56 protein-coding genes, 1 tRNA gene, 1 pseudogene and 1 riboswitch (1 of these 59 only partly in view) are annotated in these 55074 nt (G+C 63.7%); of the genes and pseudogenes, 36 read left to right on the top strand and 22 right to left on the bottom strand.

Going from position 1 to position 55074, the window contains the following annotated elements:
• The 3 genes in view from AB4Z43_RS32010 to AB4Z43_RS32000 are tightly spaced (at most 15 nt apart) and all read right to left on the bottom strand, a layout consistent with a single transcriptional unit that may run on beyond the window.
• Positions 1-200, bottom strand: the beginning of a protein-coding gene (locus AB4Z43_RS32010; RefSeq protein ID WP_441940733.1) for a TIGR01459 family HAD-type hydrolase. 652 nt of this gene lie to the left of the window's left edge; only the first 200 of its 852 coding nucleotides appear in the window; the start codon lies at positions 198-200; its stop codon lies off the left edge, out of view.
• Positions 197-1471: an FGGY-family carbohydrate kinase gene (locus AB4Z43_RS32005; protein WP_441940731.1), complete on the bottom strand. Its 1275-nt coding sequence runs from the start codon at positions 1469-1471 to the stop codon at positions 197-199. Before AB4Z43_RS32005 ends, AB4Z43_RS32010 begins: the two co-directional genes overlap by 4 nt.
• A 15-nt stretch (positions 1472-1486) precedes the next feature.
• The gene (locus AB4Z43_RS32000) at positions 1487-2530 is read right to left on the bottom strand and encodes a class II aldolase/adducin family protein (protein ID WP_441940729.1); all 1044 of its coding nucleotides are present in this window, start codon (positions 2528-2530) and stop codon (positions 1487-1489) included.
• A gap of 182 nt (positions 2531-2712) precedes the next feature.
• Between AB4Z43_RS32000 and AB4Z43_RS31995 the strand changes: the two genes are divergently transcribed.
• The 12 genes from AB4Z43_RS31995 to AB4Z43_RS31940 all read left to right on the top strand — a co-directional run bounded on the left by AB4Z43_RS31995 (position 2713) and on the right by AB4Z43_RS31940 (position 15720).
• Complete coding sequence (locus AB4Z43_RS31995) at positions 2713-3495, top strand: DeoR/GlpR family DNA-binding transcription regulator (RefSeq protein WP_027047453.1); 783 nt, start codon at positions 2713-2715, stop codon at positions 3493-3495.
• Positions 3492-4871 (top strand): carbohydrate kinase, encoded by a 1380-nt coding sequence (locus tag AB4Z43_RS31990; RefSeq protein ID WP_038650001.1) that lies wholly within the window; start codon positions 3492-3494, stop codon positions 4869-4871. The genes AB4Z43_RS31995 and AB4Z43_RS31990 overlap by 4 nt, the downstream gene beginning before the upstream one ends.
• Positions 4868-6412, top strand: a complete 1545-nt coding sequence (locus AB4Z43_RS31985; protein ID WP_441940726.1) for a sugar ABC transporter ATP-binding protein — start codon at positions 4868-4870, stop codon at positions 6410-6412. The genes AB4Z43_RS31990 and AB4Z43_RS31985 overlap by 4 nt, the downstream gene beginning before the upstream one ends.
• A complete protein-coding gene (locus AB4Z43_RS31980) occupies positions 6409-7401 on the top strand; it encodes an ABC transporter permease subunit (RefSeq protein ID WP_019861505.1) in 993 nt (330 codons plus the stop codon). Before AB4Z43_RS31985 ends, AB4Z43_RS31980 begins: the two co-directional genes overlap by 4 nt.
• Positions 7402-7481: 80 nt before the next feature.
• On the top strand, positions 7482-8420 hold the full coding sequence (locus AB4Z43_RS31975) for an ABC transporter substrate-binding protein (protein ID WP_027047452.1): 939 nt from the start codon (positions 7482-7484) through the stop codon (positions 8418-8420).
• A gap of 69 nt (positions 8421-8489) precedes the next feature.
• Positions 8490-9383: a sugar phosphate isomerase/epimerase family protein gene (locus tag AB4Z43_RS31970; RefSeq protein WP_019861503.1), complete on the top strand. Its 894-nt coding sequence runs from the start codon at positions 8490-8492 to the stop codon at positions 9381-9383.
• Between the two features lie 128 nt (positions 9384-9511).
• The gene (locus AB4Z43_RS31965) at positions 9512-9865 is read left to right on the top strand and encodes a cupin domain-containing protein (protein ID WP_019861502.1); all 354 of its coding nucleotides are present in this window, start codon (positions 9512-9514) and stop codon (positions 9863-9865) included.
• Between the two features lie 148 nt (positions 9866-10013).
• A complete protein-coding gene (locus AB4Z43_RS31960; protein ID WP_038653432.1) occupies positions 10014-10940 on the top strand; it encodes an ArsR/SmtB family transcription factor in 927 nt (308 codons plus the stop codon).
• A gap of 104 nt (positions 10941-11044) precedes the next feature.
• Positions 11045-12550, top strand: coding sequence for an arabinosylfuranosidase ArfA (gene arfA, locus AB4Z43_RS31955; protein WP_064981033.1), 1506 nt, complete (start codon positions 11045-11047; stop codon positions 12548-12550).
• Positions 12551-12664: 114 nt separating this feature from the next.
• The gene (locus AB4Z43_RS31950) at positions 12665-13939 is read left to right on the top strand and encodes an extracellular solute-binding protein (RefSeq protein WP_441940722.1); all 1275 of its coding nucleotides are present in this window, start codon (positions 12665-12667) and stop codon (positions 13937-13939) included.
• Between the two features lie 57 nt (positions 13940-13996).
• Complete coding sequence (locus tag AB4Z43_RS31945; RefSeq protein WP_038649988.1) at positions 13997-14881, top strand: carbohydrate ABC transporter permease; 885 nt, start codon at positions 13997-13999, stop codon at positions 14879-14881.
• Positions 14878-15720 carry a carbohydrate ABC transporter permease gene (locus AB4Z43_RS31940; RefSeq protein WP_019861495.1) on the top strand — a complete coding sequence of 281 codons (843 nt, stop codon included), beginning with the start codon at positions 14878-14880 and terminating at the stop codon, positions 15718-15720. Before AB4Z43_RS31945 ends, AB4Z43_RS31940 begins: the two co-directional genes overlap by 4 nt.
• A 53-nt stretch (positions 15721-15773) precedes the next feature.
• On the opposite strand, the gene AB4Z43_RS31935 is transcribed toward AB4Z43_RS31940, so the two are convergent.
• On the bottom strand, positions 15774-16859 hold the full coding sequence (locus AB4Z43_RS31935) for an ABC transporter ATP-binding protein (RefSeq protein WP_019861494.1): 1086 nt from the start codon (positions 16857-16859) through the stop codon (positions 15774-15776).
• A 166-nt stretch (positions 16860-17025) separates the two neighbouring features.
• On the opposite strand from AB4Z43_RS31935, the gene AB4Z43_RS31930 reads away from it, so the two are divergent.
• Together AB4Z43_RS31930 and AB4Z43_RS31925 are read left to right on the top strand one after the other, a co-directional pair.
• Positions 17026-18534 carry a multicopper oxidase family protein gene (locus AB4Z43_RS31930; RefSeq protein WP_064981031.1) on the top strand — a complete coding sequence of 503 codons (1509 nt, stop codon included), beginning with the start codon at positions 17026-17028 and terminating at the stop codon, positions 18532-18534.
• Between the two features lie 6 nt (positions 18535-18540).
• Entirely contained in the window at positions 18541-18975 is a 435-nt protein-coding gene (locus AB4Z43_RS31925) for a YqaA family protein (RefSeq protein ID WP_441940719.1), read from the top strand.
• Positions 18976-19010: 35 nt separating this feature from the next.
• Here AB4Z43_RS31925 and AB4Z43_RS31920 read toward each other — a convergent pair whose 3' ends face one another.
• The 3 genes from AB4Z43_RS31920 to AB4Z43_RS31910 all read right to left on the bottom strand — a co-directional run bounded on the left by AB4Z43_RS31920 (position 19011) and on the right by AB4Z43_RS31910 (position 21013).
• Positions 19011-19553 carry a cytochrome b gene (locus AB4Z43_RS31920; RefSeq protein ID WP_155249140.1) on the bottom strand — a complete coding sequence of 181 codons (543 nt, stop codon included), beginning with the start codon at positions 19551-19553 and terminating at the stop codon, positions 19011-19013.
• Between the two features lie 135 nt (positions 19554-19688).
• A tRNA-Arg gene (locus AB4Z43_RS31915) sits at positions 19689-19765 on the bottom strand.
• Between the two features lie 84 nt (positions 19766-19849).
• Complete coding sequence (locus AB4Z43_RS31910) at positions 19850-21013, bottom strand: M20 aminoacylase family protein (protein WP_038649981.1); 1164 nt, start codon at positions 21011-21013, stop codon at positions 19850-19852.
• Between the two features lie 253 nt (positions 21014-21266).
• On the opposite strand from AB4Z43_RS31910, the gene AB4Z43_RS31905 reads away from it, so the two are divergent.
• Both AB4Z43_RS31905 and AB4Z43_RS31900 read left to right on the top strand, forming a co-directional pair.
• Positions 21267-22436, top strand: a complete 1170-nt coding sequence (locus tag AB4Z43_RS31905) for a D-alanyl-D-alanine carboxypeptidase family protein (RefSeq protein ID WP_069090263.1) — start codon at positions 21267-21269, stop codon at positions 22434-22436.
• A gap of 89 nt (positions 22437-22525) precedes the next feature.
• Entirely contained in the window at positions 22526-23653 is a 1128-nt protein-coding gene (locus AB4Z43_RS31900) for a CobW family GTP-binding protein (protein WP_069090262.1), read from the top strand.
• A 16-nt stretch (positions 23654-23669) separates the two neighbouring features.
• On the opposite strand, the gene AB4Z43_RS31895 is transcribed toward AB4Z43_RS31900, so the two are convergent.
• The 5 genes from AB4Z43_RS31895 to AB4Z43_RS31875 all read right to left on the bottom strand — a co-directional run bounded on the left by AB4Z43_RS31895 (position 23670) and on the right by AB4Z43_RS31875 (position 27633).
• Positions 23670-23909: a sulfurtransferase TusA family protein gene (locus AB4Z43_RS31895; protein ID WP_019861468.1), complete on the bottom strand. Its 240-nt coding sequence runs from the start codon at positions 23907-23909 to the stop codon at positions 23670-23672.
• A gap of 8 nt (positions 23910-23917) precedes the next feature.
• Positions 23918-25249, bottom strand: coding sequence for a L,D-transpeptidase family protein (locus tag AB4Z43_RS31890; RefSeq protein ID WP_038649974.1), 1332 nt, complete (start codon positions 25247-25249; stop codon positions 23918-23920).
• 239 nt (positions 25250-25488) lie between these two features.
• Entirely contained in the window at positions 25489-26439 is a 951-nt protein-coding gene (locus AB4Z43_RS31885) for an acetyl-CoA carboxylase carboxyltransferase subunit alpha (RefSeq protein WP_019861465.1), read from the bottom strand.
• 98 nt (positions 26440-26537) lie between these two features.
• Positions 26538-27455 carry a site-specific tyrosine recombinase XerD gene (locus tag AB4Z43_RS31880; RefSeq protein ID WP_038649972.1) on the bottom strand — a complete coding sequence of 306 codons (918 nt, stop codon included), beginning with the start codon at positions 27453-27455 and terminating at the stop codon, positions 26538-26540.
• A gap of 25 nt (positions 27456-27480) precedes the next feature.
• Positions 27481-27633: a hypothetical protein gene (locus tag AB4Z43_RS31875; protein WP_019861463.1), complete on the bottom strand. Its 153-nt coding sequence runs from the start codon at positions 27631-27633 to the stop codon at positions 27481-27483.
• A gap of 211 nt (positions 27634-27844) precedes the next feature.
• On the opposite strand from AB4Z43_RS31875, the gene AB4Z43_RS31870 reads away from it, so the two are divergent.
• From AB4Z43_RS31870 to AB4Z43_RS31860, 3 genes are read left to right on the top strand one after another with little or no spacing between them, the layout of a single operon-like run.
• Positions 27845-28456 (top strand): shikimate kinase, encoded by a 612-nt coding sequence (locus tag AB4Z43_RS31870; RefSeq protein WP_441940715.1) that lies wholly within the window; start codon positions 27845-27847, stop codon positions 28454-28456.
• Complete coding sequence (gene aroB, locus AB4Z43_RS31865) at positions 28453-29589, top strand: 3-dehydroquinate synthase (RefSeq protein ID WP_441940713.1); 1137 nt, start codon at positions 28453-28455, stop codon at positions 29587-29589. Before AB4Z43_RS31870 ends, aroB begins: the two co-directional genes overlap by 4 nt.
• A gap of 1 nt (position 29590) precedes the next feature.
• Positions 29591-30481, top strand: coding sequence for an HlyC/CorC family transporter (locus AB4Z43_RS31860; protein ID WP_064981023.1), 891 nt, complete (start codon positions 29591-29593; stop codon positions 30479-30481).
• Positions 30482-30577: 96 nt separating this feature from the next.
• On the opposite strand, the gene AB4Z43_RS31855 is transcribed toward AB4Z43_RS31860, so the two are convergent.
• On the bottom strand, positions 30578-31636 hold the full coding sequence (locus AB4Z43_RS31855; protein WP_441940711.1) for a hypothetical protein: 1059 nt from the start codon (positions 31634-31636) through the stop codon (positions 30578-30580).
• Between the two features lie 260 nt (positions 31637-31896).
• Between AB4Z43_RS31855 and AB4Z43_RS31850 the strand changes: the two genes are divergently transcribed.
• Positions 31897-32697 carry an alpha/beta hydrolase gene (locus tag AB4Z43_RS31850; protein ID WP_441940709.1) on the top strand — a complete coding sequence of 267 codons (801 nt, stop codon included), beginning with the start codon at positions 31897-31899 and terminating at the stop codon, positions 32695-32697.
• A 117-nt stretch (positions 32698-32814) separates the two neighbouring features.
• Entirely contained in the window at positions 32815-34368 is a 1554-nt protein-coding gene (locus AB4Z43_RS31845; RefSeq protein ID WP_441940708.1) for an acetolactate synthase large subunit, read from the top strand.
• A gap of 28 nt (positions 34369-34396) precedes the next feature.
• Here the strand turns inward: AB4Z43_RS31845 and AB4Z43_RS31840 are convergent, their stop codons facing one another.
• A complete protein-coding gene (locus AB4Z43_RS31840; RefSeq protein WP_019861455.1) occupies positions 34397-34699 on the bottom strand; it encodes a BolA family protein in 303 nt (100 codons plus the stop codon).
• Positions 34700-34858: 159 nt separating this feature from the next.
• Between AB4Z43_RS31840 and AB4Z43_RS31835 the strand changes: the two genes are divergently transcribed.
• The 6 genes from AB4Z43_RS31835 (at position 34859) to AB4Z43_RS31810 (ending at position 40661) form a co-directional block, all read left to right on the top strand.
• Positions 34859-35488 (top strand): J domain-containing protein, encoded by a 630-nt coding sequence (locus tag AB4Z43_RS31835; RefSeq protein WP_019861454.1) that lies wholly within the window; start codon positions 34859-34861, stop codon positions 35486-35488.
• A 123-nt stretch (positions 35489-35611) separates the two neighbouring features.
• Positions 35612-36598, top strand: coding sequence for a cobaltochelatase subunit CobS (gene cobS / locus AB4Z43_RS31830; protein ID WP_027047444.1), 987 nt, complete (start codon positions 35612-35614; stop codon positions 36596-36598).
• An 11-nt stretch (positions 36599-36609) separates the two neighbouring features.
• Entirely contained in the window at positions 36610-38508 is a 1899-nt protein-coding gene (cobT, locus tag AB4Z43_RS31825) for a cobaltochelatase subunit CobT (RefSeq protein WP_019861452.1), read from the top strand.
• Positions 38505-39533, top strand: a complete 1029-nt coding sequence (locus tag AB4Z43_RS31820; RefSeq protein WP_441940705.1) for an esterase-like activity of phytase family protein — start codon at positions 38505-38507, stop codon at positions 39531-39533. Before cobT ends, AB4Z43_RS31820 begins: the two co-directional genes overlap by 4 nt.
• Before the next feature lie 274 nt (positions 39534-39807).
• On the top strand, positions 39808-40176 hold the full coding sequence (locus AB4Z43_RS31815; protein WP_019861449.1) for an ArsR/SmtB family transcription factor: 369 nt from the start codon (positions 39808-39810) through the stop codon (positions 40174-40176).
• Entirely contained in the window at positions 40173-40661 is a 489-nt protein-coding gene (locus AB4Z43_RS31810) for an SRPBCC family protein (protein ID WP_019861448.1), read from the top strand. The genes AB4Z43_RS31815 and AB4Z43_RS31810 overlap by 4 nt, the downstream gene beginning before the upstream one ends.
• A gap of 22 nt (positions 40662-40683) precedes the next feature.
• Here AB4Z43_RS31810 and AB4Z43_RS31805 read toward each other — a convergent pair whose 3' ends face one another.
• From AB4Z43_RS31805 to rpmB, 3 genes are all read right to left on the bottom strand, one after another.
• A complete protein-coding gene (locus AB4Z43_RS31805; RefSeq protein ID WP_069090256.1) occupies positions 40684-41358 on the bottom strand; it encodes a spermidine synthase in 675 nt (224 codons plus the stop codon).
• 3 nt (positions 41359-41361) lie between these two features.
• Complete coding sequence (locus tag AB4Z43_RS31800; protein WP_069090255.1) at positions 41362-42042, bottom strand: queuosine precursor transporter; 681 nt, start codon at positions 42040-42042, stop codon at positions 41362-41364.
• Positions 42043-42196: 154 nt separating this feature from the next.
• Positions 42197-42493, bottom strand: coding sequence for a 50S ribosomal protein L28 (rpmB, locus tag AB4Z43_RS31795; protein ID WP_010911765.1), 297 nt, complete (start codon positions 42491-42493; stop codon positions 42197-42199).
• A 258-nt stretch (positions 42494-42751) separates the two neighbouring features.
• On the opposite strand from rpmB, the gene AB4Z43_RS31790 reads away from it, so the two are divergent.
• The 3 genes from AB4Z43_RS31790 (at position 42752) to AB4Z43_RS31780 (ending at position 45208) form a co-directional block, all read left to right on the top strand.
• Positions 42752-43540, top strand: coding sequence for a DUF3108 domain-containing protein (locus tag AB4Z43_RS31790; RefSeq protein ID WP_069090254.1), 789 nt, complete (start codon positions 42752-42754; stop codon positions 43538-43540).
• An 82-nt stretch (positions 43541-43622) separates the two neighbouring features.
• Positions 43623-44537, top strand: a complete 915-nt coding sequence (yddG, locus tag AB4Z43_RS31785) for an aromatic amino acid exporter YddG (RefSeq protein WP_038649958.1) — start codon at positions 43623-43625, stop codon at positions 44535-44537.
• The gene (locus AB4Z43_RS31780) at positions 44534-45208 is read left to right on the top strand and encodes a lysoplasmalogenase family protein (RefSeq protein ID WP_441940702.1); all 675 of its coding nucleotides are present in this window, start codon (positions 44534-44536) and stop codon (positions 45206-45208) included. Before yddG ends, AB4Z43_RS31780 begins: the two co-directional genes overlap by 4 nt.
• On the opposite strand, the gene AB4Z43_RS31775 is transcribed toward AB4Z43_RS31780, so the two are convergent.
• Together AB4Z43_RS31775 and gloB are read right to left on the bottom strand one after the other, a co-directional pair.
• On the bottom strand, positions 45183-45635 hold the full coding sequence (locus tag AB4Z43_RS31775) for a cupin domain-containing protein (RefSeq protein ID WP_441940700.1): 453 nt from the start codon (positions 45633-45635) through the stop codon (positions 45183-45185). The genes AB4Z43_RS31780 and AB4Z43_RS31775 overlap by 26 nt on opposite strands.
• Before the next feature lie 13 nt (positions 45636-45648).
• Entirely contained in the window at positions 45649-46416 is a 768-nt protein-coding gene (gene gloB, locus AB4Z43_RS31770; protein WP_032931869.1) for a hydroxyacylglutathione hydrolase, read from the bottom strand.
• A 163-nt stretch (positions 46417-46579) separates the two neighbouring features.
• Between gloB and AB4Z43_RS31765 the strand changes: the two genes are divergently transcribed.
• The 4 genes from AB4Z43_RS31765 to AB4Z43_RS31750 all read left to right on the top strand — a co-directional run bounded on the left by AB4Z43_RS31765 (position 46580) and on the right by AB4Z43_RS31750 (position 50667).
• On the top strand, positions 46580-47368 hold the full coding sequence (locus tag AB4Z43_RS31765) for a class I SAM-dependent methyltransferase (RefSeq protein WP_010911759.1): 789 nt from the start codon (positions 46580-46582) through the stop codon (positions 47366-47368).
• 128 nt (positions 47369-47496) lie between these two features.
• Positions 47497-49317, top strand: a complete 1821-nt coding sequence (locus AB4Z43_RS31760) for an ABC transporter ATP-binding protein/permease (protein WP_441940697.1) — start codon at positions 47497-47499, stop codon at positions 49315-49317.
• 88 nt (positions 49318-49405) lie between these two features.
• The gene (locus AB4Z43_RS31755; RefSeq protein WP_441940695.1) at positions 49406-50206 is read left to right on the top strand and encodes a DUF1194 domain-containing protein; all 801 of its coding nucleotides are present in this window, start codon (positions 49406-49408) and stop codon (positions 50204-50206) included.
• Between the two features lie 140 nt (positions 50207-50346).
• A complete protein-coding gene (locus AB4Z43_RS31750) occupies positions 50347-50667 on the top strand; it encodes a DUF1330 domain-containing protein (RefSeq protein ID WP_441940693.1) in 321 nt (106 codons plus the stop codon).
• A gap of 7 nt (positions 50668-50674) precedes the next feature.
• Here the strand turns inward: AB4Z43_RS31750 and metW are convergent, their stop codons facing one another.
• The gene (gene metW, locus AB4Z43_RS31745; protein ID WP_027047441.1) at positions 50675-51289 is read right to left on the bottom strand and encodes a methionine biosynthesis protein MetW; all 615 of its coding nucleotides are present in this window, start codon (positions 51287-51289) and stop codon (positions 50675-50677) included.
• Positions 51290-51347: 58 nt separating this feature from the next.
• Positions 51348-52517 carry a homoserine O-acetyltransferase MetX gene (gene metX, locus AB4Z43_RS31740; protein ID WP_069090249.1) on the bottom strand — a complete coding sequence of 390 codons (1170 nt, stop codon included), beginning with the start codon at positions 52515-52517 and terminating at the stop codon, positions 51348-51350.
• 105 nt (positions 52518-52622) lie between these two features.
• Positions 52623-52700: riboswitch (SAM riboswitch) on the bottom strand.
• A gap of 160 nt (positions 52701-52860) precedes the next feature.
• Between metX and hisC the strand changes: the two genes are divergently transcribed.
• The gene (hisC, locus tag AB4Z43_RS31735; RefSeq protein WP_027047440.1) at positions 52861-53970 is read left to right on the top strand and encodes a histidinol-phosphate transaminase; all 1110 of its coding nucleotides are present in this window, start codon (positions 52861-52863) and stop codon (positions 53968-53970) included.
• A gap of 23 nt (positions 53971-53993) precedes the next feature.
• Positions 53994-54929 (top strand): prephenate/arogenate dehydrogenase family protein, encoded by a 936-nt coding sequence (locus AB4Z43_RS31730; RefSeq protein WP_441940690.1) that lies wholly within the window; start codon positions 53994-53996, stop codon positions 54927-54929.
• A gap of 6 nt (positions 54930-54935) precedes the next feature.
• On the opposite strand, the pseudogene AB4Z43_RS31725 reads toward AB4Z43_RS31730, so the two are convergent.
• Positions 54936-55074: pseudogene (locus AB4Z43_RS31725) on the bottom strand (IS630 family transposase); the annotation flags it as partial.

Raw genomic sequence — 55074 nt, 5'->3', positions numbered from 1 at the left:
TTGGGCTTGGCGCGCTTGCCGGAATTGGAGATCAGCACCACCGTCTTGCCGGCGCGCTTCAGCGCCAACAATGCCTTTACCGCGCCTGGATAAGGAGCCTGGCCGTCATGCAGCACGCCGAACTGGTCGAGCAGGAATACCTGGTATCGCTCGGCCAGGGGCCCGATACCGTCGAGGCGTTCGATCTCCTTCGCACTCATGCCAGTCCTGCCTTGTTTGCGCCCTTCAGCGCCAGCCGCGCCGTGCCGGCGGCCGCCTCATCGGAAAGTGTCGGCAGGAAATCGACGCCGAGCTTGCGCCGCCGGATATCAGTCCAGGCCGGATTTGCGGCGCCGCCGCCGACGCTCCTGACGGAGGTCAGCGCCGGCGCGCCGAGCTCGGCCAGCCTGCGGTAGCCGAGCGCCTCGATCGCGGCCATGCCTTCGAACATCGCTTTGAGATAGTCAGCATCATCAGCTGGTCGCGGCGAAAGACGCGGCGGCAAGGTGGGATCGGCGATCGGAAAGCGCTCGCCCGATGCGCCGAGCGGATAATAGTCGAGCCCGGTTTGCGTCGTGGGGTCGATTGCCGCGCTGAGTTCGATGATCCGCGCCAGCGGAAAATACTGCGCCAGCACCTTGCCACCGGAATTCGACGCGCCGCCGGCCAACCAGGTGTCGCCGAGGCGATGGCTGTAGATGCCGAAGCGCGGCGCCGAGATCGGCCGGTCGGAGAGGATCTTGATGGTGAGCGAAGATCCCAGCGCCGTGACGCCGTCGCCAGCCGTCGTGGCGCCCGTCGCCAGGAACGAGGCACAGCCATCCGTGGTGCCGGCGACCACGACCACATCGCGCGGCAGTCCAAACAGTTCCGCGGCGGCCGCGGTGAGCGTGCCGGTGACGTCACCCGGCTCGACGACATGAGGCAGCAAGTCCACGCGCATGCCGGTGGCCGCGATCCAGTCCGGCCAGCGGCGCGCCTCGACGTCATAGCCTGTCTTCAGTGCATTGTTCTCGTCGCTGACGTCGAAGCGGCCGGAGAAGTTTGCGGCGATCCAGTCGGCCTGGTGCAGCACGGCCGCGATGCCGGGCAGATGCTGGAACAGTAACGCCTTGGCGAGGCCGGAAGTCGCGCCGTGCGCGGCGCTCGCGTCCGGCGCCTCGCGGGCGACGGCTGCCAGGATGTTGGCGTCGTCGACCTTGTCGTTGTACATCAGCGGCTCAGTCAGCGGCCGCCCGACGGCGTCGACCGGCAGCAGCGTGCCCGACGTGCCGTCGACGGCGATAGTGCGGACAGCAGCGCGGTCGATGCCCGAAAGCAGTTCCGTCAGAGCCGCCTGGACCGCTTGCCACCATGCCGAGGGGTCGCGGGGATTTTGGCCGAATCTGTCGAGCCGAACGGCGGACTGGCCGGCAATGGAAAAATCCGGGCGCATGGCGACGGCGCGCGCGCCCGACGTGCCGATGTCGATGCCGATGACAAGGGGCATCATGTCTTCAGTCCTTTGCTAGCCGCCTGTGGCATTGAGCTTCTGGCGATACTGCTCGGCGTCCCAATTGACCAGTTCGTCGTTCTCGGCAGCGGTGAGATAATTCAACCGCGACGCGACATCGACGCGCGCGGCCACGTCGGCGAGGCAGCGCTGCATGGCGTCGGCGCCGGCGCTGGCGTCGCGGCGCATCAGCACGCCGGCGCCGGGGAACAGGATCGCCATGGGTGCCGTGCCGAGGCGCGCGGCGACCCCCGCCGCATTCTCGCCCGACCTCGCTACGATCGAGCCCTGGCCGAGGAAGATGACATGATCCGGATAGAGGCTGCCGGCCTCCGCCATGCGGCGGCTTTGCGGATCGAGCGCGACCGCATGAGCTTCTAGATCCGCCGGCAATCGGTAGACGCTGTCTGCCGCAAGCGCTGTCAGAGCCCTGACGTCGGGCGCTGCAGTCGCACGCGCCGGCCGTGCCAACAGCGCGCGGACGCGATGGAGCAGCCTCTGCGCCTCGGCGACGGTTTCGGCGGCGACGACCAGCCCATGATTGCCAAGGATCAGGACATCGACACCAGGCCGCAGTTTCTCGGAAATGCCACGGGCGAGCGGCAGGCCCGGCCGGCAATAGGGCACATAGGCCCATTCGATGCCGCCGAGCCGCCTGGCGACCTCGGCCTCGCCATCGGCCTGCACGGCAAGCGAAATCGTGTCGACGCAGTGGACATGCAAAACCACGCGTTGCGGCATCAAGGCGTGCACCGTGGTTTCGATCGACGGGCGCAGGCCGCGCGTGTTGAGTTCCTCGATGGCGAAGGCCTGCGGCTTGTCGGCGGCGGGATCGCGCTCTTCGACCGCCTCGAGCAGCGGCGCCATTGCCACCGGCACCATGATGTCGTCGCTGAGCGCATCCTTCAGCCAGGTGCCGGAGGCCTTGATCCACAGCGTGTCGCCGGCCTTGAGCGAGGTATTGCCGCCTGCCGCCTGGGTCATATGCGGGTTGAGCCCGATGCTGGCCGAAAGCGCCCGCAAGGCCGCCAGTTCCTGCGCGTCAGCTTGGGTTGCCATGGCGCCTTTCCTTCAACGCTTGCCCGGGATCCCGCCGCTGGGGCCGGTGTTGGCGCTGATATCGCAGATGCGAGCGACTTACGTCAACAGTGATCTACTATCATCAAAACCAGCTTGCAATCTGACTATTGTTGAGTAAGTTGCACCAATTGCCATGGAAAATGGCACTTGGGAGGAAAGAGTTGAGCGACTCCGGCCGCCAGCGTCAGATCGTCGAATTGCTGCGGGACCGCCCGTTCGCCTCGGTGCGCGAGCTGCAGGAGCGGCTTGGCGTTTCGGCGGCGACGGTCAGGCGCGACATAGACCGGATCGACGAGGCCGGCGAGGCGCGCAAGGTCTATGGCGGCATCTCGGCGCTCGACGGCGCATCGCATGCGGGCGTCGCCTATGCCCGGCCCTATGACGAGAACCGTGACCTCGCGGTCGAGGCCAAGCGGCAGATCGCGGCCATCGCGGCGACCATGGTGCGCGACGGCGACGCGGTCATCGTCCATGGCGGCTCGACCTGCTTCCATCTCGGCGTCAAGCTCGCCGAGCGCAACATTCGCCTCTACACCAATTCGATGCCGCTCGCGGCCTATCTCAGCGACCACGGCCATTGCAGCCTGACGGTTGCCGGCGGCGAGCTGCATCGCGAACCCGGCATCATCCATTCGCTGACTCAGGCAACGCCCTTCTACGCCTCGAAATTCTTTCTCGGCGCGCAAGGCCTCAACCAGGAAGGCGTGCTGGAATCGCATCCGCTGCTGGTGCGCTCCATTGTCGATCTCAGCCTCTGCGCCGACCAGATTGTGGTGCTGGCCGACAGCCGCAAACTGTCGATCCACGCGCGCAATGTCGCGCTGCCGCTATCGCGCATCGGCACGCTGATCACCGATGACGGCCTGTCGGATGCCGATGCGCGCATGCTGGAGGATGCCGGCGTCATGTTGCGGATCGCGTCCACCTCGGGAGCCGTGCCGTGAAAGTGGCGGTGCTCGATTTCGGCAAGACCAATTCGAAGCTGTTCGTCTTCGGCCAGGACGGACGCATCCTCGACGAGCGCCGGACCCAGCCGAAATGGACGCGCCAGGACGGCTTCAGCGTGCTCGACGAGGCCACCCTCCACGACTGGGCGCTCGGTGCTGTCACGGACGCGGTCGAAAACCATGGCGTGCAAGGGGTGATGGTGTCGGGCCATGGCTGCACCTTCGCTCTCGTGGACGACGCGGCGCTGACGCATCCGATCCTCGACTACGAGCAGGAGCCGCCGGCCGAAATCGCTGCCCGGATCGATCGTCGCATCCCGAATTTTGCCGAGACGTTCTCGCCCCGCCTGCCGCTCGGCTTCAACTACGGCCGACACATGCTGTGGCTGCAGGAGGTCGATCCCGACGCGTTCGCTGCGGCGAAGTCGATTCTCGGCTACCCCCAATACTGGAGCTGGCGCCTCGGTGGCCGAGCGGTCTCGGAAGTATCCTACCTCGGCTGTCATTCGCATTTGTGGGCGCCGCGCAGCCAGGACTTTTCATCGTTGGTCGATGCCGAGGGGTGGCGCGGCCAGATGCCGGGCTTCGCGCGCGCCGGCGCGGTCATCGGCGAACGGCGCCTTGGCGGAGCGGCACAGCCGATCGCCATCCACAATGGCGTCCACGACTCGAATGCGGCGCTCCATGCCTATCGCCGCCAGGAGCTTGGCCCGCTGACCGTGGTGTCGACCGGCACCTGGGTCGTCGTGCTCAATCCCGACTGCCCGCTGGACGTGCTCGACCGTGACCGCGACATGCTGGTCAATGTCGATGTCGACGGCGGCCCGGTGCCGACCATCCGCTTCATGGGCGGACGCGAATTCGCCGCCATCAGCGGCGGCTGGCAAGGCGCGATCCAGCATGGCGCGGTCCAGCAAGCGATCGACGCCGGCATCATGGCGCTGCCGAGCTTCGCGCCGGGCGGGCCGATGCCGGACCGTCCCGGCCGGCTGGTCGGGCGCGCGCCCGATGCCGCAGAACGCGCCGCGGCGGCTCTGCTCTATGTGGCGCTGATGGTCGATCTCTGCCTCGACCTCATCCATTCCCAAAACACCGTCATCGTCGATGGCGGGCTGAACGCTGGCGGCCTGCTTGCCGGGCTGTTGGCTGAGCTGCGTCCCGGCCAGGCCTTCCTGCAGGGCGCCACGCTGGAGGGCAGCGCCACGGGCGCGGCGGCGCTTGCCTTCGAGAGCGTCGGGCGCGACTTCGCCGCCGAGGCGCCGGAGCCGGTGCATGCGACGCGCTTCGGAGGCTTAACCGGCTATCGCGACGCCTGGCGCGATCACGTCGGCGGGCAGGCCGCCGCCATCAAGGCCGCGGGTGGTGCACGATGAGCGCGACGGCGCAGAAACAGGCAAGCAGCCATCCTGTGCTGGAGATGCTTCACATCTCCAAGACATTCGGTGCGATCCGCGCCTTGCAGGATGTTTCGCTCACCGTCCATGCCGGCGAGCTGCATGCGCTGATGGGCGAGAACGGCGCCGGCAAGTCGACGCTGATGAAGGTGCTGTCGGGCGCCTATCGGCCGGATGCCGGCGGCGAGATCCTGATCGACGGTGTGCCCGCCGCGACCGGCGATCCGATCAAGGCGCGCGCCGCCGGTATCGCGGTGATCTATCAGGAACTGTCGCTGGCGCCCAATCTGACGGTGGCGCAGAACATCTTCCTCGGCAACGAGCCGCGGCGCTTCGGCATTGTCGACCGCGATCAATGCAGCCGGCGGGCGAACGAAATCATCGCCCGGCTTGGCGTCTCCTTCTCAGCGCGTGCGCTGGTCTCCAGCCTGTCGCTCGGCGAGCGCCAGCTGGTCGAGATCGCCCGTGCCCTGTCGACCAATGCGCGCATCATCGTCATGGACGAGCCGACCACGTCGCTGACGTCGCGCGAGACCGACAGCCTCTTCGAAGTGATCGCGACGCTGAAGGCGCAAGGCATCGCCATCATCTACATCAGCCATCGCATGGAAGAGGTCTACCAGCTCGCCGACCGCGTCAGCGTGCTGCGCGACAGCGGCTATGTCGGCACGCTGGAGCGCGCCGACCTCAACGCTTCGCGGCTGGTCTCGATGATGGTCGGCCGCGATCTCTCCGCCTTCTACAAGAAGGATCATCGCCCTCCGGACGCGAAGCGCGCCATCGCACTCTCGGTGCGCGGCATGTCCGACGGGCGCCTGTTGAAGAACTGCTCGTTCGACCTGCACAAGGGCGAGGTTCTGGCTCTGGCAGGTCTTGTCGGCTCCGGCCGCACCGAACTCGCTAGGCTGATCTTCGGCGCCGACAGGCGCAGCGCCGGCACGCTGGAACTCGACGGCAAACCGATCTCCATTGGCTCGCCGCGCGAAGCGCTCGACGCCGGCATCGCCTACCTCACCGAGGACCGCAAGGAACTCGGCCTGTTCCTCGACATGTCGATTTCCGACAACATCAGCATGGGCGTGCTGGCCAGGGACGCGCTGACCGGCGGATTGCGCGACTTCAGCGCCGCCGAAAGGCGCGCGGCGAAAGCCATTGCGGACCTGTCGATCCGCACCCGCTCGGCGCAGGCCAATGCCGGCTCGCTGTCGGGCGGCAACCAGCAGAAGGTGCTGCTCGCCCGGCTGCTGGAGACCGAGCCGAAAGTCGTCATCCTCGACGAGCCGACGCGCGGCGTCGATGTCGGCGCCAAGTCGGAAATCTACCGGCTGATCGACAACCTCGCCAACCGGGGCATCGCCATCCTGATGATCTCCAGCGAATTGCCCGAGGTGATCGGCGTCGCCGACCGCGTGCTGGTGATGCGCGACGGCGCCATAGCAGGCGAGGTGACGGCATCCGGAGGCGAGCCGCTGCGTCAGGAGGCGATCATGGAACTTGCGACGGGAGCGGCCCAGGAATGACCGACAGAACGACGACGAGCGTGGATCAGGCGGCGGTCAGGAGCCGGCGGCTGCGCACGGCCTTCGCGGCGCTCGGCATGCTGCCGGTGCTGGTGCTGCTGGCGGCGGGCTTCCAGTTCATCAATCCGCGTTTCCTCACCGAGACCAATCTGCTCATCGTCACGCAGCAATCGTCGATCAACATCGTGCTCGCGGCCGGCATGACCTTCGTCATCCTGACCGGCGGCATCGACCTGTCGGTCGGCTCCATCCTTGCCGCGTCGGCAATGGTGGCGGTGCTGGTGTCCTTGGTGCCGGACTGGGGCCTGCTCGGCGTGCCGGCGGCCATCCTCGTCGGCCTCGGCTTTGGGCTCGTGAACGGGCTGCTCGTCGCCTATATCAGGCTGCCGCCCTTCATCGTCACGCTGGGTTCGCTGACGGCCGTGCGCGGCATCGCCCGCCTGCTCGGGCAGGACACGACGGTGTTCAATTCGGACCTGCCGTTCGACTTCATCGGCAATGGCTCGCTGTTCGGCATCCCCTGGCTGGTCGTCATCGCGCTGTCGGTCGTGGTGCTGTCCTGGCTGGTGCTCAAGCGCACCGTGCTCGGCACCTGGATCTATGCCGTCGGCGGCAATGCCGAGGCAGCGCGGCTGACCGGCATCAAGGTGCCGCTGGTGCTGCTGTTCGTCTATGGCGTGTCCGGCCTGCTCGCCGGCCTCGGCGGCGCCATGTCGGCGGCAAGGCTTTATGCCGCCAACGGCCTGCAGCTCGGCCAGTCCTACGAGCTCGACGCCATCGCCGCCGTCATCCTCGGCGGCACCAGCTTCGTCGGCGGCGTCGGCTCGATCTGGGGCACGCTGATCGGCGGCCTGATCATCGCGGTGCTCTCCAACGGGCTCATCTTGGCCGGTGTCTCGGACATCTGGCAGTACATCATCAAGGGATTGGTCATCATCGTGGCGGTCGCCCTCGACCGCTACCGGCTCCAGGCAGGGGCGAGAACGTGAGTGACCGAGTCGCCGGCATCAAAGACCGGCTCGTGTAACGCACCGTGAGAGGCGCGGGGCATCAGGAGGAAGTAAGCGTAATGAAGACCATCGCCAAACTGCTCTGCGGCGCCGCGTTCGCGGCCGTCGCCATCGCGCCGGCATCGGCCAAGGACCTCAACAAGGTCGGCATCTCGGTCGGCCTGCTCGGCAACCCCTTCTTCGTCGCCACCATCAAGGGCATCGAGGACGCGGCCAAGAAGATCAATCCGAAGGTCGAGGTGACGTCGGTATCGGCCGACTATGACCTCAACAAACAGGTCTCGCAGGTCGATTCCTTCATCGCCGCGGGCGTCGACGTGATCATGCTCAACGCGGTCGACGCCAAGGCGATCGCGCCGGCGGTGAAGAAGGCACAGGCCGCCGGCATCATCGTCGCCGCCTTCGACGTCTCGGCGCCGGGCGCCGACGTCACCGTGATGACCAACAACGTCAAGGCCGGCGAGGAGGCCTGCCAGTATCTGGTCGATCATACCGGCGGCAAGGGCGACTACGTCATCCTCAACGGCCCGGCATCCTCGTCGATCCTGGAGCGGGTCAAGGGCTGCAAGAACGTGCTTTCGCAGCATGCCGACATCAAGATCCTGTCCGACGACCAGAACGCCGAAGGTTCGCGCGACGGCGGCCTGAAAGTGTTCCAGTCGCTGCTCACCCGCTTCGACAAGATCGACGCGGTGTTCGCCATCAACGACCCGACGGCGATCGGCGCCCAGCTCGCCGCCAAGCAGCTCAACCGCTCCGAGTTCATCTTCACCGCGGTCGACGGCGCGCCCGATATCGAAAAGGAGCTCTCTTCCGGCACCTCGATGATCAAGGCCTCGGCCTCGCAGGATCCCTATGTGATGGCCGGCCAGTCGCTGACGATGGCGGCCGAGCTGCTTGCCGGCAAGAAGCCGGCCGAGGCCACCGTGCTGCTCGATCCGAAGCTGATCACCGCCGAGAATTTGAAGGACTACAAGGGCTGGACCGCGGCCCGCTGATCACTCCAACAGGCGCGGCCGGATTTGTCCGGCCGCGCCCATTCTCATCGCCGCAAACCGGAGACGATCATGGCGCGCATCGGAATCCATTCTTTCGTCTGGTCGGCAAGCTCGGCACAGAGCGAGCTTGAACGCACACTGGCCAACACCAGGGAGGCCGGCTTCGACCTGATCGAATTCTCCTATCTCAACCCGGCCGATGTCGACATTGGCGGGCTTGCCAAACGCATCGCCGATCTCGGCCTCGGCGTGGCGATCAGCATCGGATTGCCTGGTGACGGCGACATATCGAGCGCCGACAAGGCGGTCGCCGCGCGCGGCGTCGAGATCCTCAACCAGACCATCGCGCTGACGCGCGATCTTGGCGGCCGCAAGGTCGCCGGCATCCTGTCGGCCGGCCATGGCCTGCAGATCGAAGCGCCGACGCGCGATCAATGGAACCGCAGCACTGCTGCGCTGGCGAAAGTCGCCGAGACGGCGAAGGCGGCTGGCGTCACGCTCAATCTCGAAATCGTCAACCGCTTCGAAAGCAATCTGCTCAACACCGCCGCGCAAGGTCTCGCCTTCATCGAGGATACCGGCTCGGACAACATCTTCCTGCACCTCGACACGTTCCACATGAACATCGAGGAGGCCGATGTCGGGCTGGCCATCCGCCACGCCGCGGGCAAGATCGGCTATGTCCATATCGGCGAGAGCCATCGGGGTTTCCTCGGCACCGGCAATATCGACTTCGCGGCGATTTTCGATGCGCTGACGGCCATCGGCTATGCCGACGATCTCAGCTTCGAATCCTTCTCCTCGGAGATCGTCGACGAGAACCTGTCGAAGAAGACCGCCATCTGGCGCAATCTGTGGGCCGACAATATGGCGCTCGCCAAGCACGCGCGCGCCTTCATCGGCCTTGGGCTCGAGACGGCGCGGCGCAAGGCGGAACTGGTCTCTGCCCGTCACAAGCCGTAGGGCGGTCGCGGATTTCCCAAGACGCCCAGGCGCGTAAACGCCGCTCGTTGTCGTCGCGCATGCATTGCCGCCGTCCCATGCATCGGCTATCCGACCGCTGCGATACATGAAGCAGAAGGAAACCCGGCATGACCAACAAGACGATCCTCAAATTCGGCGCGATCGAACACGCGGAAGCCGGCGACCTGCCTGGCTGGGTCGTGGTCGAGGGCCACCCGACCATGCAAACCGCCGTCCAGCACACGACGGAAGACGGCAAGGTGATGTCGGGCACGTGGCGGGCGTCGCCCGGCACCTATCATGCGACCTACACCGACTATGAATTCGTGCACATGATCGCCGGCCGCATCATCATCACGCCCGACGGCGGCACACCTGTCGAAGTCGGCCCGGGCGACGCTTTCGTGGTGGAAGCCGATTTCAAGGGAACCTGGAAGATCGTCGAGCCGGTTACCAAGCATTTCGTCGTCCGGGTGGCCTGAACCAGCCGTCTCGACAGCAGGAGCAGGCAGGTCGGCAATGCGCCGACCTGCAAGTGGCGCGGACCACGCGGTTCAATTCGCAACGCCACCGTCTTTATTTGTATCTGATCTGCTGATACATAACCCCGTGCGACCAGTGCGGGGCCATATGTCGAATGAAATCATGGTCGTCGATCCGCTTGAGCGGCTCGACCTGTTGAAGAGCCTCGCGAGCGAGGTTCGGGTCCGGATTCTCGACCTGCTGCACCGCAAGGGGCCGAAAAACGTCAATCAGGTGGCCGAAGAACTGGGTCTTCCGCAATCGACAATTTCGGCAAACATCCAGGTTCTTGTCGATGTCGGTCTGATCGAGACGAAATCACAGAAGGCGCGCAAGGGAAGCCAGAAGGTCTGTTATTCGACCTTCTCGGAGCTGGTTGTCGTCTTCAAGGACCGCACCCCGGCGCAGGATCTCGGCGTCATAGAAGTGGCGATGCCGCTTGGTCTCTACACAAGATGCGAAGTTTCCGCTCCCTGCGGCCTGTGTTCAAAGGACGGCGTCATCGGACTTCTCGATGTGCCCGATACCTTCCTCGATCCTGACCGTATGCGGGCCGGGCTGCTGTGGTTCACGCGCGGCTTCGTCGAATACCAGTTTCCCAACAATGCGACGCTTGCCAATGCCAAAGTCGGCGGGCTGGAGCTGGCGATGGAGCTTTCGTCCGAGGTGCCGGGCACATCGAAGGACTGGCCATCGGACATCACGGTCGCGATCAACGGACACGAGATCGATACCTGGACGGCGCCGGCCGACTATGGCGACAAGCGCGGCAAGCATACGCCCGGCTGGTGGAAGCTGGCCGGATCGCAGTATGGCGACCTCGCACACTGGCGCGTCACCAACAACGGCACCTATCGCAACAACGACAAGGTTTCCAAATGCTCGCTGGCTGATCTGGAGCTCGAACGGCACCGCTCGATCCGGATACGTATCGGTGTGAAGGAAGATGCGCGTCACCCAGGCGGCATAAACATCTTCGGCAGCGGCTTCGGCAATTACAGCAACGACATCGTTCTGCGCCTGCTGAAGGCTTGAGAGCATATTTGGCCCTTGACGGCCGAACCAACTCCGCCCTTAACTGACCCACGATCCGGATATAGATCGGAAAGTCGGATTGATAATCCGCAGTGGGAGGGATCATGAAGGCCAGAGTCACGGCGAACGCGGCCTATACCGTCGCGGATATCGACAAGCGTCTCTATGGCTCGTTTCTCGAGCATCTTGGTCGGGCGGTCTACACGGGCATCTACGAGCCCGGACATCCGCAAGCGGACGCACAGGGAATGCGCAAGGACGTGATCGAGCTGGTACGTGCGCTCGACACGCCGATCTGCCGCTACCCCGGTGGCAACTTCGTGTCCGCCTACAATTGGGAAGATGGCATAGGCCCAAAGGAGAACCGCCCGCGGCGGCTCGATCTTGCATGGCGTACCACGGAGCCGAACCTGGTTGGGATCCACGAATTCGCCGACTGGGCCGAAAAAGCCGGCACCGAGATGATGCTTGCCGTCAATCTCGGCTCCCGCGGCCTCGACGAGGCGCGGGCCTTCGTCGAATACGTCAATCACCCGGGCGGCAGCTACTGGTCAGATCTCAGGGCCAAGAACGGACGCGCGCAACCCTGGAACTGCCGCCTCTGGTGTCTCGGCAATGAAATGGACGGCCCCTGGCAGGTCGGCCACAAGTCGGCGAGCGAATACGGGCATCTCGCCAACGAGACCGCCAAGGCGTTGCGCGGCCTCGACCCGACGGTGGAACTGGTCGTCTGCGGCTCGTCGCATTCCAATATGCCGACTTATCCGCAGTGGGAAGCGACCGTGCTGGAAGCGACGTACGAGCAGGTCGACTACATCTCCCTTCACATGTATTTCGAGAATTACGAGAAGAATACGGCCGAATATCTCGCTCTTCCGGCCAAGCTCGACCGCTACATCGGCACCGTCGCGGGCATCATCGACTACGTGAAGGCCAAGACCCGCTCGAAGCGGGACGTGAAGATCTCCTTCGACGAGTGGAACGTCTGGTACCATCAGCGCAAGCAGGACGCCGAGCGCATGCGCGGCTGGGACTGGCCGGAAGCGCCCAGGCTTTTGGAAGACATCTACAATTTCGAGGACGTGCTGCAGGTCGGCTGCATCCTCAACACCTTCATCCGCCGGTCGGATGTTGTTCGCATCGCCTGCATTGCGCAGCTGGTGAACGTAATCGCGCCGATCATGACCGACCCCGGCGGCAGCGCCTGGCGGCAAACGATCTACTGGCCTTTTATGCTGGCCTCCAGGTACGGCCGCGGCACCGCGCTGCAACTCGCGGTCGAGGTGCCTACCTATGACGCGGCCGTAGCCGACAAGGTGCCGTGGCTCGACATTGCAGGCGTGCACAATTCGAACGCCGGCACGCTGACCTTCTTCGCAATCAATCGGCATGGGTCCGAGACGATAGAGGCCGAAATCGCCCTCGAGCGGTTCGCCGCCAAGTCCATCGAGCACACGATCATCCGTCATGACGATCTTGAGGCCTGCAACACCAAGGACGCGCCGGACAACGTAGCACCGGTCAAAGGCAATGGGGCAACGCTCAACAGCAAGGGAATGACGCTGAACTTGCCGCCGCACTCCTACTCGATGGTGCGTGTGACGCTTTGAGTTAATATMCTGATATCGGATACATATCGTAAAATCCGTTGCAGGCGGATTGGTTTGGTGTAGCATTGAAACGTTCAAGGCGGATCTAACCGCCGTACTCGGGAGGAAGCTGAGATGAACTTTCGCAGGATGATGGCCATAGCGGTGGTTGCGGCCGGAGGAATCTGGGCCGTCGCGGCCCAGGCCGAAGAAACCGTCATGTGGTGGGATTTCCTCGGCGGCGGCGACGGTGTGCGCATGAAGCAGATGATCGCCGACTTCAACGCCGCCCACACCGGCAAGATCAAGATCGACGCCACGACGCTGGAGTGGGGCACGCCCTTCTACTCGAAGGTGCAGACCTCCGCCGCGGTCGGTGAGGCGCCAGACGTCATGACCTATCATGCCAGCCGTATTCCCCTGGCGGTGAGCCAGGACATTCTCGAAGAAATCACCGCCGACGACATGAGCAAGATGGGCCTCTCGGCCTCGGACTTCGCCCAGACGACGATGGGCGCCGTGACGGTCGACGGCAAGCAATACGCAGTGCCGCTCGATACCCATCCGATCGTCCTGTACTACAATCGCGTCCTCCTGAAGAAGGCAGGCGTGCTCGGCGACGACGGCCGTCCCGTGGGGATGAAAAACAAGGAGGAATTCACCGCGACACTGCAGAAGTTGAAGGATGCCGGCGTCGAGTTCCCGCTGGGCAGCGTCACCGCCGACGGCAACTTCATGTACCGCACCATCTATTCGCTGGTGTGCCAGCAAGGCGGCGAGCTTCTGACGGGCAACGAATTCCTCGCCGGCGACAACGGCAAGAAGCTGGCGAACGCGTTGGCGGTTCTGCAAGGGTGGACGAAGGCCGGGCTGCAGTCGACCTATACGGACTATCCCGCAACCGTCGCCCTGTTCACCTCGGGCAAGGCCGCAATGATGATCAACGGCGTCTGGGAAGTTTCCACGATGACCGACCTCGCCAAGCAAGGCAAGCTGTTCGACTGGGGCGCCGTCGAGATCCCGGTGATCTTCGACAAACCGTGCACCTATGCGGACAGCCATTCGTTCGCAATCCCGAAGAACAAGGGCAAGGAGCTCAGCCCGGAAAAGCGTGCCGCCGTTCTCGAGGTGATCTCATGGATCGACAAGCACTCGCTGTTCTGGGCCACGGCAGGCCACATCCCGGCATACAAGCCAGTCACCGAGTCGGCCGAATACAAGGCAATGCAGCCCAATGCGACCTACTCGACGCTGACGGCCAACATGATCTTCGATCCGAAGTCGACCAAGGCCGGTGTCGCCGGGCCGATCTTCGACATCATGTCCAATTATTTCGTGCCGACCCTGAACGGCGAGATGGACCCAGGCGAGGCGGTGAAATCCATCAAGGAAGAGCTGAACAGCATGTAAGGCTCAAGGCTGGGACCGCCCGCCCAGGGCGGCCCCAGCCGTGTTCGAGGAAGAGCCATGCTTCGCAACTCCCGCACTGAACGTCTTGTCGCGCTGGTGCTGGTCGCTCCCTTCCTGGCGATCTACCTGCTGGCGTTCGTCTATCCGACGGTCCAGATGTTCCGCATCTCCTTCACCGATGCGCCGCTGATCGGCGCGGGTCGGTGGGTTGGCCTCGACAACTATCTGCGGCTCGACAACGACCCGATGTTCCGGCGCGCGGTCTGGAACACCGCTTACTTCGTGCTGATGACGGTCGTCCCCGGGACGCTCATCGCCCTTTTGATCGCGCTTGGCGTGTCGCGCCTCAAGGGCCGGTTCCAGTCGATCGTGCTGGCGCTGTTTTTCCTGCCCTACATTTTGCCGGTGTCGGTCGTCTATCTGATCTGGGACTGGACGCTGAATTTCCAGTTCGGGATCGCGATGCATGTGCTGGACTGGCTGGGAATCCCGCGCGTACCGGTCTTCAAGTCGCGCGTCTGGTTCTTGCCGGCGGTGGCCGGGGTGACGATCTGGTGGACCGCGGGCTTCTCGATCCTCCTCTTCCTCGCCGGACTGAGGTCCATACCAGTGGAGATCTACGAAGCCGCCGCACTCGACAACTCGACGCGATGGACCACGTTCCGGCGTATCACCTGGCCACTGCTATGGCCGGTTACCTCGCTGGTGTTGACCATCCAGCTCATCCTGCAGCTCAAGATCTTCGACCAGGTCTATCTGTTCTCGTTCGGCGGCCGGCCGAACGACAATATGGTCCTCGTCTATTACATCTTCCAAAAGGCCTTCCAGCAGAACCAGGGAGGCAGGGCGGCGGCTGTCGCCGTTACCCTCTTCGTGCTCGTGGTGGTCGTCTCGGTCCTGCAATTCCAACTGCTCCGGTTCGCCGAAAGGCGGCGCCGATGAACGCCATGGCTGCGCAACGCTGGAATTTCTGGGGCGGGATCATCACGGCACTGACGCTCGTCTGGGCCATCCTATGGGCATTCCCGCTCTATTGGGGGGTGATCTCATCGCTCAAACCGGACGACGAGGTCGTCCGGCCTTACATCGAACTCTGGCCCGAGACGCCGACGCTGGAGAACTACATTAGCGCCGTGACCACCACACAGATCGGCGCCTGGTACGTTAATTCGGTGGCGGTCGCGGTCGGCGTAACGGTCATCACCATCTTCATCTCGATGCTGTGCGGCTACGCGATCTCGCAGTTGCGGTTCCCGGGGCGCATCGCGCTGTGGTGGCTGATCCTCGCCTCCTTCATGGTTCCGACTTCGGCATTGATCATCAATCATTTCGTGCTGGTCGCCAACCTTGGCCTGCTCAACAGCTGGGCCGGGATCATGTTGCCGCAGCTTATCCACCCCGTCATCATCATCGTGTACAAGCAGTTCTTCGATCAGGTCCCGAAGGATTTCCGCGAGGCCGCGGTCATGGACAATGCGTCTGAATTCGGGATCCTCTTCAAGATCTACATGCCGATGAACTGGGGGGTAACGACGGCGCTGTCGATCGTCTGCTTCATCTGGACGTGGAACGCGTTCTTGTGGCCGTTCCTCTCGGTGACCCGCACCGAGATGATGACGATCACCGTCGGCATCACGCAGGTCAACGACGCCTTCGGTGTCTACTACGCGCGCCAGCTGTCGGCAGCCGTACTGGCCGGCCTGCCGGTGGCACTGGCCTACCTCTGCTTCCAGCGCCGGGTAACCGAAGCGATAACGCTCTCGGCAGGTATCAAGGGCTAAAGCGCCGGCAAGTGCACCGCAATGCCGGAGGGCACGATCGCCGCTGGGCAGGTTCAGGCCCCGTCAGCGCCCGCGTGCCAGGCCGATCCGTCCGCGGCGAAGAGATGCAGGGCCGTGGTGTCGAACTTCAGCCGAACGGCGTCGCCCGGTTTGACGCTCGAAAGCCCGCGATCCTGTGCCGTAACCTGCGTCCCATCCGCGAGCCGTGCGTAGACGAGCGTTCGCTCGCCAAGGCGCTCGACAACGGTGGCCGTGGCGGATGTTTCATTGCCCTCCGCGACGACCGTCAGCGATTCCGGCCGCACGCCGAGTTCGCGCCAATCCCTGTTGACCGGCGCGCCGGGAAGTTCGACCAGCGATCCGTCGGTCAAGCGCGCATTGAGCCTGTCACCCGAGCCCGAAACCGTAACGGGCAGAATGTTCATCGCGGGTGACCCGACGAAGGTCGCGACGAATCGCGACGCCGGACGCGCATAGACATCGACGGGTCTGCCCATCTGCTCTATCCGGCAATTGTTGAGGATCACAATACGGTCGGCGAGCGTCATCGCTTCCACCTGGTCGTGGGTGACGTAGATCATCGTCGACTTCAAACGCTGATGCAGTTCGGCAAGCTCGACGCGTGTACGGGCTCGAAGTGCTGCGTCCAGATTGGAGAGTGGCTCGTCGAACAGGAATGCCTTGGGCTCCTTGACGATCGCTCGCCCGATAGCGACGCGCTGGCGCTGCCCGCCGGAGAGCTGCGACGGCCGCCGCTGGAGCAGCGCTTCGATCTCCAGGATACGCGCAGCCTCGGCGATGCGTTGGCGTATGACATCCGGCGCGACCCGGATGTTCCTCAGCCCGAAGGCCATGTTCTCCGCGACTGTCATATGCGGGTAAAGCGCGTAGTTCTGGAAGACCATCGCAACGTTGCGCCTGCCCGGCGCAAGGTTCTCCGAGCGCACTCCGTCGATCGTCAGCGTGCCCTGGTCTATGCTTTCGAGGCCGGCGATCATGCGCAGCAGCGTCGTCTTGCCGGAACCGGACGGACCGAGAAACACGACCAGTTCTCCCGGCTCGATGTCCAGGCTCACGTCGCGGATCACTTCGACTGAGCCAAAGTGCTTCGATACGCCCGAAAGCGCGATTCCCGTCATGCTTGCGATCCCTTCTTTCCTACATAATTTCGGATAAATACCCGATGTCAAGGAACTAAGGGCGCCGAGCCGATCAGGCGGCCCAAACGCCGCATTGACCTGGCCAGGCATCGGCAGTCTCTTAGGGTCGCCCTTGGTGTTCAACGACTGGTCGAGGAAACGACAGATGCATCGGCGAGGTTTTCTGGCAGCAGGTCTTGCGACGATTTTTGTGGGCGAGCGTGCCGCTGCGCAGATGAAGATGGACGACATGCCGGGCATGAATATGGGCGGTCACGCGGGCCATGACATGGGCACCGCGCCGCAAGGCACGGTGGTTCTGCCCGAGGGCGAGGCGTTGCGCGAATTGCCCCTGCTGGCGAACGAAGCCGGCAGGCCGGGTCTGTTCAAGGCGACGCTGACGGCCGGGTCCGCCACGGCGCGTTTTGCCGAAGGACTGGACACGCCGATCCTCGCTTACAACGGCACCAGCCCCGGGCCTCTGATCGAGGCCGTGGAGGGCGACCGCGTCGAGATCACCTTCGCCAACCGGATCGCGAACGAGGCAAGCACCATCCACTGGCACGGCATGCCGGTGCCGGCCGATCAGGACGGCAATCCGATGGACCAGGTCGCCACCGGCACCGATCGCACCTACAGTTTCGATCTGCCGGAAGGCAGCGCCGGCTCTTATTGGTATCACCCGCATCCGCACGGCAAGACCGCCGAGCAGGTCTATCGCGGCCTTGCCGGCGTGTTCGTGGTCAAGCCGAAGGCCGATCCGATCCCGGCCGCCTATGGCGATACCGTGCTGGTTTTCACCGACCTGCGCCTTGCGGCCGATGGCACCTTGCCCGACAACACGATGACGGACCTGATGAACGGGCGCGTCGGCGACCATGTGTTGGTCAACGGGCAGAAGAATCCCACACTGGCGGTGCCCTTTGGCGCGAAACGGCGCTTCCGGCTCTACAATGCGACCAACGCGCGCTTTCTGCGGCTTTCCTTCGACGGCGCGGCGATGACGATCATCGGAACGGATGGCGGTCTGCTGGAGGCCCCGGTGGCTGCCGGCGACATCCTGCTCAGCCCGGCGGAACGGCTTGAACTGGTCGTGTCTTTCGACAAGCCCGGCGCGGCCGCGCTTGCCACGCTGGACTATGACCGCGGCTGGATGGGTCCCGGGCGCCCTGCCGATGCCGGGCTGACGCTGCTGACGGTCAATGTCTCGGAGACGCCGACCGGGCCTGTCCCGCCACTGCCCGACAGGCTGCGGCCGATCGCGCAACTCGGCGCTCCGGCGGTCAGCCGCCGCTTTGTCTTCACCGAAACCATGGCCATGAACGCCGGCGGCATGGAGATGGGCTTTCTGATCAATGGCGCCGCCTTCGACATGCAGCGCATCGACGTCGTCGCCAAGGCTGGTCAGGTCGAACTCTGGGAGATCGTCAACGAGGCGGACATGGATCATCCATTCCATGTGCATGGGACGCAGTTCCAGGTGGTCGAGCACGAACGCGGCGGCACCATGTCAAAGCCGGCCTATCGCGCCTGGAAAGACACCGTCAATGTCGCGCGCGGAGAGACGGTGCGGCTGCTGCTGCGGCAGGACCGGCCGGGGCCGAGGATGTATCACTGCCACATCCTCGAGCATGAGCAGCTCGGCATGATGGGCGTCGTCGACGTGCAGGCATAGTCCGGCGTGGCGGCGCTCTATGGCGCAATGTTCCTCAGCGCCTTCCTCGCCGCAACCGTCCTGCCGGTTTCGTCGGAGGTGGTGCTCGCCGGCCTGATCGTCTCGGGTCGCGGTGACCCTTGGCTGCTCCTTGTGGTGGCGACGATCGGCAACACGCTCGGCTCCGTGGTGAACTGGGTTCTGGGGCGTGGCATCGACGGGCTGCACAACAGGCGCTGGTTTCCAGTCGCCACGGATCGCTATGAGCAGGCATGCCGAACGTTCCGCCGCTTTGGCGAATGGACACTGTTGTTTGCCTGGCTGCCGGTCGTCGGAGATGCTCTCACCCTTGCCGCGGGCGCCGCACGCGTGAACCTCGGCGTGTTCGTCGCTCTTGTCGCGACCGGCAAGGCTGCACGCTATGCGGTGATCGTCGCGGGAGGGTTGTGGGCGACGGCGTGAGTCATCGTCCGCATTGTCGACCGCGAGCGGCATGCTTATTCGCGTGAGGCCGTTTCCGGCCGGCCGAAGACCATGCTTCGCATGACGCCATCGCGCAACAGCCCCAAATGCACCATGGCAGCCAGGACGTGAACGCCGATAAGTCCAAGCATTATCCAGACCAGCTTCTGATGCACGAAGGCGAAACCCCTTGCCGACAGCGCCCCTACGGAGGGCGCCAGCGGCACGGGCAAGGTTCCGAAAAGCCGTGCAGGGGGCATGAAAGGCATTGGCCGATAGCCTAGCCATCCCGTTATCAGGACGGCGAGGATCGTGACATAGAGAAGCACGTGGAAGAAAGCCGTCGCAAACCGCAGGAATCGTGAGGTTGGCCTGACGGGGGCCTGCGTGAAGCTGCGCCAGCAAAGCCTGAGGACGACGATGGTCAGGATCGTCACGCCGATCGACATGTGAAGCGGCAGCCAGTTCATCATCGTCATGCCCGGCCCCCGCATCGGCCCGAAGGCAATGGCGATTTGCGCCGCGAGCGCCGCCACGGTCAGCCAATGCAGCAGACGAATGCCGAAATGCCAATGCAAGCGAGGTTTCCCGCTCACCTTCGCGGCCCGACGTTTTTCAAGGGTGCGCATGAGGGCGTGATGTCTTCGTCCTCTTCAACGGACCTGATTGCGCAAAGAGGTACAATGCTTCTTCGCCAAGCGCTTGAAAATGCATGGTGATCCCGACAGGAATCGAACCTGTGACCTACAGATTAGGAATCTGCCGCTCTATCCTACTGAGCTACGGGACCACGCGGCCCGACACATAGCCGCTTCGGACCGTTTCGCCAAGAGGCCGGCCGCATGCAATCGGCCGACCTTCTGGGCAATGAGCTTCAGGCGGCCAGGGCGGTTTCCGCCAGCTTCACCCAGTAGCTCATGCCGTGCGGGATGGCCTCGTCGTTGAAATCATAGGCCGGGTTGTGAAGACCGGCAGTGTCGCCATTGCCGATGAAGATGAAGGCGCCGGGGCGGGCTTCCAGCATGTAGGAGAAATCCTCGCCGCCCATCACCGGCTGGATGCCGCGGTGGACCTGGGCGTCTCCGGCGACATTGGCGGCGATATCGCTAGCAAACATCGTCTCTTCGGCGTGATTGAAGGTCACGGGGTAATTTGCCTGGTAGTCGACCTCGATCCTGGCGCCGAAGGCGGTCGCCAGGCCGTCGCAGATGGTGCGGATGCGCTCTTCGGATTTCTTGGCGATCTCCTTGCGCAAGGTGCGAACGGTGCCGGCGATCTCGGCCGATTCTGGGATGATGTTGTAGGCGTCGCCGGCATGGAACTTGGTCACCGACACCACCACGGCCTCGACCGGATCGGTGCTGCGCGAGGCGATCGTCTGCAGCGCGCCGACCAGCTGGCTGGTGATGACGATCGGATCAATCGTGCCGTGCGGCATCGCGGCGTGACCGCCCCTGCCTTTCACGGTGATGGTGAATTCGGCCGTCGCCGCCATGATCGGGCCCGGACGGATGGCGAACTGGCCGACGGGCAAGCCCGGCATGTTGTGCATGCCGAACACTTTGGAGATGTCGAAGCGCTCCATCATGCCGTCCTTGACCATCTCGTTGCCGCCGCCGCCGCCTTCCTCCGCCGGCTGGAAGATCACCGCCACGGAGCCGGCGAAATTGCGCGTCTCGGCAAGGTATTTGGCGGCACCCAAAAGCATCGCGGTGTGACCGTCGTGGCCGCAGGCATGCATCTTGCCGGGAACGGTCGAGGCGTAGGGCTTGCCAGTGATTTCATTGAGCGGCAGCGCATCCATGTCGGCGCGCAGGCCGATGGTGGCGCCTTCGCCCTGGCGGCCGCGGATGACGCCGACGACGCCGGTCTTGCCGAGGCCGGTGACCACATCATCGCAACCGAACTCCTTTAGCTTCTCGGTGACGAAAGCCGCCGTCTTGAAGACATCGAAGTTCAGCTCCGGCGTCTGGTGCAGATGCCTGCGCCAGCCGGCGACTTCGTCCTGCATTTCAGCGGCGCGGTTCAGGATTGGCATGATGGTTCCATTCGTTGTTGGTGCAGCCGGCTTCAGCCTGTGTTTTGCAATTGTACCCGGGGTTTTGCAATTGTGCGCGGGGTTTTGGAATTGTGATTGTCAGGCACTTTGCCATGTTGGCGTCACATAGGGTAAATAGCACCGCACCGATGCGGTCCGTTTTTGAGGGTCGGACTCATTGTGCTGGCGGTCGCGTAACGAAATCTTACGGAGCCAGGGGCAATCAGGGCAAGAGGCGATTTCGGATTAGATCATGCGGCACAGGCATTTCCTCAAACTATTCTCGGCTGGCGCAATCATGCTGTCGGTCCTGGCCGGGCCGGCGCTGGCCAATCCGGTGGTTGTCTTCGATTTGAAGAACGGCCAGATCCTGCAGCACCAGGATGCCTTCAAACGCTGGTATCCGGCCTCGCTCAGCAAGCTGATGACCGCCTATGTGACCTTCCGGGCGATCGCGGCCGGCGAGGTCCAGCTCGATTCACCGATCAAGGTGACCAAGCACTCCGCCGGTGAGCCGCCAAGCAAGATGGGTTTCAAGCCGGGCTCGGTGATGCGGCTCGACAATGCGCTGAAGATGATGCTGGTCAAATCGGCCAATGACATCGCCATGGCTGTCGGCGAGAATGTCGGCGGCTCGCAGGCCGCCTTCGCCGAAAGGATGAATGCCGAAGCAGCTCGGCTCGGCATGAACGGCACCCATTTCGTCAATCCGAACGGCCTCTACTCGCCAGACCAGTACACGACGGCGCGCGACCTTTCGGTCCTGGTGATGGCGATCCGCCGCGAGTTCCCGCAATATGCGCCGTGGTTCTCGATCGAAGGCCTTGCGGTTGGCAAGAAGGCCATTCCGAACTACAATCTCCTGATCGGCCGTTACCCCGGCGCCGATGGCATGAAGACGGGCTTCGTCTGCCCTTCCGGCTTCAACATGATCGGTTCGGCGACGCGCAACGGCCGCACGCTTGTCGCGGTCGTGCTTGGCGAGAAGTCGGCGATCAGTCGTGCCGAGACCGCGGCAAAACTGCTCGACCAGGGGTTTGACACGCCCACGGCCGGTTCGGCCACCGTCGCGACGCTGGCGCCCTATGGCGACACGGTCTCGCCCAACGACATGCAAGACGAGGTCTGCAAGAAGAAGAAGACGTCGGAGGAGCAGTCCGAGGCGCCGCCCGCGGTTGCCGCCAAGGACGCGCCGAAATCGCCCTATCAGGAAAAGCTCGACCATGTGCCGACGCTGGTTGCCGTCGGCCTCGGCGGCGCCACCGGTCCAGCGCCGAAGGCGATGCTCGACCAGGGCGGCCAGGAATATGCCGACGTGCCGATCCCGAGCTGGCGGCCCGATCGGCCGGTGCCGACCGGCGGCGGTCCGGCCGTTGCTGGTTCCGCCGCACAGGGCGACCAGCCGGTCAAGGTCGCGAACTAGAGCATGATCCCGAACCGACGGTCCGCGTCAGCGAAACTTGGAATCCGGTTTTCGGAAAAGATCATGCTCAAACAAAGAGACAGATCCCGATGAATGGGTTTCCGATCCCCGTCTCGGTGCTGACCGGCTTCCTCGGCGCCGGCAAGACGACGCTGCTCAACCGGCTGCTGAAGGATCCGGCGCTGGCCGACACGGCGGTCATCATCAACGAGTATGGCGAGGTGGCGATCGACCATTTGCTGGTCGAGCAGGCCTCCGACGGCATCATCCAGCTTTCCGACGGCTGCCTGTGCTGCACCGTGCGCGGCGAACTGGTCGACACGCTGGCCGATTTGGTCGACCGGCTGCAGACCGGCCGTATCGCCCGGCTTGCCCGCGTCATCGTCGAGACCACGGGGCTGGCCGACCCGGCGCCGGTGCTGCAGTCGATCATGGCGCATCCGGCGCTCGTCCAGGCTTTCCGGCTCGACGGCGTCATCACGCTGGTCGACGCGGTCAATGGCAATGCCACGCTCGACGCCCATGTCGAGGCGGTCAAGCAGGTCGCCGTCGCCGATCGCATCGTGCTGAGCAAGGTCGACCTGGTGACCGATGCCGGCGATCTCGACACGCTGCGGGCGCGCCTGCGGCAGATCAATCCGGGCGCCGAACTGCTTGATGCCGGTCATTCAACAACCGGCGTGGCGGCGCTGTTTGATTGCGGCCTCTACAATCCCGCCACCAAATCAGCCGATGTGCGCCGCTGGCTGGGCGAGGAAGCGGCGCACGACCATGCTCACGACCATCACCATGACGATCATGCCCACGGGCATGACCACGATCACAGTCATGATCATGGCCATAGCCACGATTCGCGCGTGCGCTCCTATTCGCTCGTCCATGACGGTCCGGTGCCGTTTTCAGCGATAGAAATGTTCCTCGACCTGTTGCGTTCGACGCATGGCGAGAAGCTGCTGCGCATGAAGGGCGTGATCGAACTCAGCGAAGATCCGTCACGTCCGCTGGTCATCCACGGCGTGCAGAAGATCCTGCATCCGCCGGCGAGGCTGCCGGCGTGGCCGGACGGCCAGCGCGGCACGCGGCTGGTGCTGATCACGCTCGACATGCCGGAAGACTATGTGCGCAGGCTGTTCGCCGCCTTCACCAACCGGCCGTCGATCGACACACCCGACCGCGCGGCACTGGAAAACAATCCGCTGGCGATCGCCGGAAGATAGCGTTTTGCATCGAAATTCAGACGGTCTCGCCGCGCTCGACCAGGAACCGATGGCCGCCTGATACCGCCGCTGTTTCAATCAGCTGGTGGCCGGCATCCGAGCAAAAGGCGGGAATATCGATGACGGCGAGCGGATCGGTGGTCTCGAGCCAGAGCCGGCTGCCCGGCTGCATTCCCGCGAGGCGTTTCTTCGCCTTGAGCACGGGAAGCGGGCAGTTCAGCCCTTTCAGGTCGTAGACAGCGGTATCCTCGGCCAAGACCAGGCTCAGCCGCCGAACATGCCGAGCAGCTTGTTCTTCAGCTTGGTCACCCGGCTTTCATCGGCGCTCGCTGCCTGCGTTTCGGCTTCCGGCGCGGCCTCCGTCGGGGCGGCTATGGTGGCGGTGGCGACCGGGGCTTCCTTGGCGGCCTTTGCCGCTTCCTTTGCCGCCACGGCTTGCGCCTTGGCCGCTTCCTTTTCGGCCAGCGCCTGCGCCTTTGCGGCCTCCTTGGCCTGCTTGGCGGCCTCTATCGCGGCCAGCCTCTGCTCCTCGGCCTTCTGCTTGGCGGCTTTCTCGGCGTCCAGTGCCGCCATCTTGCGGCCAGCGGGCGAATCGATGCGGCCCATGCGCGCCGTTTCGCTCACCGTGCCGTCATTGTTGAGCGAAGGCGGATCGATCGGCACGCGCTCGCCGCGCGCCCGGCGCTTCGACCAGTCGGAGACGATGCTAGCTTCCTTGATGCCGGCGATGGTCGGCTTCGGCGGAGGCACGCTTGCCTTGAGCGCGCTGTTGAAGGCCGCGTCATAGGTGCTCTGATAAGCGTTGTAGGCGCTCTTCAGCGAATCCGGCTGCGTGGTTGCCGGGCATGGTCCGGTCGGATCGAATGTCTGGCCATCGGCGGCGACCTGGTTGAAGACGTAGCGCTTCTCGCAGACATCGACCTTCGGCGGCACCTTGGTGACCTCGAAATTGTCGTAGCCGACCTTCAGCATCTTCCAGAACTCGTAGTTCGGGTCGTTGCGGTAGCGCGCCATGTTGGCGGCGGTCATACGGAATGGGAAGGCCTGGACCTGGAACTCGGTCTGGCCGCCCTGGAAAGCGTCGCGGCCGAAGGCATAGATCTGCTCGATCTGCGCGTCGGTCATCGAATAGCAGCCCGAGGACGAACAGGCGCCATGCACCATCAGGTTTTGGCCGGTGCGCCCATTGGCGCGGTCATAGGCGTTGGGAAAGCCGATGTTGAAGGACAGATGGTAGTTGGAGCGCGGATTCATCTGCGACGGGCGGACCGTGTAGAACCCTTCAGGCGCCTGGCGGTCGCCTTCGGTGTATTTGGGGCCGAGCTTGCCCGACCATTTGCAGATGTCGTAGCTCGCCACCATGTCGTAGCGGCCGTTGGTCTTGGCTTTCCAGATCTCGAGCTTGCCCTCTTCCTTGAAGATGCGCGCCATCACCGAGGAGGTGCGCACCATGCCCTTGGCCCTCATGTCGGCAAGGATCTTGTCCGGCAGCGGCTTGTTGGCTTCCGGGGCAAAGTCCTTCATCGACGAATCATTGCAGCCGGCGATGGCTATCGAGGCGGCGAGGACTCCGGTGCGGGCGAGCTTGGCAAACATGGATACGGCTATGTCTTTTCCCTCGGGCCAATGGCTGCGAACTGCCGAGCCCGTATGCTGAACACCGACGGACCGTAAGCCCGTTAACCTTGAAAATTCCTTACCGCAAGCTTCGACCAACCCCTCACGGCAATTTCATTGACCCGAATCCGGCGGCATTTTTGTGGCGAAATTGCACATTGCCGCCACATTGCCGCGCGCGCGGGGCTTCCGATGGCCTTGTCCGCCGGCAGATGCCGTCAGAGACTGCGGCCCATCGCCAGATATTTCTCGCGGCGCTGTTCGCGGAAATCGGTGTTGGCGCCGGCAAATTCCTTCATCGTCTTGGCAATGAGGTCGCCGGTCGCGGCAATCACCGTTTCGGGCGCGCGCTGGGCGCCGCCCATCGGCTCGGGGATGATGGCGTCGATGATCTTCAGTTCCAGAAGATCCTGCGCGGTGATCTTCATGTTGGTCGCCGCGTCCTTGGAGCGCGTGGTGTCGCGCCACAGGATCGAGGCCGCCCCTTCCGGCGAAATCACCGAATAAATGGCGTGTTCGAGCATGTAGACGCGGTTGGCGGTGGCGATCGCGATGGCGCCGCCCGAACCGCCTTCGCCGATGACCACCGAGATCGACGGCACTTTTAGTGCAAGGCAGGCCGAGGTCGAGCGGGCGATGGCTTCGGCCTGGCCACGCTCCTCGGCGCCGACGCCGGGATAGGCGCCTGCTGTGTCGACCAGCGTCAACAGCGGGATCTTGAAGCGGTCGGCCAGTTCCATCAGCCGCACCGCCTTGCGGTATCCTTCCGGACGCACCGAACCAAAATTGTGCCTCAGGCGGCTGGTCGTGTCCGAGCCCTTTTCCTGGCCGATGATCGCGACAGGTTCGCCGCGGAAACGGGCAAAACCGCCGACGATCGCCTGGTCCTCGCCGAAATTGCGGTCGCCGGCGAGCGGCGTGAAGTCGCTGAACAGGCCCTTGATGTAGTCGACGCAGTGCGGCCTGTCGGAATGGCGGGCAACCTGCACCTTCTGCCAGGGCGTCAGCGCCTTGTAGAGATCGCGCAGCGCGTCGCGCGAACGCTTCTCCAGCCGGGTGATCTCATCGGCAACATCGACCGCTTCGCCATTCTCGGCAAGCTTCTTGAGCTCGAGGATCTTGAGCTCGAGATCCTGCACCGGCTTTTCGAAATCGAGATAATTATACATGCTTGGGCGGACCGATACGTCGGAAGGCAAGGACTGCGGAACCCTTGAAACCAAGGCTCCCGGCGGTGAAATGTCGTCCTCACATAGCGATATGAGGCCTAGTCGGCAAGCGGATGATGATCGTTGACCAGCCGCACCAGCCGCTCCTCCAGCACATGGGTGTAAATCTGTGTCGTCGATATGTCGGCATGGCCGAGCAACTGCTGCACCGCCCTGAGATCGGCGCCGTTCTGCAGGAGATGGCTGGCGAAAGCATGGCGCAGCACATGCGGCGATATCTTGGCCGAGGCGATGCCGGCCCGCGCCGCCAGCCCTTTCAGGTCGCGGGCAAAGACCTGGCGCGAGAGATAGCCGCTGTCGGACGCCGCCGGAAACAGGAACGGGCTGTCGGCGAAAGCGGGCACTCCGGCCCGGGCGGCAAGCCAGGCGCGCATCGCCACCCGCGCCTTGGCCGAGAGCGGCACCATGCGTTCCTTGTCACCCTTGCCGCGCACCATAAAGAAACGGTCGTCGCGCTGCGCAACCGTCACAGGCAGGCCGACCAGCTCGGAAACGCGCAGGCCGGTGGCGTAGAGCACCTCGACCAACGCGTGCAGGCGTAGCGCGGCCAGCCTGTCACTGTAGCCGAGCCCGGCGTCGCCGGCTTCCACCGCGGCGCGGTCGATCAGCCGGCCGGTTTCGGCCTCGCTCATCGTCTTGGGCAGCGGACGGCCTTTTTTCGGGCTGTCCAGTGTGCCGGTCGGGTCATCGGTGCGCAGGCCCTCGGCGTAGAGGAATTTGAAGAACTGGCGGATCGCCGACAGTTTGCGCGCCTGCGAGGTCGGCGCGAAGCCGCGAGCTGCGATGTCGTCGAGATAGGCACGGATATCGGCGGCGGCTGCACCGGCAAGCCCGCCATCGATCCCGCTCGAAGCGTCTTCGAGGTCACGTCGGTAGGAGGACAGCGTGTTTTCGGCGGCGCCGCGCTCGGCGCTCATCATTTCCAGGAAGGCCTCGATGCGGGCGGCGCTGTTCATCCTCGGGGATCAGTTTTCTTCGGGGTCAGTTTTTCTTGGGATTCAGCTTTTCCGGCGGGATGCGCACGCTCATCTCGGCTTTTTTGGGCTCGACGAACATCACCAACGCGAACATCGTACCATAGGCAATGCCGGCCAGAATCGCGAGGATCACGACAAAGCGAAACAGTGTCGGCATCAATTTTCGCCCGTCTTCTTGTTCTGCGTTTCCAAACCCTGTGCCCTTATGGGACGCCTATCCGGCCAATTCAAGGAAGAAGCGGAGGCCTGTCAGCAACTTCTGATGCAGGCATCCTGCGCCCGATATAGGGTTGCCTGTGCTCGGCACGCTTGACGCAAACCGGCTTTTCATGTCGATACGCCGGCAAAGAGGGCCCAAGAAACAGCTGATGAACGCGCACCAGGCAAATCCTCCAGGCGAGAGCCTCGCCGCGCTGCTTGGCCGGCTGGGCAGCCGGTCCATCGTGTTTGTCGGCCTGATGGGCGCCGGCAAGACGGCGATCGGCCGCAAGGTGGCGACGATGCTGTCGCTGCCCTTCATCGACAGCGACCAGGAGATCGAAAGCGTCTCGCGCATGACCGTGCCGGAGCTGTTCGAACGCTATGGGGAGACCGAGTTCAGGGCCCTGGAGCAGCGTGTCATCCTGCGCGTGCTTGAAAATGGCCCGCAGGTGCTTTCGACCGGCGGCGGCGCCTTCATGAACGCACAGACGCGCGAAGCCATCGCCGGCCATGGCGTCTCGGTGTGGCTAAAGGCGGAACTCGATCTTCTGATGGACCGGGTTTCGAAGAAGCAGAACCGGCCGCTGTTGAAAAGCGCCGATCCCCGCGCCGTGCTGGAGCGGCTGATGGGCGAGCGCTATCCGGTCTACGCGACATCAGATGTCACCGTGCCGACCCGCGACGACCGCAAGGAGGTTATCGCCGCCGAGGTGCTGGACGCGCTGTGCCGGCATTTCGGCATCGATGAAATTGCAGCGACGGGCGAGATCGAATCGTGAGCGTGGACCAGTCAGTCACCGTCGAAGTCGGCCTTGGCGACCGGGCCTACGACATATTGATCGGCTCCGGCCTTTTGTCGCGCGCCGGCGAGGAGATTTCACACCGGCTACCGGGTACGCGCGCGGCTGTCGTTACCGACGAGAATGTCGCCGCCGCGCATCTCGATACGCTGAAGGCAGGGCTCGAGAAGGGTGGCATCCAGCCCACCGTCATCACGATGCCGCCGGGCGAGAAGACCAAGAGCTTTGCCCATCTCGAAGAGGTGGTTGATGGGATTCTGGCCGCAAGGCTGGAGCGTGGCGACGTCGTCGTCGCGCTGGGCGGCGGCGTCATCGGCGATCTCACCGGTTTTGCCGCCGGCATCGTGCGGCGCGGCATGAATTTTGTGCAGGTCCCGACCTCGCTGCTGGCGCAGGTCGATTCCTCGGTCGGCGGCAAGACCGGCATCAACAGCCCGCGCGGCAAGAACCTTGTCGGCGTCTTCCTGCAGCCCAGGCTGGTGCTGGCCGACACCGGAGTGCTCGACACGCTGCCGATCCGCGAATTCCGCGCCGGCTACGCCGAACTCGCCAAATACGGGCTGATCGACCGGCCGGAACTTTTCGCCTGGCTGGAAGTGAACTGGCAGAAGGTGTTCGCCGGCGGGCCGGAGCGGGCGCAGGCGATTGCGGAAGCCTGTCGCGCCAAGGCCGATGTCGTCGCGCGCGACGAGTTCGAGACCGGCGACCGGGCACTGCTCAATCTCGGCCACACATTCGGCCACGCACTCGAAGCGGCCACGCAGTATGACGGTGCCCGGCTCGTCCATGGGGAGGGGGTCGCGATCGGCATGGCGCTGGCGCATCGCTTCTCCTCGCGGCTCAATCTGGCAAGTCCCGACGACGCGGCACGCGTCGAAACGCATCTGCGCGCCGTCGGCCTGCCGTGGCGGATGTCCGATATTCCGGGTGAATTGCCGGATGCCGAGGCACTGCTTTCCTTCATCACCCAGGACAAGAAGGTGTCGCGCGGCGCGCTGACCTTCATCCTGACGCGCGGGATCGGCCAGGCTTTTATCGCCAAGGACGTTCCGGCTTCCGAAGTGCTGTCGTTCCTGAGGGAAAACCATCCAGCCAGCCGGAAAGCCGGCTGAAATGGATAATGGCTGGATCGTCGTCGCCGTTCTCGCCATCCTCATCCTGCTGGTCGTTGCCGTGCGCACGCGCCTGCTTGCCATGTTCGGCTATGAGCTGTCGCGCATCGAGCCGCAGCGCTCGAGCCAGGACGAGCTGCGCGGCGCGGTCGACGATTTCCGCCGCGACGGCCAGGTGGTGCGCGAGGACCGCGACCGCATCGGCGGCCTGTTCGATCTCGAAGAGCTCGAAGTCTCCGATATCATGGTCCACCGCACCAATATGCGCTCGGTCAATGCCGATAATGCACCGGAAGCGGTGGTGCGCGAGATCCTGCAGAGCCCGCACACCCGCATGCCGCTGTGGAAGGGCTCGCTCGACAACATTGTCGGCGTGCTGCATGCCAAGGATCTGCTGCGCGCACTGAACGAAGTCGGTAACGACTTTTCCAAGATCGACGTGATGAAGATCGCCTCAAAACCCTGGTTCGTGCCCGACACCACGACCTTGCAGGAACAGCTCAACGCCTTCCTGCGCCGTAAGTCACATTTCGCCGTCGTCGTCGACGAATATGGCGAGGTCGAAGGGCTGGTGACGCTGGAGGACATCATCGAGGAGATCGTCGGCGAGATCGCCGACGAGCACGATGTCGACATCCAGGGCGTCAAGCAGGAGGCCGACGGCTCCGTCGTCGTCGACGGCAATGTACCGATCCGCGACCTGAACCGAGCGCTCGACTGGAACCTGCCGGACGAGGAAGCGACGACGATTGCCGGCCTCGTCATCCACGAGGCGCAGTCAATCCCCGAGGAGAAGCAGGCTTTCACCTTCCACGGCAAGCGCTTCATCGTCATGAAGCGGGACAAGAACCGCATTGCCAGGTTGAGGATCAGGCCGGCGGGCGACGCCTAAAGCGTCGCGTTTTGAACGCATTCCTGCGACGGACTTTAGGTCCTTGTTTTGAGCATGTCGTTGCCCCTCACCGAGGCCGCTTTTGGGCGATATGCATTAGAGCGGGTCGGTTTGCGCCAGGCGTTTGAATCCCGGCAGAGCGGCCAGCACCTCGACGAGATGGTGCGTCGGAACAAATGATGCGGGCTCGTCGAAAGGAAAGTGCCATTCGCAAGCGCCGCGAAACGATGCACTGCCGCGAAAGGCGATGCCGTCCATTCCAATCTTGGTCGGATGCATGTCCCTTATGGTGATCAGTTTCGTTCTCGTTTCGAGCTTTTGCCTGAATTCATCCATGAGGGCTTCTCCGTCGGGGCTGTGGAGCGCCTCGTTGAGTCTGCCGCGCGCTGCAGCGGCGGCGTCAAAGCCCTTGTCCTTGTTCCACAGGTTCAGCGCTCTTTGCACCTCTGTTGCAATCCAGGAGATCGTCCTGTTCGATATGCGCTCTTTGTCCACTTTGGCTGGTGCCGCCAGACCCAATTCACCTTCAACAAAGTCACCGACAATTCCACGCTTGTGTTGCAGAGCGGTATTGAAATTTCGAATCGAGATGCGCTCAGGCCCGAACAGATTGCTGAGGACATCGACAAACTGAAGGGCGCCGCTCAGCGGTGTGTTCGGTGCGAAGCCCAGAGTTTCTTTGAGAAACGAGTCGAACGAGTCGATATGCCCCCAGCGAACTTTCGACGCCCAACAGGAATATATAAAACCGATGCCGTTGCGGACGTAGAGTATGAATCGGTCGATCGAGCCAAGAAAGGATTTCATCTTGATAAGTTCGGCCAGGTCGAAAGTATTGAAGATCTCAGAAGAAATCAGACGGATGGGGTTTGTGGTTGAAAATGGATAACTGAAATTCTCTGCCTTTAGGGAACGAGCTTGGAGCATGCTCGAATAACGTTCGCGCTCGGGGGTAAAAAGGTCGTTTGGGCCGGGAGATATACGATGCGTGCTGAGCCAGCACGCCAGCCGGTGATGCCCAGTCAGGCTCCCTGTGCCATCGGGTTCATAGAAGACGTTCTGTGCCGCCAGCCACTCGCGACGAGCTGCCAGGAACTCCTGGATCGATGTGGTTCCGGTCTTGTGAAAGCCAGCATGGACGATCGTCGTTGTCATTTGTAGCTTTGGAGCTTTCTTGCCGGCGCGCCTTGGACTTTGTGGGCAGGCAAGTCGTCGGACTTACAGTCCCTATCGATTCATATCCACAACGATCTGTAAATCCGGCCCGTATCACAATCGATTTATCAATGCAGGATGACGGCACCTCGGCTGGACCTTAACCTCAACACCAGGGAACGTCCCGGCACGTTACCGATCTTTCACTGGAACTTCGCGGCGTCCCTGTGCATTTTGCGCCGGGCGGTCAGGAGAAGATGATGGTCGATCGGCGAACCCTGCTTCTGGCTTCGATGGCGGCTTTTGTGCCGGCCACGACGTTTGCGCGCCAATCCTCACCATCTCCCAAAACCTTCGACTACGGACCGGCCAAGCTCGACATCTATGCGCCCGATGGCGCAAGCGGGTTGCCCGTGGTCTTCTTCGTCCATGGCGGGGCTTGGGAGTTCGGCAAGCGCAGCCAGGTGGGCGCCAAGCCGGCCTTCCTGCTCGCCAACGGCTTCTGCTTCGTCTCGATCGACTATCGCATGTTGCCCGAGGCCGATGTCGCCACCCAGGCCAATGACGTGGAAAAGGCCTATGCCTATGTCATGGCCAACGTCGCCGGGCATGGCGGCGACCCCACGCGCATTGTCGGCATGGGCCATTCGGCCGGTTGCCATCTGATCGCGCTGACCGGCATGCGCGGCGGGCTGCCCGGTGTCGCCGGTCTTCTGCTCGACGATACCAGGGCCTATGATCTTGCAGCGCTCGAGAAGAACGGCGGCATGGAGCGGGCCTATGCGCGGGTCTTTTCCGACCCTTCGCAGTGGGCGGCACTTTCGCCCGCCAGCTATGTCGATGGCCGCAAGCATCCGCCGACCTTCATCGCATACTCGGGGGCGTCGGGCCGTGGCGAGGAGTCGAAAGCCTTCGCCGAGCGCTTGCGCGCCACGGGCACCGAGGTCACGCTGTTCGACGGCAGCGCCTATACGCATATGTCGATCAACCGCGATTTCGGCAGGGGTGGCGACGCGTTGACCGCTGCCGCGCTGACGTTTCTGAAATCGACCGTCGGCTGATCGCGGTCCAGTTCGCTCGCTACTACTGCAGCTGGATCATGCCAAAAGCGGCGGCGGGATATTGCCGTGCGGACATCCCTAGGTGCAATTGATTCTCATGACTTGGAGAAAAATTGCATGAATGGCGCCGATGCCCTGTGCGACGTGCTGCTGGCCAATGATGTGACGGTCTGCTTCGCCAATCCCGGCACCTCCGAAATGCATTTCGTTGCCGCGCTCGACCGCAAGCCCGAGATGCGCTGCGTGCTCGGTCTGTTCGAAGGCGTGGTGACGGGTGCGGCCGACGGCTATGCGCGCATGACCGACCGCCCGGCCGCGACTTTGCTGCATACCGGTCCGGGCCTGGCCAATGGACTGGCCAACATGCACAACGCCCGGCGTGCGTTCAGCCCGATGATCAACATCGTCGGCGACCACGCCTCTTATCATCTGCCGCTCGACGCGCCGCTCACCAGCGACATCGAAGGCCTTGCAGCGCCGATGTCCAACTGGGTTCGCCGCATCGCCGGGCCGGCCGATGTCCAGCCGGCCACGGAGGCGGCCTTCCGCGCCTCGCTGACCCCGCCGGGCGTCACCACGCTGATCCTGCCGGCTGATGCGGCCTGGGGCGATGCTGCCCCGGCCTCGCCGGGCAAGGTCGTCCTTTCGCCGCCGCCGGCCGTCGATAGGGACGCTGTGCGCGCGACCGCCGAGGCGATCCGTGCGGCTCCGGGCCGTGTCGGGATGATCGTTCGCGGGCGAGCGGCGCGCGCCGATGCGCTCGAGATCGCCGGCCAGATCTCGACGGCCTGCTATGTGCGCCTGTTCAGCGAGGTCCTGATCGCGCGCATGCAACGCGGGCGCGGGCGCGTCGCGCCGACGCGCATCCCCTATCCGATCGATGCGGCGACGGCGCTGCTGGCGGATATCGACGTACTGGTGCTGGTCGGCGGCAAGGAGCCGGTTGCCTTCTTCGCCTATCCGGGAAAACCGGGACGGCTGGTGCGCGACGACTGCCAGGTGCGGACGCTTGCTGCTCATGGCGATGATCTGCATGCGGCGCTGGAAGCACTTCGCGACGAACTCGGCGTCAAACCATCGCAACAGGTTGACTTCGCAACCGCTTTTCCCGATGAGGCTGCGCCGAGCGGCGGGCTGACGGAAGATGCCATCGCGCTGTCGGTGGCGCGCAAGCTGCCGGACAATGCGATCGTCTGCGACGAGGCGGTCACCTCGGCCAGGCGCTTCTTCGCGCTGTCGGCCTTTGCCGCGCCGCACGACTACATGATGGGCACGGGCGGATCGATCGGCGGCGGCATCCCGATGGCGACTGGAGCGGCCATCGCCTGTCCAGACCGCAAGGTGATCAATCTGGAGGCCGATGGCAGCGGCATGTACACGGTGCAGGGCCTGTGGACGCAGGCGCGGGAAAATCTCGACGTGGTGACGATCGTGTTTTCCAACCGCACCTACGCGATCCTGCATGGCGAGATGAAGAATGTCGGCGTCAACGCGATCGGCGAGAACGCCAGGCGCATGCTCGACCTCGACCATCCCGCGCTGGACTGGGTGTCGCTGGCCAAGGGCATGGGCGTGGAGGCGGCGCGCGCCGACACCTGCGAGCGCTTCGACGCGCTGCTGGACAGTGCCCTGTCTCGGCGCGGGCCGTTCCTGATCGAAGCGGTGATCTGACCGCGCCGGAGGGCCACGGCGGACTGATCTACCAGCGGGTCTTTTCGCCGGGCGCCGCCGGTTCGATCGCCAGAGCATGAACGCCGGCCTTCAGTTCGTCGGCAAGCAGTTCGTTGACGGCGCGGTGGCGGTCGATGCGGCTCATGCCGGCAAAGGCGGACGACACGACGCGGACGCGAAAATGCGTCTCGCCGGTGCCGTCATAAGCGCCATGATGGTCCGAGCCGTGGTGATGGTGGCCGGCGTGGAGATGGCTCTCGTTGATGATGACCAGCCGCTCCGGCGAAAATGCCTTGTTGAGCTTGTCTTCCATGGTCGCCTGTATGGACATTGCAGTCTCCGTTCACCACATATGGCTGGCGCGCTAGCCCCGGGGGCCGCTATTGCGCAACTAAATCCGCAATTCGCCCGCTTTATGCCGCGATTCAGCGGTTAGGGCGATGATCGCGAAAATGTCAATTCTTGTTTCGCATTTGCGAACGCCCCATAAATGGGTGAGATGAAGCCGTATCCCAAATATTTCGAGAAGATTCGCATCCGCCCTGAAAAGGATGCGGAGCTGAAGTCGCACTCGCCGATCTGCCAGTGGGATGGCTGCAAGGAGCCGGGCACCCATCGCGCGCCGGTCGGGCGCATGAAGGAGGGTGAGTATTTCCGCTTCTGCTTCGACCATGTGCGCGAGTACAACAAGGGCTTCAACTACTTCTCCGGCGTGCCGGACACCGAGGTCGCGCGCTTCCAGAAGGAAGCCATGACCGGCCACCGGCCGACCTGGAAGATGGGCGTCAATGGCGCCTCGACACGTTCGTCGCCCGATATGGCGCAGATGCGCTCCGGCCGCGCCGGCTATTACAACCGCATGCGCGACCCGTTCGACCTGTTCAAAGGGCCGAAGGATCCGCGCGAGGCGCGCGAGCGCAAGGCCAAGCCGCTTGAGGCCAAGGCGCTGGAAACGCTTGGCCTTGATACAAAGGCGACTGGCAAGGATATCAAGGCGCGCTATAAGGAACTGGTGAAACGTCACCATCCGGATGCGAATGGTGGCGACAGAGGTTCGGAAGACCGGTTCCGCGATGTGCTGCAGGCCTATCGCGTGCTCAAACAGGCGGGCCTGTGCTGAGCGACCCTACGGTTTGTGTCGCTTTCCAACTTTCATAAGGTTGGAAAAGGCTCTAAGACCGCCCCCGAACAAAATCGATTGCCGGCGAAACGGGACGTTTCGCCCGTGGAGACGTTGAGAGATATGAACAAGGTCGATCGCGACATCGCCAACCTGCCCGACACGACGGTGTCGGTGAAGGACAAATTCGGCTTCGACTCCAAGATGGTGGTGCCGGCCTATTCGGTGACATCGGAACATGTGCCTGACGTCGATCCGGACTATCTGTTCGACAAGGCAACGACGCTGGCGATCCTGGCGGGCTTTGCCTACAACCGCCGCGTCATGGTGTCGGGCTATCACGGCACCGGCAAGTCGACGCATATCGAACAGGTCGCCGCCCGTCTCAATTGGCCCTGCGTGCGCGTCAATCTCGACAGCCATGTCAGCCGTATCGACCTCGTCGGCAAAGACGCGATCGTCGTCAAGGACGGGCTGCAGATCACCGAATTCCGCGACGGCATCCTGCCCTGGGCCTACCAGCACAATGTCGCGCTCTGCTTCGACGAATACGATGCCGGCCGTCCGGACGTGATGTTCGTCATCCAGCGCGTGCTGGAATCGTCGGGCCGGCTGACGCTGCTCGACCAGAGCCGGGTCATCCGTCCGCATCCGGCGTTCCGGCTGTTCTCGACCGCTAACACGGTCGGCCTCGGCGACACGACCGGCCTCTACCACGGCACGCAGCAGATCAACCAGGCGCAGATGGACCGCTGGTCGATCGTCACCACGCTGAACTATCTGCCGCACGACAATGAAGTGAACATCGTGCTGGCCAAGGCCAAGCACTATCGCGACAACAAGGGCAAGGACATCGTCAACAAGATGGTGCGCGTCGCCGACATGACGCGTTCGGCCTTCATCAATGGCGATCTGTCGACCGTGATGAGCCCGCGTACCGTCATCACCTGGGCCGAAAATGCCGAGATCTTCGGCAATATCGGCATGGCGTTCCGGCTGACCTTCCTCAACAAATGCGACGAGCTGGAGCGTTCGGTGGTGGCCGAATTCTACCAGCGCGCCTTTGGCGAGGATCTGCCCGAGAGCGCCGCCAACGTGGTGCTGGGCTAAGCAGAGCCTCGATGGCGGGTCCGGGCGACAACACGCGCAACAAGTCGAAGACGGGGTCTGAAGCCGACAGCTTCAAGCGCGCCGTCACCGTCTGCATGCGCGCCATTGCCGGCGACAAGGACATGGAAGTCGGCTTCGCCAAGGACAGGCCGGCGCTCGCCGGCAGCCGGGCGCGCTTGCCCGAACTGCCGAAGAAGGCCTCCAAGACCGATATTGCGATTACTCGCGGCCTCGGCGATTCCATGGCGCTGAAGCGCGCCTGCCATGATGCGCGCATCCACACCAAGCTGGCGCCGGAAGGCAAGGCGGCGCGCGCCATCTATGACGCGGTCGAGCAGGCCCGCGTCGAGGCGATCGGTAGCCGCGCCATGCAGGGCGTCGCCGACAATATCGGCTCGATGCTGGAGGACAAATACGCCAAGGCCAATCTTGTCGACGTCAAGGACAAGGCCGACGCGCCGATCGAGGAAGCGCTGGCGCTGATGGTGCGCGAGAAGCTGACCGGCCGGGCGGTCCCCAAGAGCGGCGAGCGGCTGGTCGAGCTCTGGCGGCCCTGGGTCGAGGAAAAGGCCAAGGCCGATCTCGACGGCCTGTCGGCCAAGCTTGACGACCAGCAGGCCTTTGCCCGCGTCGTGCGCGAAATGCTCGCCTCCATGGAGATGGCCGAGGAACTCGGCGACGACCAGGAGACGGAAGATTCCGAGGACAATGACGACAACCAGCCGCAAGGCGAGGAGCAGAGCGAGGAGGGCGGGGAAGAGGATTCCGGCTCCGAGCAGTCGCAGTCCGAGGACGCCGAGGCTTCGGCCGATGACGAGCAGTCGTCCGAAACGGAGGCGTCCGACGCCACCGCCGACGATCTGTCCGATGACGACGACGCCGATGCCGAGACGCCCGGCGAGGCTCGCCGCAACGACAATCCCTTCACCAATCTGCCGAAGGAAATCGACTACAAGGTCTTCACCACTGCTTTCGACGAGACGGTCGGTGCCGAAGAGCTGTGCGAGGAGGAAGAACTCGACCGGCTGCGCGCCTTCCTCGACAAGCAACTGGCCAATCTGTCGGGCGTGGTCGGGCGATTGGCCAACCGGCTGCAGCGCCGGCTGATGGCGCAGCAGAACCGGTCCTGGGATTTCGACCTGGAGGAGGGTTACCTCGACCCGGCGCGGTTGGTGCGCGTCGTCATCGACCCGATGCAGCCGCTGTCCTTCAAGCAGGAACGCGACACCAAATTCCGCGACACGGTGGTGACGCTGGTGCTCGACAATTCGGGCTCAATGCGCGGCCGGCCGATCACGGTCGCCGCCACCTGCGCCGACATCCTCGCACGCACGCTGGAGCGCTGCGGCGTCTCGGTCGAGATCCTCGGCTTCACCACGCGGGCCTGGAAAGGCGGGCAAGCGCGCGAAAAATGGCTGAAGGACGGCAAGCCGCCGAGCCCCGGCCGGCTCAACGATCTGCGCCACATCATCTACAAATCCGCCGACCACCCGTGGCGGCGGGCACGGCGCAATCTCGGCCTGATGATGCGCGAAGGCCTGCTCAAGGAGAACATCGACGGCGAGGCGCTGCTGTGGGCGCACAACCGCCTGATCGCCCGACCCGAACAGCGCAAGATCCTGATGATGATTTCGGATGGCGCGCCGGTCGACGATTCAACGCTTTCGGTCAATCCGGGCAATTATCTCGAACGCCATTTGCGCGCCGTCATCGAGCTGATCGAGACGCGCTCGCCGGTGGAACTGCTGGCCATCGGCATCGGCCATGACGTCACGCGCTACTACAGGCGCGCCGTCACCATCGTCGATGCCGAGGAACTGGCCGGCGCCATGACCGAGCAACTGGCCTCGCTGTTTGCCGAGGAAAGCGCACGCGACACGCGGCGCGGCGGCATGCGGCGCGCCGGATGATCTTTTCGCGCGGGGGGGTTCGGCAAACGCTCTTCGCCGCCATCGCCCTGTTCGCCGGCGTGGCGTCCGCGCCAGTTCGTTCGGCCGGCTCGGCGCCGGTTTATCCCATCGAGGTTTCGTCCCGCCCGATCACCGAATTCCGCATTGGCCGGACCGACACGCAGTTCGGTTCACTCGAATTCGTCGGCGGGCTGGAAATGACCTCGAAATCGCGCGATTTCGGCGCGCTGTCGGCCTTCCGCTTTCTGAAAGCGGGCAGCGATTTCATCGGCGTAGCCGACACCGGCTACTGGTTCTTCGGCACGGTGGCCCGCGACGCCGACAGGCGGCCGGTGGGCATCCAGAACTTCCGCATGCAGCAGATGGTCGACCAGAGCGGCCAGCCGATCGACGAGAAATGGGAGGTCGATGCCGAAGGACTCGCGGTCAAGGATGGCATCGCCACGGTCGGTTTCGAACGCAATCACCGCGTTGCCCAGTTCAGGATCGACCCGGAGAATATGAAGGCGCCGTACCGGCAGCTGGATTTCCTGGTGCCGGCGCGCGAGCTGCGGCAGAATCGCGGCTTCGAGACCGTCACCCATGCCAATGCCAACGGCCAGCATCAGGGCGGCCTGGTCGTGGTGTCGGAGAAAAGCCTCGACAAATCAGGCAACATCTATGCCGCCATCATCGAAGGGCCGCACAAGGGCGTCTTCACCGTCAAGCGCAACGGCGATTTCGACATCACCGACGGCGCCTTCCTGCCGGACGGCGACCTTTTGCTGCTGGAGCGCAGTTTCACCATGGCGGGCGGGCTCAAGATGCGGCTGCGGCGCATCTACGGCGAGAGTGTCGAGAAGGGCGCCGTCGCCGACGGGCCGGTGCTGCTGGACGCCGACATGGGCTGCCAGATCGACAATATGGAAGGGCTCGACGTCTGGACGCGCGACGACGGCGCGGTGATGGTGTCGCTGATCTCCGACGACAACCACTCGATCCTGCAGCGCAACCTCTATTTGGAATTCGTCCTGCACCAGGATTGAGTGACGCTTCAGCCGCGAACCCAACGGCGGGTTCGATCTGGTCGGGCGCCTTCCCCCGTCTCGGCTTCGCCGAGCCACCTCTCCCTCCTCTGGAGGGAGAGGTGGGGAGCCAGCCTGTGCACGCTCGCGCCTCTCCTCTACCCCGTCGATCGGGGGAGAGGTGGCGCTGCGAAGCAGCGACGGAGTGGGGGTCGACCCATCCCTCGATCTACGTTCGCCAGAATACTTTAGTCCAGACTTGACAATTGTCGCCTCCGCCACAATACTCAAGTCCATGCTTAACTATTCCGAGATCGACAGCATCCTCCGCGCTCTTGTCGAGCCAACGCGTCGCCAGATCCTGGAACGGTTGAGCCGCGGACCGGCCACCGTCAGCCAACTGGCGGAGCCTTTCGGCATGACCTTCGCCGCCGTCTTGCAGCATCTGCAGGTGCTGGAGGCCTGCGGGCTGATCCGCAGCGAAAAGATCGGGCGGGTGCGAACCTGCCGGATCGAACCGGGCGGGCTCGCTCCGCTCGCCGACTGGATCACCGAACGCCGCATACCGGCGGAACGCCACCTCGACCGACTTGGTGAGATTCTGGCCGAGACTGACCAACCATCCCCGAAAGTTCAAGATCAGGAAAAGGACGAGCAGACATGAACCAGATCGCCCCTGTGAAAGACGAGCATTCCGTCATCCATTCCACATTCACCATCGAGCGCACGTACCCGCAATCGCCAGATCGCGTCTTCCATGCCTTCGCCGATAAGGCGACGGTGCGGCGTTGGCGGGTCGACGGCGATGGTTTTGCCGTCGCCGAATTCAGCTTCGATTTCCGTGTCGGCGGTGGCGAGGTTTCACGCTTCAGCTATGGCGGCGGCCCGGAGATCAGGCTCGACGCGCAGTTCCAGGACATCGTTCCCGATCAGCGCATCGTGTTTTCCTACCGGATGGCAATCGGGCCGCAGCCGATGTCGGCATCGCTGACCACGGTTGAGCTGACACAATCGGGTGATGGCACAAGGCTGACCTATACCGAGCAGGGCGCCTTCTTCGATGGTGTCGATTCCGCCAAAGGGCGGGAGGAGGGGACGCGCGGGCTGCTGGAGGCGCTTGCCGCGGAACTCCAGAGGTCAAAAGCCTAACACTGCCCGACGACGGCTTCGGTCAGACGCCGTTGGTGGCGATCCAGATGACATGGCGCGCGCCGCGCTTGCCGTTGGCGCGCGTGTTGACCTCCTCGACGGCGAAGCCCGCCTGTTTCAGCCGCCGCGTGAAGCCGCTGTCCGGCCCTTGCGACCACACCGCCAGCACGCCGCCCGGCTTAAGGGCGGTGCGTGCGGCGCCGAGGCCCGCGAGGCTGTAGAGAGCGTCATTGCCCTTGTGGACGATGCCTTCGGGGCCGTTGTCGACGTCGAGCAGGATGGCGTCCCAGGCCGCGGACCCAGACCGGATCAATTGCCCGACATCGGTCTCCTGGATGGCGACGCGGGGGTCGTCGAGACAGCCGCCAAACACCTCCGCCATCGGGCCGCGTGCCCAGGCGACGACCGCCGGCACCAGTTCCGCAACAACGATGCCGGCATCCTCGCCGAGTTCGGCCAGAGCGGCGCGCAGCGTGAATCCCATGCCGAGGCCGCCGATCAGGATCCTCGGCTGGCGATGGCCCGCAATCCTTTGGCAGGACAGTTTCGCCAGCGCTTGCTCGGAGCCGCTGAGGCGGCTGTTCATCAGCTCGTTGGTGCCGAGCATGATCGAGAATTCGCTGCCGCGCCGCTTGAGGCGAAGTTCCTGGGCGCCATCCCCGGTCTTTGCCGAATCGAGATGGACCCAGGGGATCATGGTTTAGACGGCCAGCGCCGGCTGGCTCCAGCGAGCGGCGAGCAGCCGGTAGGGGATGAGCGCGACCACCGCGATGATCAGCTTCACCGCGAGATCGCCCAGCGCCCAAGAAACCCAGCGCATGGCCTCGACATGGAAGACGCCCATCAGCGGCGCCGTCTCGAGCGCGAAACGGTCGTTGGGGCCTGCAAAAGCGAAAGCGGCCGAGAAAGCGACGGTGAAGAACACCATGGTGTCGAAGACCGATCCGACCAGCGTGCCGACGATCGGCGCCCGCCACCAGCTCTGCCGGCGCAGCCGGTTGAACACGGTGACGTCGAGCAGTTGCGCGCACAGGAACGCCGCGCCTGAAGCGGCAGCGATGCGTACCAGCCGGTCGGCCGCCGTTTCGAATTCGATCAGGCCATGGCGGAACAGGAAGGGCGGGACGAGGATCGAGCAGACCACCGCCGTCATGAAGCCGACAAAGACGATCCGGCGCGCCACGGCAGGGCCATAGCGGCGGTTGGCGAGGTCGGTGACCAGGAAGGAGAAGGGATAAGTGAAAGCGCCCCAGGTGAGCAGGTCGGCCAGAGACAGGCCGCCGATCTGCCCCTGCATCGGGAACTGCACGAGGATGTTCGACGCCACGACAACAAGCGCCATGGCGGCCACGAAGGGCAGATATCGCGAGAAGGAAGTCATTTTTTTATCCTGGGTAATGGAACCAGCGGAGCATCATGCCCATCGGGGCCGTGCTCGCTTCGTAGTCGAGCACCGGATTGTCGAACCCTTGCGGATCCATCCGATGCTCCAGGCCAACAAGTTGGCCTGGGCGGTCCCCCGCCTTTATCCGATGTTAGGCAGCGACCTGTTCGGCCAGCTTCTTGGCGATCTGCTTCTTCAGCAGGCGCGCGCGCTGCGACAGTTCCTTGACGTCGGCCTTGGCCAGGAAGGCGTCGAGGCCGCCGCGATGTTCCACCGAACGCAGCGCGTTGGCCGAAATGCGCAGGCGCACATTCTGATTCAGCGCTTCCGAGATCAGCGTCACATTGACGAGATTCGGCAGGAAGCGACGCTTGGTCTTGTTGTTGGCGTGGCTCACATTGTTGCCGGTCTGGACTGCCTTGGCAGTGAGTTCGCAGGTGCGGGACATAATTCTAACCTTCAATTCTCTCGGGACCTGCCAAACCTTTGTGCCCACGCCGGGTGGCGCGCGGTTCTGGTCAGGCGGCCTTATGGAAAAAGTTGGCGTTCCATAGTTGCATTTCAGCGGGGCGTCAAGCTCCGGCTTCGCCACGGAAGCGCCCGGCATTTCATATTAAGGCCGGATTTCATCCTATAAGCGGTCTCATAGGGACACGCCAGACCGGGGTCGCCCGCCTCCGGCCGAAAATCAAGGATCCGATCCCGCATGCTTCGTTTGTCTCACGCGCTTGTTGCCGCGCTTGCCGTCGCCTTGCCGTCCGCCGCGTCGGCTGCCTCGCCGCAGTCTTTCAAGGGCGAGTACACGGTGTCATTTCTTGGTCTCTCGATCGCGAGATCGACCTTCTCAAGCCACTATGAGAACGGCGCTTATGCGATCGACGGCACTGTCAGCGCCGCCGGACTGGCCAAACTGTTCGACGACACGCGCGGCACGATCTCATCCAAGGGCACGATTTCCGGCAAGAAAATGGTGCCCCAGGCGTTCCGCGCCGATTATACCTCGGGCAAGAAGGTGTCGGCGATCGACATTCGCTTTGCCAATGGCGCCGTCACCTCGACGCAGGTCATCCCGGCGCCGGGCCAGCGCGACCCCAACGACTGGGTGCCGATCGGTGCCGGCGACCTGGCATCGGTGCTCGATCCGATGGCGGCGACCGTCATCCATGCCGACAGCCTCGACCAGGTCTGCGGCCGCACGGTGAAATTCTATGACGGCGAGATGCGCGCCAACCTGACGCTGACCTACGCTTCGAAAGGCACGATCTCGGTGCCGGGCTACAAGGGCGATACCATCACCTGCCGGATGGGCTTCGAGCCGGTGGCCGGCTATCGCAAGGGCCGCAAGGCGCTGGAGTTCCTGAAGAACAGAAGCCGGATGATGGTGACGTTTGCACCGCTCGGCCAAACCGGCGTATATGCGCCGATCCACGCTACGGTAGGGACCCAGATCGGTCCGCTGACCATAAGCGCGAGACGGTTCGAAGCAGTCGAGTAATCTTACGCAATTTCGGGACGACCACCACCACGCGGTTTCCAGAGATTGTGGTGGGCGCCGCAGTGCGCCGTCGGGGGCAGGAATGGGGCGCGCAACACTGATCGGCTTTTCAGCGGTCGCCATGTGGGCGCTTCTGGCGCTGCTCACCGATGCCTCCGGCAAGGTGCCGCCGTTCCTTTTGTCGGCGATCACCTTCTCGATCGGCACCGGCGTCGGCCTTGTCGCGCGGCTGTTCATGCCGGCCGCCGAGAAGAGCCCGAAAATACCGCCGCAGGTCTGGGTGATCGGTATCGCCGGCCTGTTCGGCTACCACTTTTTCTATTTCACCGCGCTACGCAACGCGCCGGCGGTGGAGGCGAGCTTGATCGCCTATCTGTGGCCCCTGCTGATCGTGCTCGGCTCCGCGCTGATGCCGGGCGAAAAACTGGCGTGGAACCATGTCGTCGGCGCGTTGCTCGGTCTGGCCGGCACGGTGCTGATCGTCACCAAGGGCGGCGGGCTGGCCTTCGATGCGCGCTACACCTTCGGTTACGCCATGGCTGCCGTTTGCGCCCTGCTCTGGTCGTCCTATTCGCTTTTGTCGCGGCGCTTTCCTTCGGTGCCGACCAGCATCGTCACCTGGTTCTGCGCGGCGACCGCCGTGCTGTCCCTCGCCTGCCATCTGGCGCTGGAACAGACAGTGTTGCCAAATGGTGCAGGCCAGTGGCTGGCCGTGCTCGGGCTTGGCCTGATGCCGGTGGGTGCGGCCTTCTATGCCTGGGACATCGGCGTCAAGCGCGGCAACATTCAGGTGCTGGGCGCCGCAAGCTACGCGGCGCCGCTGCTCTCGACGCTGGTGCTGATTGTGGCCGGCGTCGCCGAGCCGTCGCTGCGCATCCTCGCCGCTTGCGTGCTCATCACCGGCGGCGCGGCCTTGGCGGCGAAGTCGCTGTTCCTGCGCAAGCCGGCCGCCGCCGAGACCGAAGCCACGGCATCCGAAAGCGGAGCCGCGGCATGACCATGCCGTTTGCCGGCGGCATCGACGCCAATGCCAATGCGACGCTGATCTTCTCGCTGGTGGCGGCGGTGATCTACGCCTTCACGCTGGGCATGCCGCCGAGCCTTGCCCGCTCCGCGGCAAAGACGCTTGCGGTCGCGATGCTTGCCGTGCTTTCGGCGCTGCAGGGCGGCCCGCTGTTGCTGGTCGCGGCCCTGGCGCTCAGCGCGGTGGGCGATGCCTTCCTGTCGCGCGACGGCGAAAAGGCGTTTCTCGGTGGGCTCGCCAGCTTCCTTGTCGCCCACATCGTCTACATCGCGCTGTTCCTGCGCAGCGGCGGCGGGTTGGGACTGCTTGGCGCCGAATCCTGGCGCGGGGCGATCGCGCTGGCACTGGCGGTGTTCGTCATCGTTATGCTGGCGGCGCTCTGGCGCCGCGTCGGCCCCGGCCTGCGTGTGCCGATCGCCTGTTATGTCGTGGCGATCCTGGCGATGGGCATGGCTGCGCTGACCACCAGCAGCGCCTGGGTCATCGGCGGCGCGGTGCTGTTCATGGCATCGGACGGGCTGCTGGCCACGGAGAAATTTCTGGTGGCGGCCATCTCGCCGCATCGCGCCTGGATGCGTTTCGCCGTCTGGGTGCTGTACTACGCCGCCCAGCTCGCGATCACACTGGGTTTCCTGCTGGGTTAGGCTGCCAGCCCGGCTCGGCCAGTTCGAAGGCGGCAAAATCAAAGCCTGGCGCGACGGTACAGCCGACCAGCGTCCATTCGCCCAGGCTGCGCGCCGATTGCCACCAGCCCGCCGGCACGACAATCTGCGGCCGTTCGCCGGCCGCGAGCCCGATGCCGAGCACCTGCTCGATCACCTGGCTACCCGTTGCACCACCTTCTTCCCACATCGACAATGCCAGCGGCGCGCCGGCATGGAAATGCCAGACCTCGGCTGCGTCCTTGACCCGATGCCAGGCCGAAAGCTGGTGCTGTTCCAGCAGGAAATAGATGACGGTCGAATGGCCACGCGCTCCGCCGGCCCCGTCGCGAAAGATCTCCGCGTACCAGCCGCCTTCCGGATGCGGCTTCAGTCCGAGTGTCGCGATGATTTCTGCTGAACTGGTCATCGGTCGAAGGTGCTCAGAAATTGTCCTTGCGCTTGCGAATTTCGGCGAACACCTCGGCATCCCCGGCCTTTTCCATGCCAAGATGCTTGCGGATCGCCGGATCGTGCCAGCGCAGGAAGGGATTGGTCGACAGTTCCTCGCCGATCGTCGTCGGCAGTGTCGGCTTGTTGTCGACCCGCAGCGCCTCGATCCTGGTGGCGCGCTCCTTCAATGCCGAATTGGTCGGGTCGACGGTCAGCGCGAAACGGGCGTTGGCAAGCGTGTATTCATGGCCGCAATAGATTGTCGTCGCGGCGGGAAGGGCTGCGAGTTTCCGCAGCGATTCATACATCACCGGCGGCTTGCATTCGAACAGCCGCCCACAGCCCAGCGCGAACAGCGTGTCGGCGGTGAAGGCCACCTTCGATGCCGGCAGATGATAGGAGACATGACCGGCGGTATGGCCGGGGGTGGCGATCACCTCGATGCGCTCATCGCCGAGATGAAGGACGGAGCCCTCCTCGACGGTTTCGTCGATGCCGGGAATCTTGGCCTTTTCCGCCTCCGGGCCGACGATGCGCAGCTTGAAGCGCTCCTTCAGCGCCAGATTGGCCTCGACGTGGTCCATATGATGATGCGTGGTCAGGATCATCGTCGGCGTCCAGCCGGTGCGCTTGATCGCGGCCAGGATGGGCGCTTCCTCGGGTGCGTCGATGATCGCGGTCTGCCCGCTCCTGGGGTCATGCACCAGCACGCCGAAATTGTCGCTCCGGCACATGAATTGTTCGATTTCGACCGCCATCGCGTCTCTCCTTTTGTCGCCGCAGACATAGGGCGCCGGAGGGCGGATGTCATCTACGGGGTGACCGAATGTCATTCCCGGGGAGGACAAATGTCATCGCAATGTGCCAGCCGCCTCAGGGCCCTTTGTTGAAACCGGCCGATATCACGGCTACATCCCTGACATGCATTCCGACATCGTCGACCTTCGCTCCTTCTATTCGACAACGCTTGGCCGGTTCGCCGAGCGTTCGATCACCATGGCGCTGTCGTCGATATGGGCGGCTGTCCCCAATGAACGGCTGGTCGGGCTTGGCTATACCTTGCCCTGGCTGGAGCGTTTCGGCTCCGATGCCGAGCGGGTCTTTGCCTTCATGCCGGCAACGCAGGGCGCGGTGGTCTGGCCGGCAACCGGGCCGACGGCGACAGCTTTGGTCTTCGACGAGGAACTGCCGCTTGTCGATTCCTGCATCGACCGCATGCTGCTCGTCCACTCGCTCGAACATGTCGAAAACCCACGCGAGACGCTCAACGAGATCTGGCGGGTGTTGTCGCCCGCCGGGCGCGTTGTCATCGTCGTGCCCAACCGGCGCGGTGTCTGGGCGCGGTTCGAGCATACACCGTTCGGCAATGGCCGGCCGTTCTCGCGTGGCCAGCTGACGGAACTGCTGCGCGAGGCGAATTTCACGCCTGCCGCCTGGTCGGATGCGCTGTTCTTCCCGCCATCGCGGCGGCGCTTCATGATGCGTTTCCACAATGTGCTGGAGCGCGCCGGCCGGCGGCTGTGGCCGATCTTTTCCGGCGTCATCGTCGTCGAGGCGCAGAAGCGGCTCTATCAGGGCGTGCCGGTCGCCCAACGTGCCTCCCGCCGCGTCTTCGTGCCGGTGCTGTCGCCACACGGCGCGACGCGGCTCGGCCGCCGGGCCGAGGCCGGAGGCCCATTGGCGCCGGCTCGTCAGGTGAAACCTTCGTGATCGTGCTAGAAACGCGCGCGGCGCGTCCCTCCTCGACCTATCTGTCGTGGTGAACTCGCAACCTGCCTGATATGCGGATGCCGTCATCATCCGGTTTCAGCATCGCACCTGAATGCAAGGACCCTGACATGGCTGATCAACTTGACAATCAGGCCGCCATTCAGCCGGTCGCCGTCGAGGCCAGCAGCCTGCGTGATCAGGTTGCTACGATCAGGCGGGCGCTGGTGGTGTCGCCGGTTCGCAAATGGCTGCTGTGGACGTCGGTCGGCATCATGGCCGTCATCATCGCGACGTCGATCGGCCAGGTCCTGCTCAACCGCTGGAACCAGCCCTTCTACGATGCGCTGGCGCGCCGCGACATGGCGGCCTTCGTGCACCAGCTCCTCGTCTTCGCGATGATCGCCGGCGGGCTGCTGGTGCTCAACATCGGTCAGACCTGGCTCAACCAGATGATCCGGCTGAAGTTGCGCGAGGCGCTGACGCTCGACCTGATCGACCAGTGGATGCGGCCGGCACGCGCCTTCCGGCTGGCCAATGCCGGCGCCATCGGCGTCAACCCCGACCAGCGCATGCAGCAGGATGCGGCGCATCTCTCCGACCTGTCGACGGACCTTGGTGTCGGATTGCTGCAGTCGCTCATCCTGCTCGTGTCCTTCGTCGGCGTACTGTGGGAACTGTCTTCGGGCTTCGTCTTCCACATCAACGGCTGGTCGCTGGCCATACCGGGCTACATGGTCTGGGCGGCGTTCCTCTATGCCGGCACCGCCTCCTGGCTGAGCTGGCTGGTCGGGCGGCCGCTCATCAAGCTGAACAGCGACCGCTACACACGGGAGGCGGAGCTGCGCTCCTCGATGGTGCGCGTCAACGAGAATGTCGATGCCATCGCGCTCTACCATGGCGAGGCCGACGCCAAGCAGCGGCTCGAACTCGACCTCGGCACGGTGCTGGGCGCCATGCGGCGCATCTATACCGCGCAGATCAACCTGTCGTGGGTGACCGATACTTATGGCTGGATCACCGTCGTGGCGCCGATCCTGGTTGCCTCGCCCGTCTATTTCTCGGGCGATATCAGCTTTGGCGGGCTGATGATGGCGGTCGGCGCCTTCAACCAGGTCCATTCCTCGTTGCGCTGGTTCATCAACAACATCGGCAGCATCGCCGATTGGCGGGCCACGCTGATGCGCGTCGCCGACTTCCGCATCGCGCTCGACGAAACCGATGTGCTGCACGACACCGAAAGGCGTATCACCTTCGATCAGAATGCCAATGGCAGCCTGACGTTCGAGAAGCTTCAGGTGGCCTCGCCGGAGGGCTGCACAAAACTCTCAGACCAGCATGTCGAAATCCGCGCCGGCGATCGCGTGATGATCACTGGCGAACCCGGCGCCGGCAAGACGCTGTTCTTCCGCGCCATTGCCGGGCTTTGGCCCTGGGGCAGCGGAAAGATCGGCCTGCCGGCCGGAGAAACCCTCATCTTCGTGCCACGCGTGCCGTATTTGCCGGCCGGCACGTTGCGCGAGGTGCTCAATCACGCCAACGGGCATGCGCCCGCGAGTGACGCCGAGATTGTGGCGGTGCTGGCCGAAATTGGCCTTCAACGGCTGTCGTCCTCGCTCGACCGCGTCGGGCGTTGGGACCATGAATTGGGCGATGACGAACAGCGCCTGCTGGGGGTGGCCAGGCTCGCCTTGCGACAGCCGAAATGGGTGATCATCGACGAAGCCATGGATGCATTCGACGGCCCCTCGCTGCGACGTGTGCTGGCGATGCTGGAAAAGCATCTGAAGGGCGCCACGATCATCAACATCGGGCGCGGGCAGCACAATATCCAATTCTTTCCGCGCGGCCTGACGATCGTCAAGGATTCCGGTGCGCCAGCGCTGAAGCCCGCCCACGTCAGGGCCGGCGCCATCGATCCGCCGCCGGTCGCGGTCCGCCGCAAGAAATAGGACCGCTTTCCCGCACTCTCGCAGCAAGCTTTATTTCGCCGCGATCGCGAAGGAAGATTTCCCCGAGAAACAAAACTTGGCGGTGGCGATGCTTGATGCTCTGCGCCTGCTTGCCTGTCTTGCCTGTGTCCAGCCAACGCCCGTTGCCTCGCCATCAGGTGCGCTGGCTGTTGACGTGGAATTGGTGTTGGCGGTCGATATATCCCTGTCGATGGACGAGAAGGAATTCGCCCTGCAACGCGCCGGCTATGTCGAGGCGCTGCGCCATCCCGACTTCATCCAGGCCGTCCGGTCCGGCAATACCGGCCGCATCGCGATTGCCTATTTCGAATGGGCCGGCACGGTGCGCGACGACGCGGTCATCGATTGGCAGATCATCGATGGCGCGCAAAGCGCCAACAGCTTTGCCGACAAGGTGGCGGCGCGCCCGTTCCGGAGTTTTCGCGGTACCTCGATTTCCACGGCAATTGCCTTCGGCACAGAGCTGTTCGGCAGGACGAATTTCGCCGGTGAGCGCAGCGTCATCGACATGTCGGGCGATGGCCCCAACAATATCGGGCCGCCGGTCACCGCGACGCGCGATGCGGCAACCGCAAAAGGCATCGTCATCAACGGCCTGCCGATCCTGATCAATCCGCCCACCTTCAAGCATCTCGACCAGTATTATGCGCAGTGCGTGACCGGCGGACCCGGCTCATTCGTGCTGCCCATCTACTCGGCTGCCGAATTTTCCACCGCCATCCGGCGCAAGCTGATCCTCGAGGTGAGCGGCATTCAGCACAAGGCCAGCATCATCCCTGTCGATGCGGACGCGCCGATCGACTGCCTGCAAGGCGAACGCGACAGGCGGTTCCTGTCGGATCCGTATTTTCCGGAACTCGACCGGTGAAATTGCGCAAGAGCACCTGCGGCCGGCCGTCGAAGGCACCGACTCCATTACCTCTGGCGTAATCGCTTTGCGTCAGGCATTCCGGCAGATTTGCCCTTGCGAGGCCGGTTGGTCGGTCTCGATGCAAAGGGAGTTACGTCATGACCGCTTACGCCATCGCCCATATGCGCCAAGTCACGATGGGGCCGCAGATCGTCGAGTATCTGCACAAGATCGATGCCACGCTGGAACCGTTTGGAGGCCGTTTCCTGGTCCATGGCGGCGATGTGGAGGTGATCGAGAGCGACTGGCCGGGCAACCTCATCATCATCGAATTTCCCGACCGGCAGCATGTGCGCGAGTGGTATGCTTCGCCCGCCTATCAGGCAATATTGGCCTTGCGCACGGAGAACTCCCAATCCGATGTGGTGTTTGCCGACGGCGTCGAACATCCGCACAAGGCGACGGATGTCCTGGGCTAGACGTGCCTTATCGTTTCAGCAGGAACACCGCCTGCTGGCCAAAGAAGTTCCAGAACCACCAGGGCATGGACAGGCCGATCTTCTGGCCGGCGGCGTCGAGCGCGGTTGCCTTTTCCACCGTCGCGCCAAGCTCTTCGCACAAATTGACGAAGTCGCGGATGGTGCAGAAGTGGATGTTGGGGGTGTCGTACCAGGAATAGGGCAGGTCCTGGGTCACCGGCATGCGGCCCTTGACGAACAGCGACAGACGCACCCGCCAATGGCCGAAATTGGGGAAGGAGACGATCGCCCGGTTGCCGATGCGGAGCAACTCGTCGAGCACCAGCTTCGGGTTGCGCGTCGCCTGCAAGGTCTGCGACAGGACGACGAAGTCAAAACCCTTGTCGGGATAGAATTCGAGATCCTTGTCGGCATCGCCCTGGATGACGGAGAGGCCGCGCGCCACGCATTCGTTGACGCCGCGCTGCGACAGTTCCAGTCCGCGGCCGTCGACCTGCTTGGTGTCCTGCAGCAATTCAAGCAGCGAGCCGTCGCCCGAACCAACATCGAGCACGCGGGACTGCGGTGGGATCAGATTGGCGACGACCTCGAGGTCGACGCGCTGGCTGCCGTTGACGCTCATGATGTCGTCTCCTTTGCGGCGCATGATCCCGATCCCGAAAGTCTGCAACTTTCCGGGGTCATGCGCTTAGCCCTCTCGCCCGTGCTGCGGAGCCGATGAAGCCGTTGATGGCGGCGAACAGTTCCGGCTCGTCGAGCAGGAAGGCATCGTGGCCACGGTCGGTCTCGATCTCGACGAAGGACACGGACGCGCCGGCCGCGTTGAGCGCGTGCACGATCGAGCGGCTCTCTTCGGTCGGAAACAACCAATCCGAGGTGAAGGACACCAGGCAGAAGCGGGTTTTGGTGCCGGCAAAAGCATCCGCCAGCCGCCCGCCATGATCGGCGGCGAGATCGAAATAGTCCATTGACCGCGTCATGTAGAGATAGGAATTGGCGTCGAAGCGGTCGACGAAGGTCATGCCTTGGTGGCGCAGATAGCTTTCGATCTGGAAGTCGGCGTCGAAGCCGAAGGTCAGCGCCTCGCGATCCTGCAGATTGCGGCCGAATTTCCGGTGCAGGGCGGCTTCCGACAGATAGGTTATGTGGGCGGCCATGCGCGCTACCGCCAACCCCTTTTCCGGGCGTTTGCCGTTTTCGAAATATTTGCCGCCGTGCCAGTCCGGATCGGCCATCACGGCCTGCCGGCCGACCTCATGGAAGGCAATGTTCTGCGAGGAATGGCGCGCACCGGTGGCGATCGGCAGCGCCGAAAAGACACGCTCCGGATAGCTCGACGCCCATTCCAGCACCTGCATACCGCCCATCGAGCCGCCGAGCACGCAGAAAAGTTTCTCGATGCCGAAATGGTCGATCAGCATCTGCTGCGCCCGCACCATGTCGCGGATGGTGATGACCGGCAGGTCGAGCCCATAGGGCTTGCCGGTGGCGGGGTTGGTCGATGCCGGGCCGGTTGAACCCAGGCAGCCTCCGATGACGTTGGAGCAGATGACGAAGAAACGGTTGGTGTCGATGATCTTGCCGGGGCCGATCAGCACTTCCCACCAGCCCGGCTTGCCGGTCACCGGATTGGTGTTGGCGACATGCTGGTCGCCGGTCAGAGCATGGCAGACGAGGATGGCATTGGAGCGGGCATCGTTCAGCGTGCCGTAGGTCTGGTAGGCGATCTGGAACGGCGATAGCAGCGTGCCGGCGTCGAGCTTGAGCGGCTTGTCCGCCCCGAAGCGCAACACCGGGCTAGACGGCTGGTCGGCCTCGTTGTTGGTCTTTCCTGCGCGCAGAGCGGCCATTCTTGTCTCACCTGCTGCATCATATCAGGCGAAAAATCGCCGTCGATGCGTCCATCCGGCCGGCCGCGGACAATAAAAAACCGGCATTGCCTTCGCAAAGCCGGTTACGTCACGCAAACGGCCCTTTAGCGAATTGTTTAACGTGGCTGCAAGCCGACCGGCCAAATCACCACGGAACTGTTGCTGCCCTTCTAGAACTCGCCCGCGCTGCCGTCAATGCCGACATCTGGGCCGACATCTGGGCCGGCTGCTGGCATCACTGCCACCTCTCGACATTATCGGCCACGGCTTGTATTTCCGCTGCGGCCTCCGGATCGAGGCATTTTCGATGGATTTTGCAAAAATGAACCAGACACCGGATCAGGCACGTCCAACCCCGCGCGCGGGTATCATGGACATCGACGCCTATGTGCCGGGCAAGAGCGCCGCACCCGCCGGTGTCGCCAAGGTCTACAAGCTATCGTCCAACGAGAACCCGCTTGGCCCGTCGCCGAAGGCGATCGAAGCCGCGCGTGAAGTCGCCGCTAGGCTCGACATCTATCCCGACGGTACCGCCAGGCGGCTGCGCGAGGCGATCGCGGAAGTGCATGGCCTCAACGCGCAGAACATCATCTGCTCCAACGGCTCCGACGAGATCCTTGGCCTGCTGGCGCAGACCTATCTGGCGCCCGGCGACGAGGCGATATTCACCGAACACGCCTTCATGGTCTACAAGATCTACATCCAGTCGGCCGGGGCTGCGCCGATCGCGGTCAAGGAGACCGATGAGCGGGCCGACATCGATGCGATACTGGCGGCCGTCACGCTGCGAACCAAGATCGTGTTCCTTGCCAATCCCAACAATCCTACCGGCACCTATGTGCCGTTCCAGGAGGTGCGCCGCCTGCATGCCGGCCTGCCCAGACATGTGCTGCTGGTGCTCGACGCGGCATATGCCGAATATGTCCGCCGCAACGACTATGAGGCCGGCATCGAACTGGTTGGCAGCGCCGAGAACGTGGTCATGACCCGCACCTTCTCCAAGATCGGCCTCGGTGGCGCGCGGATCGGCTGGATGTATGCGCCCATGCACATCGTCGATGCGATCAACCGCGTGCGCGGTCCCTTCAACGTCAATGCGACGGCGATCGAGGCCGGCATCGCGGCAATCCGCGACCGCGCCCATGTCGAGCGCAGCGTGGCGCATAACGAGACCTGGCTGACCTGGCTGAGCCAGGAGATGACTGGGCTCGGGCTGCGGGTGACGCCCAGCGTCGGCAATTTCCTGCTCATTCACTTTCCCGATGATCAAAAGCATTCGGCGGCCGCGGCGGACGACTATCTGACCGCGCGCGGCTATATATTGCGGCGCGTTTCCGGCTACGGCTTCCCCAACGCGCTGCGCATGACCGTCGGCACGGAAGAGGCCAATCGCGGCGTCGTCGCCGCGCTCACGACATTCCTGAAAAGCTAGAACGCCCGAAAAGCAGGAACACCATGACATCACCGATGTTTGAAAAGATCGCGCTGGTCGGCATCGGCCTGATCGGCTCGTCGCTGGCCCGCGTCATCCGACGCGAGGGTCTTGCCGGCCACGTTGCCATCTCGACCCGCAGCGCCGCGACGCTGAAGCGGGCGGAAGAGCTTGGACTGGGCGATTCCTACACGACCGACGCGAAGGAAGCGGTCCGCAATGCCGACCTGGTCATCGTCTCGGTGCCGGTCGGCTCGTCCGGTGCGGTGGCTGAGGAGATCGCGCCGGCGTTGAAGAAGGGCGCCATCCTCACCGATGTCGGCTCGACCAAGGCGTCGGTCATCGCCCAGATGCAGCCGCATGTGCCTGATGGCGTTCATTTCATTCCCGGCCATCCGCTGGCGGGCACGGAAAAATCCGGACCGGATGCCGGTTTCGCCGATCTGTTCGACAATCGCTGGTGCATCTTCACGCCGTTGCCAGGCACCGATCCGGACGCGCTTGAGAGGCTGTCGGAATTCTGGCGCCGTTGCGGCGCCAACATCGACACGATGGATCCCCAGCATCACGATATGACGCTCGCCATCGTCTCGCATCTGCCGCACATCATCGCCTACAACATCGTCGGCACCGCCGACGATCTGGAATCGGTGACCAAGACGGAAGTCATCAAATATTCCGCCTCCGGCTTTCGCGACTTCACGCGTCTGGCCGCCTCCGACCCGACCATGTGGCGGGACGTCTGCCTGCACAACAAGGACGCCATTCTCGAAATGCTGGCGCGGTTCTCGGAAGATCTGGCATTCCTGCAGCGGGCGATCCGCTGGGGCGATGGCGACAAATTGTTCGACCTGTTCACCCGCACTCGGGCGGTACGCCGCTCGATCATCGAGGCCGGCCAGGATATCGACGTGCCGGATTTCGGCCGCCAGGCGGTCGCGCACCCGTCGAAGAACTAGAGCCTTTCACGTTTTGACGGAAGCGTAGCCTGCGTTTTCGAAGTAGTTCTTGCATTCGGCTGCCTCGATGGTTTCGACGAGGTGGCCGATGTAGCGCCACGTGTCCTCGACGGTGCGTTTCTGAGCCTGGCGCATCCAGTGTTTG

The organism is Mesorhizobium sp. 2RAF45, from assembly GCF_052115225.1.
Lineage (GTDB): Bacteria > Pseudomonadota > Alphaproteobacteria > Rhizobiales > Rhizobiaceae > Mesorhizobium > Mesorhizobium jarvisii.
This window is presented reverse-complemented; position numbering and strand designations above follow the sequence as displayed.

Bases quoted from the DNA above. Each gene is read 5' to 3' on its own strand.
- AB4Z43_RS31840 (WP_019861455.1), bottom strand. From the start codon at position 34,699: ATGTCCATACAGGCGACCATGGAAGACAAGCTCAACAAGGCATTTTCG.
- AB4Z43_RS31755 (WP_441940695.1), top strand. From the start codon at position 49,406: ATGCTTGATGCTCTGCGCCTGCTTGCCTGTCTTGCCTGTGTCCAGCCA.
- AB4Z43_RS31855 (WP_441940711.1), bottom strand. From the start codon at position 31,636: ATGACAACGACGATCGTCCATGCTGGCTTTCACAAGACCGGAACCACA.
- metW (WP_027047441.1), bottom strand. From the start codon at position 51,289: ATGAGCGTCAACGGCAGCCAGCGCGTCGACCTCGAGGTCGTCGCCAAT.
- AB4Z43_RS31930 (WP_064981031.1), top strand. From the start codon at position 17,026: ATGCATCGGCGAGGTTTTCTGGCAGCAGGTCTTGCGACGATTTTTGTG.
- gloB (WP_032931869.1), bottom strand. From the start codon at position 46,416: ATGGCGGTCGAAATCGAACAATTCATGTGCCGGAGCGACAATTTCGGC.
- AB4Z43_RS31750 (WP_441940693.1), top strand. From the start codon at position 50,347: ATGACCGCTTACGCCATCGCCCATATGCGCCAAGTCACGATGGGGCCG.
- AB4Z43_RS31875 (WP_019861463.1), bottom strand. From the start codon at position 27,633: ATGCCGACACTGTTTCGCTTTGTCGTGATCCTCGCGATTCTGGCCGGC.
- AB4Z43_RS31900 (WP_069090262.1), top strand. From the start codon at position 22,526: ATGAATGGGTTTCCGATCCCCGTCTCGGTGCTGACCGGCTTCCTCGGC.
- AB4Z43_RS31870 (WP_441940715.1), top strand. From the start codon at position 27,845: ATGAACGCGCACCAGGCAAATCCTCCAGGCGAGAGCCTCGCCGCGCTG.
- AB4Z43_RS31790 (WP_069090254.1), top strand. From the start codon at position 42,752: ATGCTTCGTTTGTCTCACGCGCTTGTTGCCGCGCTTGCCGTCGCCTTG.
- AB4Z43_RS31810 (WP_019861448.1), top strand. From the start codon at position 40,173: ATGAACCAGATCGCCCCTGTGAAAGACGAGCATTCCGTCATCCATTCC.
- AB4Z43_RS31975 (WP_027047452.1), top strand. From the start codon at position 7,482: ATGAAGACCATCGCCAAACTGCTCTGCGGCGCCGCGTTCGCGGCCGTC.
- AB4Z43_RS32005 (WP_441940731.1), bottom strand. From the start codon at position 1,471: ATGATGCCCCTTGTCATCGGCATCGACATCGGCACGTCGGGCGCGCGC.
- AB4Z43_RS31815 (WP_019861449.1), top strand. From the start codon at position 39,808: ATGCTTAACTATTCCGAGATCGACAGCATCCTCCGCGCTCTTGTCGAG.
- cobS (WP_027047444.1), top strand. From the start codon at position 35,612: ATGAACAAGGTCGATCGCGACATCGCCAACCTGCCCGACACGACGGTG.
- AB4Z43_RS31835 (WP_019861454.1), top strand. From the start codon at position 34,859: ATGGGTGAGATGAAGCCGTATCCCAAATATTTCGAGAAGATTCGCATC.
- AB4Z43_RS32000 (WP_441940729.1), bottom strand. From the start codon at position 2,530: ATGGCAACCCAAGCTGACGCGCAGGAACTGGCGGCCTTGCGGGCGCTT.
- AB4Z43_RS31960 (WP_038653432.1), top strand. From the start codon at position 10,014: ATGTCGAATGAAATCATGGTCGTCGATCCGCTTGAGCGGCTCGACCTG.
- AB4Z43_RS31860 (WP_064981023.1), top strand. From the start codon at position 29,591: ATGGATAATGGCTGGATCGTCGTCGCCGTTCTCGCCATCCTCATCCTG.
- AB4Z43_RS31905 (WP_069090263.1), top strand. From the start codon at position 21,267: ATGCGGCACAGGCATTTCCTCAAACTATTCTCGGCTGGCGCAATCATG.
- AB4Z43_RS31780 (WP_441940702.1), top strand. From the start codon at position 44,534: ATGACCATGCCGTTTGCCGGCGGCATCGACGCCAATGCCAATGCGACG.
- AB4Z43_RS31980 (WP_019861505.1), top strand. From the start codon at position 6,409: ATGACCGACAGAACGACGACGAGCGTGGATCAGGCGGCGGTCAGGAGC.
- AB4Z43_RS31845 (WP_441940708.1), top strand. From the start codon at position 32,815: ATGAATGGCGCCGATGCCCTGTGCGACGTGCTGCTGGCCAATGATGTG.
- AB4Z43_RS31880 (WP_038649972.1), bottom strand. From the start codon at position 27,455: ATGAACAGCGCCGCCCGCATCGAGGCCTTCCTGGAAATGATGAGCGCC.
- AB4Z43_RS31935 (WP_019861494.1), bottom strand. From the start codon at position 16,859: ATGACGGGAATCGCGCTTTCGGGCGTATCGAAGCACTTTGGCTCAGTC.
- cobT (WP_019861452.1), top strand. From the start codon at position 36,610: ATGGCGGGTCCGGGCGACAACACGCGCAACAAGTCGAAGACGGGGTCT.
- metX (WP_069090249.1), bottom strand. From the start codon at position 52,517: ATGGCCGCTCTGCGCGCAGGAAAGACCAACAACGAGGCCGACCAGCCG.
- AB4Z43_RS31800 (WP_069090255.1), bottom strand. From the start codon at position 42,042: ATGACTTCCTTCTCGCGATATCTGCCCTTCGTGGCCGCCATGGCGCTT.
- AB4Z43_RS31985 (WP_441940726.1), top strand. From the start codon at position 4,868: ATGAGCGCGACGGCGCAGAAACAGGCAAGCAGCCATCCTGTGCTGGAG.
- AB4Z43_RS31850 (WP_441940709.1), top strand. From the start codon at position 31,897: ATGGTCGATCGGCGAACCCTGCTTCTGGCTTCGATGGCGGCTTTTGTG.
- rpmB (WP_010911765.1), bottom strand. From the start codon at position 42,493: ATGTCCCGCACCTGCGAACTCACTGCCAAGGCAGTCCAGACCGGCAAC.
- AB4Z43_RS31965 (WP_019861502.1), top strand. From the start codon at position 9,512: ATGACCAACAAGACGATCCTCAAATTCGGCGCGATCGAACACGCGGAA.
- hisC (WP_027047440.1), top strand. From the start codon at position 52,861: ATGAACCAGACACCGGATCAGGCACGTCCAACCCCGCGCGCGGGTATC.
- AB4Z43_RS31945 (WP_038649988.1), top strand. From the start codon at position 13,997: ATGCTTCGCAACTCCCGCACTGAACGTCTTGTCGCGCTGGTGCTGGTC.
- AB4Z43_RS31890 (WP_038649974.1), bottom strand. From the start codon at position 25,249: ATGTTTGCCAAGCTCGCCCGCACCGGAGTCCTCGCCGCCTCGATAGCC.
- arfA (WP_064981033.1), top strand. From the start codon at position 11,045: ATGAAGGCCAGAGTCACGGCGAACGCGGCCTATACCGTCGCGGATATC.
- AB4Z43_RS31970 (WP_019861503.1), top strand. From the start codon at position 8,490: ATGGCGCGCATCGGAATCCATTCTTTCGTCTGGTCGGCAAGCTCGGCA.
- AB4Z43_RS31820 (WP_441940705.1), top strand. From the start codon at position 38,505: ATGATCTTTTCGCGCGGGGGGGTTCGGCAAACGCTCTTCGCCGCCATC.
- AB4Z43_RS31805 (WP_069090256.1), bottom strand. From the start codon at position 41,358: ATGATCCCCTGGGTCCATCTCGATTCGGCAAAGACCGGGGATGGCGCC.
- AB4Z43_RS31940 (WP_019861495.1), top strand. From the start codon at position 14,878: ATGAACGCCATGGCTGCGCAACGCTGGAATTTCTGGGGCGGGATCATC.
- yddG (WP_038649958.1), top strand. From the start codon at position 43,623: ATGGGGCGCGCAACACTGATCGGCTTTTCAGCGGTCGCCATGTGGGCG.
- AB4Z43_RS31885 (WP_019861465.1), bottom strand. From the start codon at position 26,439: ATGTATAATTATCTCGATTTCGAAAAGCCGGTGCAGGATCTCGAGCTC.
- AB4Z43_RS31760 (WP_441940697.1), top strand. From the start codon at position 47,497: ATGGCTGATCAACTTGACAATCAGGCCGCCATTCAGCCGGTCGCCGTC.
- AB4Z43_RS31765 (WP_010911759.1), top strand. From the start codon at position 46,580: ATGCATTCCGACATCGTCGACCTTCGCTCCTTCTATTCGACAACGCTT.
- AB4Z43_RS31950 (WP_441940722.1), top strand. From the start codon at position 12,665: ATGAACTTTCGCAGGATGATGGCCATAGCGGTGGTTGCGGCCGGAGGA.
- AB4Z43_RS31910 (WP_038649981.1), bottom strand. From the start codon at position 21,013: ATGCCAATCCTGAACCGCGCCGCTGAAATGCAGGACGAAGTCGCCGGC.
- AB4Z43_RS31775 (WP_441940700.1), bottom strand. From the start codon at position 45,635: ATGACCAGTTCAGCAGAAATCATCGCGACACTCGGACTGAAGCCGCAT.
- AB4Z43_RS31730 (WP_441940690.1), top strand. From the start codon at position 53,994: ATGACATCACCGATGTTTGAAAAGATCGCGCTGGTCGGCATCGGCCTG.